At 54.2% G+C, this 57,671-nt stretch carries 50 protein-coding genes and 3 pseudogenes (1 of these 53 running past the window's edge); 31 read left to right on the top strand and 22 right to left on the bottom strand.

All coding sequences use genetic code 11. From position 1 onward, the window contains the following. On the bottom strand, positions 1–1,419 hold the 5' portion of the coding sequence (locus tag IGW03_RS24180) for a RecQ family ATP-dependent DNA helicase (protein ID WP_194725096.1). Its footprint begins 3,690 nt before the window's first position; the window shows 1,419 of its 5,109 coding nt (coding positions 1–1,419); its start codon is at positions 1,417–1,419; its stop codon lies beyond the left edge, outside the window. A 573-nt stretch (positions 1,420–1,992) separates the two neighbouring features. Between IGW03_RS24180 and IGW03_RS24175 the strand changes: the two genes are divergently transcribed. Beyond that, the gene (locus IGW03_RS24175; protein ID WP_194725095.1) at positions 1,993–2,442 is read left to right on the top strand and encodes a carboxymuconolactone decarboxylase family protein; all 450 of its coding nucleotides are present in this window, start codon (positions 1,993–1,995) and stop codon (positions 2,440–2,442) included. 614 nt (positions 2,443–3,056) lie between these two features. Further along, the gene (locus tag IGW03_RS24170) at positions 3,057–3,818 is read left to right on the top strand and encodes a hypothetical protein (RefSeq protein ID WP_194725094.1); all 762 of its coding nucleotides are present in this window, start codon (positions 3,057–3,059) and stop codon (positions 3,816–3,818) included. Positions 3,819–3,828: 10 nt separating this feature from the next. On the opposite strand, the gene IGW03_RS24165 is transcribed toward IGW03_RS24170, so the two are convergent. Further along, positions 3,829–5,403, bottom strand: coding sequence for a methyl-accepting chemotaxis protein (locus IGW03_RS24165; protein WP_194725093.1), 1,575 nt, complete (start codon positions 5,401–5,403; stop codon positions 3,829–3,831). 351 nt (positions 5,404–5,754) lie between these two features. Here IGW03_RS24165 and IGW03_RS24160 point away from each other — a divergent pair, with 351 nt between their 5' ends. Then, the gene (locus IGW03_RS24160) at positions 5,755–5,979 is read left to right on the top strand and encodes a hypothetical protein (protein WP_194725092.1); all 225 of its coding nucleotides are present in this window, start codon (positions 5,755–5,757) and stop codon (positions 5,977–5,979) included. Positions 5,980–6,172: 193 nt separating this feature from the next. Here IGW03_RS24160 and IGW03_RS24155 read toward each other — a convergent pair whose 3' ends face one another. Next, the gene (locus IGW03_RS24155; protein ID WP_228536017.1) at positions 6,173–7,111 is read right to left on the bottom strand and encodes a LysR family transcriptional regulator; all 939 of its coding nucleotides are present in this window, start codon (positions 7,109–7,111) and stop codon (positions 6,173–6,175) included. Between the two features lie 83 nt (positions 7,112–7,194). On the opposite strand from IGW03_RS24155, the gene leuC reads away from it, so the two are divergent. The 4 genes from leuC to IGW03_RS24135 all read left to right on the top strand — a co-directional run bounded on the left by leuC (position 7,195) and on the right by IGW03_RS24135 (position 10,256). Continuing rightward, the gene (gene leuC / locus IGW03_RS24150; RefSeq protein WP_194725091.1) at positions 7,195–8,619 is read left to right on the top strand and encodes a 3-isopropylmalate dehydratase large subunit; all 1,425 of its coding nucleotides are present in this window, start codon (positions 7,195–7,197) and stop codon (positions 8,617–8,619) included. Positions 8,620–8,647: 28 nt separating this feature from the next. Next, entirely contained in the window at positions 8,648–9,298 is a 651-nt protein-coding gene (leuD, locus tag IGW03_RS24145) for a 3-isopropylmalate dehydratase small subunit (protein WP_194725090.1), read from the top strand. Positions 9,299–9,539: 241 nt separating this feature from the next. Continuing rightward, positions 9,540–9,821, top strand: a complete 282-nt coding sequence (locus tag IGW03_RS24140; protein ID WP_194725089.1) for a hypothetical protein — start codon at positions 9,540–9,542, stop codon at positions 9,819–9,821. A gap of 3 nt (positions 9,822–9,824) precedes the next feature. Further along, on the top strand, positions 9,825–10,256 hold the full coding sequence (locus tag IGW03_RS24135; protein ID WP_194725088.1) for a site-specific integrase: 432 nt from the start codon (positions 9,825–9,827) through the stop codon (positions 10,254–10,256). A gap of 340 nt (positions 10,257–10,596) precedes the next feature. Here the strand turns inward: IGW03_RS24135 and IGW03_RS24130 are convergent, their stop codons facing one another. Continuing rightward, on the bottom strand, positions 10,597–11,619 hold the full coding sequence (locus IGW03_RS24130; protein ID WP_194725087.1) for an IS110 family RNA-guided transposase: 1,023 nt from the start codon (positions 11,617–11,619) through the stop codon (positions 10,597–10,599). A 288-nt stretch (positions 11,620–11,907) separates the two neighbouring features. On the opposite strand from IGW03_RS24130, the gene IGW03_RS24125 reads away from it, so the two are divergent. From IGW03_RS24125 to IGW03_RS24115, 3 genes are all read left to right on the top strand, one after another. Continuing rightward, positions 11,908–12,405, top strand: a complete 498-nt coding sequence (locus IGW03_RS24125) for a hypothetical protein (protein WP_194725086.1) — start codon at positions 11,908–11,910, stop codon at positions 12,403–12,405. A 207-nt stretch (positions 12,406–12,612) separates the two neighbouring features. Beyond that, on the top strand, positions 12,613–12,825 hold the full coding sequence (locus tag IGW03_RS24120) for a hypothetical protein (protein ID WP_194725085.1): 213 nt from the start codon (positions 12,613–12,615) through the stop codon (positions 12,823–12,825). A gap of 3 nt (positions 12,826–12,828) precedes the next feature. Then, positions 12,829–13,434, top strand: a complete 606-nt coding sequence (locus tag IGW03_RS24115) for a hypothetical protein (protein ID WP_194725084.1) — start codon at positions 12,829–12,831, stop codon at positions 13,432–13,434. A 181-nt stretch (positions 13,435–13,615) separates the two neighbouring features. On the opposite strand, the gene IGW03_RS24110 is transcribed toward IGW03_RS24115, so the two are convergent. From IGW03_RS24110 to IGW03_RS24100, 4 genes are read right to left on the bottom strand one after another with little or no spacing between them, the layout of a single operon-like run. Next, a complete protein-coding gene (locus tag IGW03_RS24110) occupies positions 13,616–14,980 on the bottom strand; it encodes a BilD N-terminal domain-containing protein (protein WP_194725083.1) in 1,365 nt (454 codons plus the stop codon). Continuing rightward, a complete protein-coding gene (locus IGW03_RS24105) occupies positions 14,977–15,495 on the bottom strand; it encodes a hypothetical protein (RefSeq protein WP_194725082.1) in 519 nt (172 codons plus the stop codon). Before IGW03_RS24105 ends, IGW03_RS24110 begins: the two co-directional genes overlap by 4 nt. Next, positions 15,425–15,919 (bottom strand): DUF7665 family protein, encoded by a 495-nt coding sequence (locus IGW03_RS39300; RefSeq protein WP_438943675.1) that lies wholly within the window; start codon positions 15,917–15,919, stop codon positions 15,425–15,427. The genes IGW03_RS24105 and IGW03_RS39300 overlap by 71 nt, the downstream gene beginning before the upstream one ends. After that, positions 15,907–16,419, bottom strand: a complete 513-nt coding sequence (locus IGW03_RS24100; protein WP_194725081.1) for a hypothetical protein — start codon at positions 16,417–16,419, stop codon at positions 15,907–15,909. The genes IGW03_RS39300 and IGW03_RS24100 overlap by 13 nt, the downstream gene beginning before the upstream one ends. Before the next feature lie 184 nt (positions 16,420–16,603). Here IGW03_RS24100 and IGW03_RS24095 point away from each other — a divergent pair, with 184 nt between their 5' ends. From IGW03_RS24095 to IGW03_RS24070, 5 genes and pseudogenes are all read left to right on the top strand, one after another. Beyond that, positions 16,604–16,810, top strand: a complete 207-nt coding sequence (locus tag IGW03_RS24095; protein ID WP_194725080.1) for a ribbon-helix-helix domain-containing protein — start codon at positions 16,604–16,606, stop codon at positions 16,808–16,810. Positions 16,811–16,985: 175 nt separating this feature from the next. Further along, complete coding sequence (locus tag IGW03_RS24090) at positions 16,986–18,008, top strand: SDH family Clp fold serine proteinase (RefSeq protein ID WP_194725079.1); 1,023 nt, start codon at positions 16,986–16,988, stop codon at positions 18,006–18,008. Between the two features lie 329 nt (positions 18,009–18,337). Then, positions 18,338–19,267, top strand: a pseudogene (locus IGW03_RS38285) (IS3 family transposase); the annotation flags it as partial. 481 nt (positions 19,268–19,748) lie between these two features. Beyond that, positions 19,749–21,095 (top strand): ammonium transporter, encoded by a 1,347-nt coding sequence (locus IGW03_RS24075; protein ID WP_323745021.1) that lies wholly within the window; start codon positions 19,749–19,751, stop codon positions 21,093–21,095. After that, a complete protein-coding gene (locus IGW03_RS24070) occupies positions 21,092–21,433 on the top strand; it encodes a hypothetical protein (RefSeq protein WP_194725075.1) in 342 nt (113 codons plus the stop codon). The genes IGW03_RS24075 and IGW03_RS24070 overlap by 4 nt, the downstream gene beginning before the upstream one ends. Before the next feature lie 470 nt (positions 21,434–21,903). Here the strand turns inward: IGW03_RS24070 and IGW03_RS24065 are convergent, their stop codons facing one another. Next, positions 21,904–23,034 (bottom strand): glycosyltransferase family 4 protein, encoded by a 1,131-nt coding sequence (locus IGW03_RS24065; RefSeq protein ID WP_323745020.1) that lies wholly within the window; start codon positions 23,032–23,034, stop codon positions 21,904–21,906. Between the two features lie 399 nt (positions 23,035–23,433). Between IGW03_RS24065 and IGW03_RS24060 the strand changes: the two genes are divergently transcribed. Then, positions 23,434–24,243 (top strand): IS5 family transposase, encoded by an 810-nt coding sequence (locus tag IGW03_RS24060; RefSeq protein WP_194725074.1) that lies wholly within the window; start codon positions 23,434–23,436, stop codon positions 24,241–24,243. A gap of 297 nt (positions 24,244–24,540) precedes the next feature. Here the strand turns inward: IGW03_RS24060 and IGW03_RS24055 are convergent, their stop codons facing one another. The 7 genes from IGW03_RS24055 to IGW03_RS39080 form a co-directional block, all read right to left on the bottom strand. After that, positions 24,541–25,089: a hypothetical protein gene (locus tag IGW03_RS24055; RefSeq protein WP_194725073.1), complete on the bottom strand. Its 549-nt coding sequence runs from the start codon at positions 25,087–25,089 to the stop codon at positions 24,541–24,543. Beyond that, positions 25,086–27,725, bottom strand: a complete 2,640-nt coding sequence (locus IGW03_RS24050) for a chemotaxis protein CheW (RefSeq protein WP_194725072.1) — start codon at positions 27,723–27,725, stop codon at positions 25,086–25,088. The genes IGW03_RS24055 and IGW03_RS24050 overlap by 4 nt, the downstream gene beginning before the upstream one ends. 271 nt (positions 27,726–27,996) lie before the next feature. Continuing rightward, positions 27,997–29,934 carry an EAL domain-containing protein gene (locus IGW03_RS24045; RefSeq protein WP_194725071.1) on the bottom strand — a complete coding sequence of 646 codons (1,938 nt, stop codon included), beginning with the start codon at positions 29,932–29,934 and terminating at the stop codon, positions 27,997–27,999. A gap of 884 nt (positions 29,935–30,818) precedes the next feature. Then, the gene (locus IGW03_RS24040) at positions 30,819–31,295 is read right to left on the bottom strand and encodes a chemotaxis protein CheW (RefSeq protein ID WP_194725070.1); all 477 of its coding nucleotides are present in this window, start codon (positions 31,293–31,295) and stop codon (positions 30,819–30,821) included. Between the two features lie 223 nt (positions 31,296–31,518). Continuing rightward, positions 31,519–33,201, bottom strand: a complete 1,683-nt coding sequence (locus tag IGW03_RS38950; RefSeq protein WP_194725069.1) for a methyl-accepting chemotaxis protein — start codon at positions 33,199–33,201, stop codon at positions 31,519–31,521. 632 nt (positions 33,202–33,833) lie between these two features. Then, positions 33,834–35,780: a glycoside hydrolase family 6 protein gene (locus IGW03_RS24030; protein WP_194725068.1), complete on the bottom strand. Its 1,947-nt coding sequence runs from the start codon at positions 35,778–35,780 to the stop codon at positions 33,834–33,836. A gap of 170 nt (positions 35,781–35,950) precedes the next feature. Further along, positions 35,951–36,151 (bottom strand): MbcA/ParS/Xre antitoxin family protein, encoded by a 201-nt coding sequence (locus IGW03_RS39080; RefSeq protein ID WP_194725067.1) that lies wholly within the window; start codon positions 36,149–36,151, stop codon positions 35,951–35,953. Between the two features lie 662 nt (positions 36,152–36,813). Here IGW03_RS39080 and galU point away from each other — a divergent pair. From galU to IGW03_RS23995, 6 genes are all read left to right on the top strand, one after another. Next, positions 36,814–37,719: a UTP--glucose-1-phosphate uridylyltransferase GalU gene (galU, locus tag IGW03_RS24020; RefSeq protein ID WP_194725066.1), complete on the top strand. Its 906-nt coding sequence runs from the start codon at positions 36,814–36,816 to the stop codon at positions 37,717–37,719. 300 nt (positions 37,720–38,019) lie between these two features. Beyond that, positions 38,020–40,218, top strand: coding sequence for a UDP-forming cellulose synthase catalytic subunit (bcsA, locus tag IGW03_RS24015; protein ID WP_194725065.1), 2,199 nt, complete (start codon positions 38,020–38,022; stop codon positions 40,216–40,218). A gap of 30 nt (positions 40,219–40,248) precedes the next feature. Beyond that, entirely contained in the window at positions 40,249–42,567 is a 2,319-nt protein-coding gene (locus IGW03_RS24010) for a cellulose biosynthesis cyclic di-GMP-binding regulatory protein BcsB (protein WP_194725064.1), read from the top strand. Positions 42,568–42,578: 11 nt separating this feature from the next. Then, positions 42,579–43,292, top strand: a complete 714-nt coding sequence (bcsS, locus tag IGW03_RS24005; protein WP_194725063.1) for a cellulose biosynthesis protein BcsS — start codon at positions 42,579–42,581, stop codon at positions 43,290–43,292. 34 nt (positions 43,293–43,326) lie between these two features. Next, positions 43,327–44,469 carry a cellulose synthase complex periplasmic endoglucanase BcsZ gene (gene bcsZ, locus IGW03_RS24000; RefSeq protein ID WP_194725062.1) on the top strand — a complete coding sequence of 381 codons (1,143 nt, stop codon included), beginning with the start codon at positions 43,327–43,329 and terminating at the stop codon, positions 44,467–44,469. Positions 44,470–44,562: 93 nt separating this feature from the next. Then, positions 44,563–45,699 carry a type IV toxin-antitoxin system AbiEi family antitoxin gene (locus IGW03_RS23995; RefSeq protein WP_194725061.1) on the top strand — a complete coding sequence of 379 codons (1,137 nt, stop codon included), beginning with the start codon at positions 44,563–44,565 and terminating at the stop codon, positions 45,697–45,699. 113 nt (positions 45,700–45,812) lie between these two features. On the opposite strand, the gene IGW03_RS23990 is transcribed toward IGW03_RS23995, so the two are convergent. Further along, complete coding sequence (locus IGW03_RS23990) at positions 45,813–46,154, bottom strand: hypothetical protein (RefSeq protein ID WP_194725060.1); 342 nt, start codon at positions 46,152–46,154, stop codon at positions 45,813–45,815. 117 nt (positions 46,155–46,271) lie between these two features. Next, positions 46,272–46,928, bottom strand: a complete 657-nt coding sequence (locus tag IGW03_RS23985; RefSeq protein WP_194725059.1) for a glutathione S-transferase family protein — start codon at positions 46,926–46,928, stop codon at positions 46,272–46,274. 116 nt (positions 46,929–47,044) lie between these two features. Between IGW03_RS23985 and IGW03_RS23980 the strand changes: the two genes are divergently transcribed. Continuing rightward, positions 47,045–48,268, top strand: coding sequence for a polyhydroxyalkanoate depolymerase (locus IGW03_RS23980; protein WP_194725058.1), 1,224 nt, complete (start codon positions 47,045–47,047; stop codon positions 48,266–48,268). A gap of 118 nt (positions 48,269–48,386) precedes the next feature. Here the strand turns inward: IGW03_RS23980 and IGW03_RS23975 are convergent, their stop codons facing one another. Both IGW03_RS23975 and IGW03_RS23970 read right to left on the bottom strand, forming a co-directional pair. After that, positions 48,387–48,665, bottom strand: coding sequence for a hypothetical protein (locus IGW03_RS23975; RefSeq protein ID WP_194725057.1), 279 nt, complete (start codon positions 48,663–48,665; stop codon positions 48,387–48,389). 5 nt (positions 48,666–48,670) lie between these two features. Beyond that, entirely contained in the window at positions 48,671–49,126 is a 456-nt protein-coding gene (locus IGW03_RS23970) for an NADAR family protein (RefSeq protein WP_194725056.1), read from the bottom strand. Positions 49,127–50,054: 928 nt separating this feature from the next. Here IGW03_RS23970 and ycaC (IGW03_RS23965) point away from each other — a divergent pair. Next, positions 50,055–50,687, top strand: a complete 633-nt coding sequence (gene ycaC / locus IGW03_RS23965) for an isochorismate family cysteine hydrolase YcaC (RefSeq protein WP_194725055.1) — start codon at positions 50,055–50,057, stop codon at positions 50,685–50,687. 72 nt (positions 50,688–50,759) lie between these two features. On the opposite strand, the gene IGW03_RS23960 is transcribed toward ycaC (IGW03_RS23965), so the two are convergent. Next, entirely contained in the window at positions 50,760–51,653 is an 894-nt protein-coding gene (locus IGW03_RS23960; RefSeq protein ID WP_194725054.1) for a LysR substrate-binding domain-containing protein, read from the bottom strand. A gap of 95 nt (positions 51,654–51,748) precedes the next feature. Between IGW03_RS23960 and IGW03_RS23955 the strand changes: the two genes are divergently transcribed. The 7 genes and pseudogenes from IGW03_RS23955 to IGW03_RS23925 all read left to right on the top strand — a co-directional run bounded on the left by IGW03_RS23955 (position 51,749) and on the right by IGW03_RS23925 (position 57,430). Then, entirely contained in the window at positions 51,749–52,621 is an 873-nt protein-coding gene (locus tag IGW03_RS23955; protein WP_194725053.1) for a pirin family protein, read from the top strand. 77 nt (positions 52,622–52,698) lie between these two features. Continuing rightward, the gene (gene ycaC, locus IGW03_RS23950) at positions 52,699–53,325 is read left to right on the top strand and encodes an isochorismate family cysteine hydrolase YcaC (RefSeq protein ID WP_194725052.1); all 627 of its coding nucleotides are present in this window, start codon (positions 52,699–52,701) and stop codon (positions 53,323–53,325) included. 161 nt (positions 53,326–53,486) lie between these two features. Then, entirely contained in the window at positions 53,487–53,693 is a 207-nt protein-coding gene (locus IGW03_RS23945; protein ID WP_194725051.1) for a hypothetical protein, read from the top strand. Between the two features lie 150 nt (positions 53,694–53,843). Beyond that, positions 53,844–54,401, top strand: coding sequence for an antibiotic biosynthesis monooxygenase (locus IGW03_RS23940; RefSeq protein ID WP_194725050.1), 558 nt, complete (start codon positions 53,844–53,846; stop codon positions 54,399–54,401). 314 nt (positions 54,402–54,715) lie between these two features. Beyond that, a complete protein-coding gene (locus IGW03_RS23935) occupies positions 54,716–56,146 on the top strand; it encodes a PAS domain S-box protein (protein ID WP_194725049.1) in 1,431 nt (476 codons plus the stop codon). Positions 56,147–56,167: 21 nt separating this feature from the next. Then, a pseudogene (locus tag IGW03_RS39075) lies at positions 56,168–56,491 on the top strand (sensor histidine kinase); the annotation flags it as partial. Between the two features lie 123 nt (positions 56,492–56,614). Further along, the gene (locus IGW03_RS23925) at positions 56,615–57,430 is read left to right on the top strand and encodes a hybrid sensor histidine kinase/response regulator (RefSeq protein ID WP_369122957.1); all 816 of its coding nucleotides are present in this window, start codon (positions 56,615–56,617) and stop codon (positions 57,428–57,430) included. Between the two features lie 123 nt (positions 57,431–57,553). Here the strand turns inward: IGW03_RS23925 and IGW03_RS23920 are convergent. After that, positions 57,554–57,671 (bottom strand): annotated as a pseudogene (locus tag IGW03_RS23920) (IS5/IS1182 family transposase); the annotation flags it as partial.

Genomic DNA, 57,671 nt, shown 5'->3' with positions numbered 1-57,671 from the left:
ACCAACCTTGGTGCGAAAGTGCTCAAGCATGTCTGCGACCACGTCTGGCTTAGCCGTGGCAGTCAGGCAGAGTACTGGGGCGGCGACGTCCACCTTTGCCGATTCCCGAATGAAGCGGCCGACGTAACGGTAGTCGGGACGGAAGTCATGACCCCACTTCGAAATGCAGTGCGCTTCGTCCAATACCCACATGCCAATCTCGCGTTGCGCCAGCACTTTACGTACGGCCTTGCTGCGTAGCTGTTCAGGCGCGACGATAAGAATCCCGACGTCGCCTAGCCGCACCCGGTCGAGCACGTCGGCGCGCTCCGGGAGGGATAGCAAGCCGTTGATGGCGGCGCACACACCAATTCCCCGCGCTTCCAGGCCAGCTACCTGATCGGCCATAAGGGCAACAAGCGGCGAAATGACGACCGTCAGCGCACCGGTCTTGTCAAAGCGTGATAAGGCCGGAATCTGGTAGCAGAGCGATTTTCCAGTGCCTGTTGGCAAAATACCAAGAACATGGTGTCTCCCCATGGCTGCTTCGACGATCACTTCCTGCAGAGGCCGACCGGAAGCATCGGCGGGTTGCAGCCGGAACTCGGGGAACCCAAACCAACGCTTCAACTCCTTGCGTGGGTCGTGCCGCTCGCGACACCATGTACAGTCGGGAGCGCTGCAAGCGGTATCACGCAACCGGCGTACGATGTGGCCAGCTTCTGGATACTGATGGCGGACCCATGGCGGCATCACCGAGTTGCCGCCAGCGACGGAAAGCCAGGCCAAGGCGTAGGCCAGCGGCCAGCCGTGGGTTTTTGCCTTCGCAAGAATCTCACGTGCGCTCGTCTCGCAAGCCTGGCCCTGGATGCGACGGCCTATGGCGATGTGCGCTTCTTCATCGGTCGGACGGGCAGCACGCCGGACGGTCAGAAAGAAGGCGTTCAGGCCCGACACGGTGTTGTCCGAAGTGGTAAGCCAATGCCATGCAGTGACCAAGTCAGGGTCTTCCTGCGCCAACTCCTTGAATGCCAGGAGCTGATCGCGAAAGACCTCGATAGTAAGCCGGGCATCAAGTTCAGGATTGTTCAACTGCCCGCGTTGCAGCTTCCCGTCCTGATAGTGCTTGACCAGGCGATGGTAGGGATTGCGTGGAAACGCCAGCGGGTTCAGGCAAAGCGTATCGATCGTCGGCAGGCTGAGCAAGCGAAGATCTGGCTTGACGGCGGCGAGGTGCGGCCGATCAAAGGCGATGATGTTATGGCCGAGCAGGAAAGAGGCGCCATCGGCGACTTCATCGAGCTTGGTCAGCGCCGCCAGCAAATCACCCTTTTGATAGACGTAAGATGCGTCGGTGTCACCCCGGACTCCGGCAAAACGGTGAATCTTCGCGTCTTTGATGCCAACCTCGAGATCGACGGAGACGCAGCGCGGGCTCAACGAGGGACGCGGTAATGACGAAAGCGATGCGACTGCCGGTACCGCGTTCGACTCGGCGTCTAAATGGTCTCCGTCGGCGCGGGATGGTTCATTAGCATGTAAGGCTGGCGTCGTCACAATGAGAGCCCTGAAAGATATGTTGCCCGAAACGAGGCCCTCATTATGGCCTTTCTGTACACCTAGCTTCCCATTCTACTTGTTGACTTGCCAATATGAAAGAACTGGAGATCTGATAAAAGCCTAATTCTTGGATTGATGGGAGTCCTATCGCGCGGTTGACCAGCTGCCAACGCCGCTATAGCTCGAGGCAAATTTTTGGATCGCAGACGTCGATGGCGGAAAACGAAATCCGTATTGACCTCAAGCCGCTGCAGCCTGATGAAAGCCACACGTCGAGAGAGCCTGCTTGTTTGGCGATTCATTTCGGCCGTCACGGGCACCACTTGGCCCGAAACAAGCGGTTCTATTAACCTTTTTCTCGTGATCTGTCACAGCGCGCGGATGTCATCCGTCTTAGACGGGATAGGGCAAATGCTTGTCCGTCGAAGACCCATTTTGAAAGGATTGAACATCATGAATCGCGTGAATTGGTTCGCTGTCTCTCCCGAGGGCGCAAAGGCAATTGGCGTCCTGCATCACTATGTCGTTAACGACACGAACTTGTCTAGTACTCTCATCCACCTTGTCTTCCTACGTGTATCGCAGATCAACGGGTGCGCACACTGCATCGACATTCACACGCGCGATCTAATCAAAGAGGGGGTGTCGGTCGACAAGGCTGTGCTGGTTCCAGTCTGGCACGAAGCCGAGCATCTATTCACCGAGCAAGAGCGTGCCGCGCTGGCATGGTCAGAGGAAGTCACTCGCGTGAGCGAAACGCACGCTTCCAATGAAGCCTACGCAGCCGCGCTGGCCGTGTTTGGCGAGAAGAACTTAGTGGACCTGACCTTGACCATTGCGGCCATGAACGCGATCAACCGGCTCGGCGTCAGCTTCCGCTTAAAGCCTCGCGCAAAGAGCTGAAGGCTCGTTTAGACATGATCCTGGTGCCTGCTATGGATAGATTTTGCCAGCGATAGTTTTGTCTCTAAATTTCCGCTACGGGGCGGTTAGCCGCCGTTTCAGAAGTCAGACATGAGAAGAATGTTGCATATCCGAAATGTCCTTACATTATGCGTATTCTGCTAGGGTTACGCAACGATATGCAACGTGATGCGCTCCACGACACTCGGGGCAGCCCGCACTCAGGGGCAATGTGATAGTCGATATTGACGGAAGGCTGGTCAAGATCCAAATACTTAGTGAGTCTATAACAGTCCCTTCTGATCAGAATGAAGATATCTCCTGTACAAACAGCTGGAGAACGATCAGCAATGGGTGATGGCAGTCCCGCGCGATTTGCGTTGTTGCATCCAACCCGACAATAAACGACATGTGTTGGAAGATGTCTTCGCATTGCACGCTGGGGTGTCACCCTGCGCTTCTTTCGAAGTGTGGCGGTCATTACTAACTCTCTGATTTTTAACGAGGTATGAACGGCATGAAGGCGTTGGTACGGCATTTGCCATGCTTGTATTGGCCAGTAGGCTTTTCATGGTGCTGGCCTGATCCCAATCTACCAATGTAGGAGAAGGCAAATGAACGACAACACTGTGTGTATGCGAGAAATAGCATTTCTCGCCACGATTCTGGTGCTTGGCCCTAGTTTGGCACGAGCCGATGCATTTACCGTCATTGATCAAAATGCGAGTCTCAAAGTCACCATAAATGAACCTGGAACTCCTTTGGGAATCCCCAATGATCCGGTACAGTTCACTCAGACGCTTGAGTGGATCGTAGACGGGCGTCGGATACTGGTCTATCCGTCGGCGCCATCAAGCTGGCTTGATATAGGCCATTTTCATCCTGGTAGCCATGTCGGTGTCCATCAGCTACATGCTCAAGGTCCCATGCAGGGCTATGCCAGCAGTCCAAGTCAAGGTACGGTGGTCGGGGGCATCGTCTATACCGTTGAGGGAAAACAGCCAGGTGGCTGCCTATCCCGCATTTGGGAAAAGATAGATATCGTCAATAAAACGGCAGACGCTATAACGCTACCATTGTCTGGTATGGGGTGGAAGCCTCAGGGTGGTGCCCATCAATCCGGACTTGAAATGCCGGATTGGACGGGACGGGATATCAGAGGAACGACGACGGTTTACCTGCAAGGTAGCGCTACAACTGGCCCGTCGATCATAAGCCCGCCCTACGCGCCAGTGGCAGTCTTGCCGGTGGTCGTCTTTTCAGGATACAACCCGCTAAGTCAGAGTATCAGCGTGCAGGCCGGTGCCACGTTGACAATCATTACAGAACTCCGGGACTGTACAGACGTGGCTCCCACCGTGTCGGTGCCGCCTTAAGATAAATAGACTATTGGACAGCGGGCCCCATTGTAAAGACCGACACTGCATGGCTGAGGTGCATGGCTTGTTCATGCAAGGTACCTGATGCGGCGGCAGCCTGCTCAACCAGCACTGCGTTTTGCTGAGTCACTTTATCCATGTGGCCAACCGCATCATTGACCTGCTGTACCCCCAACGCCTGTTCATTGCTTGCCGCCGCAATCTCATCGACTACCTGCGACATGCGGGCGACCGCATCGACAACCTGAGCCATGGTATCTCTGGCACCTGTTACGAGGTTGCTACCCGCGTTCACTTTTTCAACTGAGTCGTCAATCAGGTGCTTGATTTCTTTTGCGGCGGCGGCCGAGCGCTGTGCTAATCCACGCACCTCGGCCGCAACTACTGCAAAGCCACGACCGGACTCTCCTGCACGAGCTGCCTCAACCGCTGCGTTCAATGCCAAGATGTTGGTTTGAAAGGCAATGGCATCAATGGTGCTAGTAATTTCAGCGACACGTTTGGCTGAATCGGATATGGCATTCATAGTTGCGCCCACATCGGCAACGGCAGCATCGCTACGTCGAACGACAGCATGGGTTTCTTCCGACAACAGCCTTGCTTGCTGTGCATTGCTGGCGTTTTGACTTACTGTCGCAGCAAATTGCTCCATGCTCGATGCCGTTTCTTCTAGGCTTGCCGCCTGTGTTTCGGTACGCGCGGAAAGATTCACGTTGCCTGCGGCGATTTCTCTAGTAGCCTGGTTGATTGTAGTAACGTTTTCTCGGATGTCGCCAATTGCAGCAAGCAAATTGACCTGCATTTGGCCCAGTGCGCGCAATAATCTCCTGCCTTCGCCATCGCATTGTGGCAGGGTTCGTTGTGTCAGGTCGCCGCCGGCGAGCGATTTCGCTAGATCAATAGCGTCCCCCATTGGTCGCACAACGCCACGATCTATATAGGCGTACAGGGCAATGTTGAGCATGCCACCGACCACCGCCGCATACAACATCCATTCAGGAATGGCGGCGGTAGTGAGCAGCAGATGTAATAGTGCAAACGCAGCGACGACGACCTGTGGCAGCGATGTTAATGCAATGCGTACTCGCATGGAGAGGCGGCCACGCCGTAGCAATGCCGATAAAGCAGACTTACGAACCAGGCGCCCTTGAGCCAAGGTCATCGTACTATGGCTACCTTTGTTGATTTCAGCGTATGCAGCTATTGCGGCATGTATCTGCTGGCGCGTTGGCTTGGTTCGCACCGACATGTACCCGACGATTCGTCCGCCTTCGGTAATTGGCGTGACGTGGGCAATTACCCAGTAGTATCCGCCATCCTTACGTCTATTCTTGACCGGCGCGCTCCATATTTCCCCGGCTTTGAGTGTTTGCCACAAATCGCCAAAGGCGCCCTCCGGCATGTCTGGATGGCGAACAATATTATGCGGCGCACCCATCAATTCGTCTTCGTCGAAACCGCTGACTTCTAGAAAATAGGGGTTGATATAGGTGATGCGGCCCTTTAGATCGGTTTTGGAGACAATAGGACGATCATCCTGTAGCACGTATTCGCTATCATTGACGGGCAGGTTCTTTCGCATTGTCTCTTCCTATATGGCATTAGGTCGGCTCGAAACAATGCCTCCCTCATTTTCGGTTGTCTTGCTGCAATACAGCGCATGGAAGGCATTACATAGAACTTGCCCCAAGGAAACTTTGATCTGAGTCAAAATTTAGAGGCCGCAGTCTGAGCGTTGCGAGAACACTACGTTTTGTTACGTATAGGTATGTTTTGCTTCAGTTAAGAAAGCAACGGTTGGATAGCTCCCACGAGATAGAACTCGTCATAGAGCAAACATTAAACATTATGGCAATTTTTTTACGAAAACTCTGAGATTTTTGGTTTGAAATGTGAGTCTGGCTTGGAAACGCCCTTATGAGCAAAGGGGGAAATGAAAAACCGCATTAAAATGCGCGCAAAGTACGCTTACCCCCAATTGGCCGAACAACTGGCTACATCAACGGCACATGCGGAGGGTTTCTCACAGCAGGTTAGGGAATTGGAATTGTTGCTGGCCACTACTAAAGCCAAGATGGAAGCGCAGCAAACTATGAATGAGGAGTTGCGCAGCTATCTCAAGCAGCAGAACCGTACTGAGAAAGACGAAGGCAAGTAATCACCCAGAATTGACATAGGCCTGTTATTCCTACGGGGCGATAGGCCTTGCAATATTGTCAGCCTCAAGAGGCTGTCCCAGTTTTAGCTGGTGAGTCTCTTTGGTCATGGCTACAAAGACTCGGGCGGGTCAACGCTAGGTTCGCCTACCGTCGCAAACAGCATCAAAAACGAGGGCACCCCGAGAAGTACACCTATCCCAAAGTGCGGCTCTTCAAGTGCTGGACCAACAACTGGGTGGTGGCCGAATCAGCCGACTGGCCACGGGTAATGATGACGAAGCGGCGTTCGGCCCATGGTTCGGCCAGTGGAATGAAGGTCAATGAGGACGCCTTGGCGTGGCCCATGGCGGCTTCGCGAGGCAGAATTGCCGGCCCGAGCCCCGCCGCTACAAAGCGCACTGCGGCGTCGATGCCCGACACTTGGATGCGATGCACCAGCGAACGCGAGCGGATAGCTGCCTCCCGGCGCAGCAGTGTGTCCACCATGCCACCGGGCGCCACACCAACCGCGATCTGGTCCATCACATCGTCGAAGCGTACCTGTACGCTGCCGGCCAGCGGATGATCGCTGCGCACGGCCAAGCACATATGATCGCGCCGATAGGGCTCCACCTGCAGGTCGCCGACGTCGCTGGCATCCCACAGTACGCCGATATCGGCCGCACCTTCCCGAACAGCACGAACCACTTCCGGGCTGACGCGCTCGTCCGTCGACACGCGTACGCCGGGATGAAGCTCCAGGAAGGAGCCAATGTCTTCCGCGATATCTTCAGCTAGCACAGCGGTGGTGGCCACCACCCGCACATGGCCCTGCACGCCACTGGCGTATTCGCTGAGTTCGGCGTTGAGGCGATCCATGGAACGCAGGATTTCCCGTGCTTGGCGCAGCAGCGTTTCTCCAGCGGAGGAAGGCTTGATACCGCGGCGGCCACGCACCAGCAGCGGGGTGCCGATCTCAGCCTCGATGGCGGCGATGCGGCGGCTCACCGCCGACGCCACCAGCGACTCCCGCTCAGCTGCACGAGCGATGTTGCCTTCATCGCAGACAGCGACGAAGAGCCGCAGAGACACGAAATCGATATGTTTAGCCATGCCGAAAAAGCACGTTGTGCGTGATAAATCATCGAACATAACATATTTTGTGAGGGCTACAATGAATTTCCAGTCAAGCCGGCCACCGTCAGCCGCCGGTTCACAATACTGAGGAGAAACCCATGAGTCAGCGCACCCTCTATGACAAGCTGTGGGATGAGCATGTCGTCCGCACCGAAGAAGACGGCACCGCCGTGCTTTACATCGACCGCCACCTGGTCCACGAAGTCACCAGCCCGCAGGCGTTCGAAGGCCTGCGCCTGGCCGGCCGCAAGCTGTGGCGTGTAAGCAGCGTGGTGGCGACCGCCGACCACAATACGCCCACGACTGGCTGGGAGCGCGGCTACGACGGCATCGATGATCCGATCAGCCGGCAGCAACTGGTGACGCTGGACAGCAACATCAAGGCCTTCGGCGCGGCCGCCTATTTCCCCTTCCGTGACGCCAGCCAAGGCATCGTACATGTAATCGGCCCTGAAAACGGTGCCACGCTGCCGGGGATGACGGTAGTCTGCGGCGACTCGCACACTTCCACGCATGGCGCCTTCGGCGCGCTGGCACACGGCATCGGCACCAGTGAAGTCGAGCACGTGATGGCCACGCAGACCCTGCTGGCCAAAAAGGCAAAGAACATGCTGGTGAAAGTCGAAGGTGAACTGCGCCCGGGTGTGACCGCCAAGGACATCGTACTGGCTATCATCGGCAAGATCGGCACGGCTGGCGGCACAGGCTACACCATTGAATTCGCTGGCAGTGCGATCCAGTCGCTGAGCATGGAAGGACGGATGACCGTATGCAACATGGCCATCGAGGCCGGCGCACGGGCAGGGTTGGTAGCAGTGGACGATAAGACCATCGAGTATGTAAAAGGGCGACCGTTTACGCCCACCGGCGCCCAATGGGATGCGGCTGTCAAACACTGGCGCACCTTGCAGTCTGACCCGGGCGCGCATTTCGATGCCGTGGTAGAGCTGGTGGCCGCCGCCATCGCACCACAGGTTACCTGGGGTACCAGCCCGGAGATGGTGGTTTCGGTGCACGGAACCACTCCGGATCCGGAACAGGAACAGGACCCCACCAAACGCGATGCCATCGAAAGGGCCCTCAAGTATATGGGATTGCAGCCCAACCAGCCGATTACCGATATTGCGATCGATAAGGTCTTCGTCGGCTCCTGTACCAACAGCCGCATCGAAGACTTGCGTGAAGCCGCGGCCGTGGTCAGGCGTCTGGGCCGCCGCGTTGCGCCCAATGTAAAGGTCGCTATGATCGTGCCCGGTTCGGGCAAGGTGAAGGCGCAGGCTGAAGAAGAAGGCTTGCATGACGTCTTCACGCAAGCCGGGTTCGAATGGCGCGAGCCGGGCTGCAGCATGTGCTTGGCCATGAATGCCGACAAGTTGTCCTCAGGCGAGCGCTGCGCTAGCACCAGCAACCGCAATTTCGAAGGACGGCAGGGCGCGGGCGGCCGCACTCACCTGGTCAGCCCGGCGATGGCTACAGCGGCCGCGTTGCATGGCCATTTCGTCGATATTCAGGCCATCGCCTGAACCCGACTGATCCATTGAAAGGCAAACCATGAAATCCTTCACCGTTCATCGCGGCTTGGTCGCGCCGCTGGATCGCGCCAACGTCGATACCGACGCGATCATTCCGAAACAATTTCTCAAATCCATTCTGCGCACCGGCTTCGGGCCGAACCTGTTTGACGAATGGCGCTATTTGGACAAGGGCGAGCCCGGTCACGATCCGGCTTCGCGCCAGCCCAATCCGGACTTCGTGCTGAATCAGCCAAAGTATGCCAACGCCAGCATCCTGATCGCACGCAAGAACTTCGGCTGCGGCTCCAGTCGCGAACACGCGCCCTGGGCGCTGGACCAGTATGGTTTCCGTGTCGTGATCGCGCCGAGCTTCGCCGATATCTTCTTCAACAACTGTTTCAAGAACGGGCTGCTGCCCATCGTGCTGGACGAGGCTGACATCGATGCGATCTTTCGCGAAATCGAAGTAGCGCCGGGTTATGCGCTGACCATCGATCTGCCACGTCAGGTCGTCGTCAAGCCGGACGGGCAGGAACTGTCGTTCGATGTGCAGGCGTTCAGGAAATATTGTCTGGTCAATGGCTTCGACGACATTGAGCTGACCCTGCGCAACGCCGATGAAATTCGGACCTTCGAGTCGGTCCGCCTCGCACGGATGCCTTGGTTGACGCATATGATGGACGGCTAATTGCGATAGGCGAGGACACGCAGCCGAGCTCGAACAGTACCGGCCAAGGACAGATGTCGCGTGGCTCACAGGTGGCAGTTTTTCCAGGCGAATGCTAGAGGCGGACGGCGGTTGCTTGTCCTGCGTGCCACATGAAGTGCGGCGGTAATGCCGCCATCTTTAGCATAAAAAGTACTGAGAAATCTCTCAGAATTATTGCTCGCGATAAGAGCGCTTATCGCATGTAATTGCAGGCAGAGACATGCTATTCTCGCGTTTCGACGTTACAAACCGCAAAAATGAGCGACAAAAGCGTGAAGCAGCCATTATCAGAACTCTTCGAAAGTTCGCTAGAAATCTAGGCGATGAAGTCACTTTGCGTAATGCAAGTACAGCTCTTTCTACAGATTTGGCCAAGCAGCATCAGAAAATCCTGGCCGCCGCAACCTCCGACAATACTCGCCGCGCCTACCGTTCCAGCATCAATCACTTACTGGCCTGGGGCGGAAGACTGCCTTGTGAGGAGCCGATGCTCATCGCTTAGTTGATGGCCTACGCAGAATCGCTTAACCCGCGAACCCTATCACTGCGGCTCACAGCGCTCTCCCAGTGGCACATCCACCAAGGGTTCTCCAACCCAGCGGGTACGTCCACCGTAAAAAAAACCATGTCCGGTATTTTGCGGATGCACGGCAAGCCAAAGAAAAAAGCCAAGGCCTTGCCGATTGAGGATCTTGAGCTGATCACCGCGGCCTTGGCGGGTCAGCCAACGCTGGGTGCAGCACGGGATAACGCGCTGCTGCAAATCGGCTACTTCGGCGGCTACCGTCGAAGTGAGCTTGTGCAGCTCACAGTAGAAAATCTGGCTTGGGACCACGAAGGTCTAGTCATTGGGGTTAGCGTACTTCGCGTGCAAATTAGTGCGGTCCATTTAAATATTGTTATTGAAAATAAGAACTTACATAAGCATCGTCACTAGGACAATATCAAAGCAGTACGCCATTGAAACAAAAGGGAAAATTCGAAGGAAACCGTACATGGACGCCCCCGATTTGCCAAGCTCTCGATCCATGATGACGCGAAGGTAAAGATTGCACCCGTACATTCGGACTTTGTCTGTAGCGCTTTGCCACTGTCCCTGATGGGATATGCTGGCTGGCTCCTCAATCGCACTATCGCACTTTTCGTGCAGCGGTTTCTAGGGTTTTGCCAACCACGGTCTTACCTGGTTTGCCATCACTTCATGATTGCCTGTGCAATCGCTGGAATCAACTGCCGGTTGTTGCTACCACCTACGAGCCTTTGCTGAGCCGAGCTGATTATGCGCCAGCATAATCAACTCGGTACTGCCTGTCGTGTACCAACAGCGCCCAAACTGTTCGCGCATTCTTGTTTGCCAATGCGACCGCTGCCACGTTCTTATGTCGCCGAGCCAGAAGATTCTTCAGCCATCCATACGCGTTGACCCGGCGTTCGGCATGCCGAATCACAGCCCTGGCCCCGTGAATAAGCAAGGTATGTAGATAGCTATCGCCGCGCTTGCTAATGCCTAACAGATTCGATTTGCCACCCGTCGAGTGCTGCCGTGGAACTAACCCAAGCCAGGCTGCCAGTTGTCTGCCATTGGCGAAGTTCTTTGCATCACCTATGGACGCAATCAACGCACTGGCTGTAATCGGCCCGATGCCCGGAATTTGCTCTAGCCTACGGCTGAGAGCATTGGAACGATGCCACATTTGGATCTGCACTTCCAGTTCGCCAACCTGTCGATCCAGTTCCTGGAGATGATCGAGCATGCGCTGCACCAGTTGCCGAAACACAGCTGGCAATTGATCACCAGTCTGCTCAAGCAGTGCCGGTACACGCCCAGAAAGGTGAGCTATGCCCACCGGAATGATCAACCCGAATTCACTCAATAGCCCTCGAATCTGATTGCCCTGTGCGGTACGCGCTTTGACCATTCCTTGCCGCACCCGATGCAGCGCCAGCACCGCCTGCTGCTCGACATTCTTTATCGGTACAAACCGCATGCTCGGCCGGGTGACCGCTTCGCAGATCGCTTGGGCATCGGCCGCGTCGTTCTTGTTAGTCTTGACATAGGGCTTGACGAACTGTGGCGCCATCAGCTTTACCGTATGGCCCAGCGCCTGCAGCTTACGCGCCCAGTAATGCGCGCTACCACACGCCTCCATGCCGAGCAGACACGACGGCAGGTTGACGAAGAACGCCGCCATTTGCTCGCGCTTGAGCTGCTTTCGGAGAACCGTTTTACCTTGTGCATCCACGCCATGCAGTTGAAACACGTTCTTTGCCAGATCAATGCCAATTGTCGTAATCTTCATGGTGACGCTCCCCTCGGTTTAAGTGGCTGGTTGACACTTCCACTTTGGCACATTCGATGCCGTTTCGGGTGGGGGCGTCCATCCCATTGCACTAAAATGCGCGTAGAGTACGCTTACTCCGAATTGAAGACGCAGCTCTTCGGACATCGGAACCTCCCATAACAGCAGGCCTCCAATGTCGCGTTACCGCTGGACCGCTTTAAGTTTTAACGCCGACTTGGTCCACTACTCTTGCAAAACGGAAAGACGAGCCTGCTATGATTAGCTCAACAACAATAAAGGATCACTATGCCTCTCACAGACGCCCAACATGACCAAACCGACGCCGCAATCGGTCGTCTCTACGATTTCATCCGCTCCGGCGCAGTCAGTCGGCAAGACGTAGTTTCCACCATGGCGCACCTGATCGCGGCAGTTGGTCAAGGCAATTTCACCGAGCTCAACACGTGGCTCAATATCAAGGACGCAAAAGGCTATCAAGACGCCCTCTTACGTGTGCCAACACCGTTCGAGGTTAAGAAGACCATTACGCACAAGGGTAAGACCGTGCACATCGTCCAGATGGATGCTGGCAGCGAGCTGACACTTTATCCAATCGACCAGAATCACCGGCGCGTCGGAGGTTATGCATACAGCGTGACGAAACAGATGATTGATGAAGGCCTTTTGATTGAAGGCAAGACTCCGGTTGATTACATGATCAGTCGGGTACAGTACGATATCGAGAATGAGGCCTATGATAGCTACTTGAGGGCGGTGACTGGTACCCAAGGCGGCCAGCAATAGCAGGCTGGACGCTTATAAGAACAAACAAAAGGAGATTGCGCTAAGCCATACTCGTCAGTTTACTTCTGCAAGAAGATCAACAAGAAAAAAACATAAATTGAACAAAAAAGAATTTATTTTTGAAAAAGGGGTTCTAAAGCTATATGTTCCTATAGAATCTGTAGTTCCAGAAAGCGGTGGGTTTGTACTTGATGCAAAGGGTGAATAATGGATAGAGAACAAAATTGCCAAACGGTAACGGTAGGTAACGTTTTGCGAACCTTTGAAAGGCGGCGTGAACTGACTCCGCAGGAAGAGTTAGATCGCATGCGCCAATTAACCGATCAAATGCGCCAAAATCCTGACGATGCACGTCAGTTTCTCCGCAGTGCGGGTATTCTTGATGAGAATAACAATTTAGCACTCGATTTGCGAAATTGAAAAATGACTGGTTCAGAGTGGGCTCTTTACGAGTACCAGCCTAGCTTCATCTTGGGATTTCATGGCTGTGATGAGGAAACAGGAGAAGCCATCCTTCGACAAACTGGACTCCATCTAAATCAGTCAGAGAAAGAGCATGACTGGCTCGGGCATGGGATTTATTTTTGGGAAGGCAACCCACGACGTGCTTTTGAATGGGCCGAGCAACGGAAGGCTGATGGGAAAATCAAAAAGTCATTCGTATTAGGGGCTATTCTTGACCTGCGCCACTGCCTTGATCTTTTCGATTCTAATTCTCTTGCACAACTCACGCAGGCACACGCTTCTCTTAAAGCGCTAATGGCAAGTTCTGGTGAAGAAATGCCACGTAATGTTGGAGCTACACCGGATAAAGCCGGACGCAAATTGGATTGTGCGGTGGTGAATGCTCTACACGGGCTGCGCAGTAAATCTGGCCTGCCAGAGTACGATTCGATTCGAGGTCCTTTTCTTGAAGGAAGCCCGGTCTATGAAGGCGCTGGCTTTCGTGCTCAAAACCACATTCAGATATGTGTGCGTACAACGGCTTGTATAAAAGGATACTTCAGGCCTATCCTCAATAAATTATGATCATATAGTTTGCGGCCGGAAAGAGGACGATTGGCAAAAAAGGCGAGCCGATATTCCTGCACATTTTTAGCAACCCGAGCAGACTAGCAACATCAGCTCTCTTTGACCAATCATCGATATCCAGTCTTGCACGTTATACGATAAGCAGTTTCCTCATCTGCCGTAACGTATACTAATCCAGTCAATGGGCACCCCGTAAAGACGGCAAATAGCCAACTGTTGGGCGCTGTTGTGCCGCTCCGGGAGTCACACGTAGATTCCTCAAATCGTCTAATGTGCCAACGACCGTCCGAGCAGGCGCCTGCATTGATGCAATTCGAATTGCCTGCGTTACTGCTACTGATGCAGCAACCATGCTGACGAATGGCACGACGATCGGTTGTTGTGCCAATATGAGAGTACCACACCCGCCGTCTTTACTCGCAGCGCGGTGAGCCTGGTAAGCAGGTAACTGCAGAGTGCGTTCAAATTCCTGGCGGCCCCGATCTTCGACACCATCGAAATGAGTCTCTGGATTAAATGTATCATCGAAGACATTGATGCGAAATTGCCGAAAGTCGCGTGTCCCCATACCGAGGCCAGCATCAATGACGTATTCGAAACCTGTATTCCCGAGAATCCGACGTGGTGCAATCTTATCAAGCCCAGCCAAGGCGATAGCCGGCTCGTGTACAGTACGATGCAAATTTGGATCAAGGAGACGATCGATCCGAAAAACGGAAAATCCGACAGTCTCGGCCCACTCTTCTGCTGCTTTCGTTTTAAGCATGCCGTATCGGCCCTTTTCCACAAGCACCGAGGTTCCCCAGTTTTCTTTACCAATACGGTCAAAATCCTGCAGATATAACTTCATTGCAGCCCGGTCCTGATAAGCGAGTGAAGACAGGCACCATAGGTAAGCTTGCCCAAGATTGCCCAAGCCGATAAGCCATAAGGCATCTGGCAAAACATACGATGAAGGTCCAGTATCAGTTGTACTATTGAAGCCCGGTTCCCAAAGATTGATATGCTGTTGCCGCCTCCCAGCCGTGGCATCACCTATCTCTGCTGAAAACGCCTGGCCAATCGATAATGCCGCAGCAGTGATGCCAGCAAGGGCGATATCCGACCGCCCAATCGGCGTTGTGGCATACCCAGGGATAGTGCGTGCATGCCAGCCATCCCAGACAGCCTGAATACATGGAAGATCTGAACTTATTTCCGAAGCGCCGCCGACAGCTACTGTACGGCATGTGGGAATAAGTTCAAATTTCGCTCCGATGGTAAGACCAACCTGTCTAATGGTTCTTCCTAGTGGAAAGTTAGACACGATTAGGTCCGTATCGACAGCGCCGGACACTCGAACTTCTCCGAAGCAGCGAGTGGCAAGAATGATAGCCGTGAGAGCAGCATGCTGTCCTGCACGGGTAGTCGCGGCGTGAGCGGATACGTGCACTGAGATCACCGCAGTTTCCAAGCAGCGCTCGGCTTCATGGAGCTCAAGATTCTTTGTGCGCATTAACAAATTTCGCAACCTTGATCGCTCCGAATTCAGTTCATGATTCATGCTGTGACCTCAAAAAAACGGTTGCCCAGATGGCTATGGCTTGTCCAACTACATGCCCCGTGATATTCGTACATGCCGATGTGGCCAGGTAGACAGGTGTCACGCGCAAAATTTGGCAGAATTAATGCGAGGTGACCAACCTCTGCAATGATGGGATTGTTCTTATCGCTTTCGCTTTGGTGGCTGCTACCAGGGTGGACATGCACGTCTGCGACGACCTCTAGCTGCCTTTCGCGACATATTTCCCAAACCTTCCCAAGATATCGACCGTTAAACTCAACAATGCCACGTCGAAAGCACTGTGGATCGATGTCATCATAAAATAGGAAATCATGGATGACGCGCACTTCGCCGTTACGGCGACCGAGGAGAAACGCCCCGCTTTCCTGACGGCCTCGGGTACGGCGACGAAGTTCAGTGACGCCGGAGCGCCATACCACAGCGCTACATTGCAGACGAAGTGGAGGCGGCGTCTGGCGAAACAGGCTTTGCAGGATACGGATTAAGAAGTTCATGAAGGTCCTCAAGAATAAACGTCAAACTACGGCGTGCATGCCATGCCAGATGTGGGTGATCAGTCATCCAGTTATTGTGGCTGATTCCATGACGGTCCCAGGGACGATACACGCCATATCCCCATTCTTTGAACGCCTCGGCAGTCCTTGGCGGTCCCTTTGGGCGGCGATCCGGTGGGAGCGTCGTATTCGCATCCATATCCCAGCAGCGAACATCAGGTGGGGTGACAGGGAATTGGTCAACGAGAAAGCGAAAGGAAAATGCAGTGTGAGCCCCATCCGAAGTCACACCCGACACCTCAATGAAAAGGTACGGAAACTCCATTTTCAATAAACGCCAACGCCTTCTCTTTACTCCCAATCGGAAAGAGGGGGCCGCAAGTTCAGCTTCTACTGCGGCCTGAGCGATAGTCAGCGGATCCACGCCAACGCCCCGTTCGCGATCACACCACGTATGAGATCAAATACAACGGCATGGTCAGGACCATGTACATACCGGCCGACATGAGCGGCACGTGGGATTTCCTCTGCTGGATTCTTTGTTAATGCCAGTTCCATCTCTGGAGCTGTTGCCGCGTCTATGTTGAACCCATCTGCACTGACTGCCCAATCAAGAATGACCTGAATCCGGGCTGCCGGCGAAAAGTTCTTTACCTTTTGATACTGCTGGTAATTAACTGTCACGGTCATCCGTTCAGCTTGATTTACATGATGCGTGATTTCATCATCATTCTTACCTTTGAGTGACTTATCAAGCGGCAATGGCGTTTCTGCATCCTCCTCAAAAACGCGTAGTGACTCCGGCGGGATGCCCATGATTTTTGCAGCTTCTTGGACAATATCGTGGACCGTCCCATCGTCGGGAACAGTGATGCTTTGGATATCGTTGAATTGTTGTCCATCTAGAAATATTTCGCGTTTCATAATTACTCCTCCCCGGCGGGGCAACAGTGTTTGTGTCCTGCCGGAACCATTCCTGCAGTAAATCAATAATAACACCACAAAAAATAAACAGCAAATAAACATGAAAAATGCTTGTGTTGTTGATTTGTGATTGAAGATTCAAACGAGGTGCCTTATAATCAAACACCTACAAGGAGCAAGATTCATGAAGAAAACAATGACGTTGGTTCTTTCAGACTCTGAAATGGACGCGTTGGAGTCTCTATCTGAAAAACGGTCAATCAGTAAGGCAGGATTGATTCGCCAGGCGCTCAAGCTCTATCAAACAGTTGAAACGCGGCAGGACAATGGCGATAAGATTTTTATCGAAAACGCGGCGCGGAGCGAGAAATCGGAACTGTTGATACTGTGACAGTTGTTGATAAAACGTTCGTCCTGTAGTTGATATGCTCAATCTGTAATGTCTTTCAAGGCACGCTAGCGTACTTGACGTTCGTTTTGGTCAAAACAACACCTAGTTCAATAGAGCTGGATTGTTCTCGTAGACCTTGCTACGATGCGTTTTCAATAATTTCCATAAGTAAATAATGACACCATCGGAAGCCGAAATAGCTCAAGCGAAGGCTATCGAAGCGCTCGTCCATAGCTGTCCTGATCGCGACATTATTGTGATCAGTCGGACGATTACGCGTGACTTGCACTTTGATTTGACAATGGCAATCAAAGAAGAGAAGCGGTACGACAAGTGTACGGTCATCTTGACGACGATGGGCGGCGATCCAGGAGCAGGTTTTCGAATCGCACGATGCTTACGGCATCACTACAAAAATATTCGGCTAGTTATTCCAAGCTTTTGTAAGAGCGCTGGTACCTTAGTAGCAATTGGTGCAGACGAGCTTGTCATTGGCGATCTCGGTGAACTCGGACCTCTTGATATCCAAGTTAGTAAGGCATCCGAGCTGGCTGAGCGCAGTTCTGGGCTTGACATCATACAAGCGCTAGAGGTAGTTCAAGGCCAAGTCCGCATGGCTTTCCACAATACCTTGCTGGAAATCAGAAAAGGCAGCCGTCTATCCACTAAATTGGCAGGGGAAATGGCTGCATCTGTAGCAATCGGCGTCGCCGCTCCACTGTATAGTCAGATTGATCCAAACAGACTTGGTGAAATGCAGCGCGCAATGAGTATTGCGCACGAATATGGGTTGCGACTGAATGCAAGTAGCAAGATCCTGAAGGAAGGAATGCTTGACGCGCTTGTAGCAAATTATCCTTCGCATAGCTTTGTGATTGATCGCAAGGAAGCGTCGGAATTATTCAATAACGTAGAGAGTCCAACCTCTGCGGAAAACGATTTTTGCCATGCATTTTGGCAAGAGGTCCTGGGAAAGGAAACCGATCAGGGACCTTTTTTCGTCCGGAAGCCGGATGACTCACAAGGAGGCACACATGACGGAATTAGTGAAGGAATTGACTCAGCGGAAAACCCCAACAGTCAAACAAGATCAGACAATGCAACAAATTCACCATCGACAGATGACCAAAGCGAGAGAGTTCGCACGCATGGTGTATCAACGCCAGACAGCAACGGCGGTGAAACCCAAATTGCCTGAGCCTGTATAGCACACTTGCCTCATCGGCGTCTTCAACCCGGCTACTGCCGGGTTTTTATTTTTTGTAGCGCATTTTATATTCCAATTTGGCCGATCAAGTTCGAGCGCGGGGTACAGACAAGCATCGGCGCGCATCGCCGAAACGGACCCCGGCCGGCACGCGGACTCGGAGCGGGCGGTCCAAGTATTCCAACCGGGGAGGTAAAGAGGAGGCGAAGCGGGTTGTCTCGGTGATGGAGGGAGACGGCGTACAACGCGCTGATGGTCGCCGGAGCTGCCGCGGGAGACTCAAGTTCGGTCAGCAGAGCATCGGCATCCAGCGACACTGCCGCCAGCGCCGGATGCTGCGGGTGCTGGGCCGCAAGACCCTGGAAAACGAGATTCTCAAAGAGGCAGTCGCCGTTGCCCATGAAAAAAACTGATCTCGCGGTTGCCGTCCTTGCCCGACGAGGATTCCCAGTGAAGGCCGTCGCCGAAACGCTCGATGTCAGCCGATCGAATCTGATATTGCGCCAGAACGGCAGCGGCAAGCCTCGCCGTGCCTACGCGAAGGCTGAAGACGCCGTTCTTCTGCCGGCGATCTGAGCCATCGTCGACCAGCGGCCAACGTATGGCTACCGGCGTGTGGGCGCCTTGATCAACCAGGAACGTCGCAGTCAGGGACTGCCGGAGCTCAACCACAAGCGCTTGTACCGGCTGATGAGCCAGAACGGCCTACTGCTGGCCAGGCCACCGCAGAAGCGTTCGGACGTCCGCACAACGGCAAAGTCATCACGTTGAAATCAAACCTGCGTTGGGCATCGAATGGCTTCGAGATCCCATGCTGGAATCGCGCCGTTGTGCGCGTGACGTTTGTGATCGACACTTGTGATCGTGAGACCATTGCTTGGGGCGCCACCACCGTTGGCTTCGATGGTGAAACGGTACGCGACCTGATGCTACTGTGTGTGGAGCGCCGCTTCGGCGCACACCGTGCACCGCACGCTGTGGAGTGGCTGACTGACAATGGCAGCTGCTATACCGCCAGGGAGACTGTCGCGTTCGGCCAGTCACTGGGATTGGTGCCATGCTTTACGCCGGTGCGCAGTCCGGAATCAAACGGAATGGCGGAATCGTTCGTCAAGACGTTCAAACGCGATTATGTCTACGTGCATGACCGCCCGGACGCTGCTACTGTCCTGGCACAACTGGATCGCTGGTTCGACGAATACAATGAGTCGCATCCGCACAAGGGCTTGAAGATGAAGTCGCCACGCTAGTTCATCCGTGCCCAACTAGCCGCACGGTGTCCGATTCAATAGGGGCAACTCCAAGCAGGAAGAATCAAGCTTCATAAGCCGTTGCACCAATGGATAATTTTGGGAAACCGCAGCGATTGACGCAAAAACGACATTGACCGTATCAGAAATGCTGGTCTCTACCTGGCATTCGGAATGCCATGTCCCTAGGAGCCAGTTTCTCGTGTCACCCCGCAACGAGGATATCCACTTATGCAATTTCTGGCAGTCTCCATCTACGTTTTGCGTTTGGTGCCAACGGCGGAATTCCTGCCATCTAATCGTACTTTTGCACAAGATGGCGCAGGCTGGCCACCATCGTCGGTCTGTCGCGGAGCGTGACTCGGCTTTTTTTGTGCAACCATCGGCATAAGTGCCGGTAAAGATCCCATTACCATATGGCATGTTTTGTGCTGGAGAAACAGCTCGGGCTGCAACACAGCCGCCACCATATGGGACAAACATGAAACCATACTTAGCTTTGGTAGAGCGTCTACTCCTGCTTCTTCCATTCGTGTCCTTTGCATTGCCGGCCCATGGGCAGGCCGCGGTGCCAGCCGCTGAGCCACTGCTCCGTCCCACATTGGTGGCAGCGTCTTCCATCAGCGCCGGTGATACGGCCTGGATGCTCCTGGCCTGCTGCTTGGTGCTACTCATGACGATACCGGGGCTGGCCCTTTTCTATTCCGGCATGGTACGCAAGAAGAATGCGCTGGGGACGATGGCGCACAGCTTTGCCGCAGTCTGCGTGGTTAGTGTGCTATGGGTGCTGATCGGCTATAGCATCGCATTCACGCCAGGTTCGCCCTGGTTCGGTGGGACGGGGCGTGCCATGCTGGACAGGATGGATTTCATCAAGGACAGCGGCAAGCTGACAGTGCATCACTTGGCACCGACTATCCCAGAGAGCGTGTTCGTGATGTTCCAGTTGTGCTTTGCCATTATCACGCCGGCACTGATCGCTGGCGCCTTCGCGGAGCGCATGAAGTTCTCTGCTCTGCTGCTGTTTATTGCGCTCTGGTCTCTGGTGGTCTATGCACCCGTGGCGCACTGGGTATGGGAACCGGGTGGCTGGCTTGCGAGCAAGGGCGTACTTGACTTTGCCGGCGGTACGGTGGTGCACATCAATGCGGGCATTTCTGGACTGGTGGCGGCCATAATCGTGGGACCGAGGGCTGGTTTTGGGCGCGAGCCGATGCCGCCACATAATCTGGTGTTGACCGTGGTCGGCGCATCGCTGCTGTGGGTGGGCTGGTTCGGATTCAATGCCGGCTCGGCAGTGGCGGCGGATGGACGCGCTGGGATGGCGATGCTGGTCACCCAATTGGCTGGCGCCGCCGGTGCACTGGCGTGGATGATGGGGGAGTGGATCCGCCGCGGCAAGCCTTCTGTGCTCGGCCTGGTTTCGGGAGCGGTTGCGGGGCTGGTGGCAGTAACGCCGGCTTCCGGTTTCGTTGCCACCGGCGGTGGCTTGGCCATCGGCGCAGCGGCCGGCCTCGCCTGCTACTGGGCAGCGACCTCGCTCAAGGCCATGCTTGGCTACGACGACTCGCTCGATGTTTTCGGGGTGCACGCGATAGCGGGCATCATAGGCGCGCTGCTGACTGGCGTGTTCGCGGTTAAGGAGATCGGCGGCGTCAGCGGCAGTCTGGCAATGCAGGCTTTTGGGGTGCTAGTCACCACCGTTTACGCGGCAACGGCAACTGCCTTAATCCTCGGCATTGTCAATCTGATGGTCGGCCTGCGCCTCACGCCTGAACAGGAGCAGGAAGGTTTGGATCTGCAACAGCACGGGGAGCAAGTCGCATGAGCGCCCTGGAGCAAGTCGCGCTGACAGCACTCGAAAACCAAGCCTTCGCGCTGATGAGCCGGCTGCACGTGATTTTGCGGCGGCAGAAGGGCCGCATCACTGACATCGAGTACATGCGCATCGACCCAGGCTACTGCAAGCACGTGTTGGAGATGGCCTTGCGGCTGGACGGCGACGATTTACATCAAATCTGCGCCAGGCTGGAGGAGTTGTATTTCGGGCCGAACGGACTGTTCGTACGCACGCTGCAGCGCGCTCCGCTGCCGGCAACTGGCACGCCGACGCCCGCCCCTCAGAAAAAGGACGTCGACCTCGCCTACATTGGGCGCCTCAGGTAGAGATGGTGAGGTAGCTAAAAAAGTGAACTGCCTCAACGGTTAGGTAGTTGAATCTCATTGTTAAGCCGCATGTGACCCTGCGCCGGATTTGGGGCTACGCTCGCATATAAAGGTCAGCAGTTGCGGTAAAACGGATTAGCTGCCCTCCCGGAAGCCCTGACCCGATTACCGAGGCCAGGGACAATGATCTCGCACCCATTCTGGCAAATCTTGCAGCTGCAAGCCATCTCGATTTGAACTGGTATGATCTGCAGTAGTGCCGCACGTTCCCGCGGCACTATGGCGTTTTGGAGGCAGACAATCGATCCTCCTTATTATTTCACAACGGGAAGCAGAGTACGCTCAAGCTTTTCGAAGGCGATGTCGATTGCGCAGGCCACGCAAAGCAAGACTATTGTGATGTCTGCCACAAGGTCGAGAACACTCACCAAAGCGATGTCTCTTAATCTATTCATCGGGTCTTCCTTTGTCTATTCCCCAGCCATTCGCATAACGGACAGCGGTGTCCGAGCCGCATGCCGACAAGCGTTGATTAACCCATCAGCGGCGCTGCGATAGGTATAGTCGAGAACTGCTTCTCCCGACGCATCAGAGAAGCGCCTGTAAAGCTTCGGATCGCTGAGCAAGGCAGTCGCATTAGCGGCCCAGACATCGGCGTCAAGCGAACAAACGAATCCGTTTTGACGGTCACGAACCAGTTCTCCAGCCACACCTGCATTTGGTGAAACGATCACAGGCAAACTGGCAGCACATGCTTCATTGGCAACCACCCCCCACGGATCCCACAGTGTCGGGAAGAGAAAGATGCGTGCCGATTGGTAAAGAAAGGGCAGTTCTGACTGTGCTGCGAAGCCATGAAAGCTCGCATCAATCCACTGCGTGCGGGCGGCTGCATATGCCTTGACGGCGTTATCCATACTTCCCGAGCCGGCAAATAGGATGCTCACCCTTCGAAGGAGCAACTTGCTTGCTCCCACAGCAACATCGATGGCAAACAAGGGATTCTTTACATCTTCCAGCCTGCCGGAAAACATAAAGTCGAAGCGCTTATCTTCAAAAGTGGAGTTGCTCGCCGAATTACGGAATTTGCTGTTGTCAATACATAAGCAGGATTTGAACACGTCATCTGCATCAACGCCGTACTGACGGAACAACCGATAGCCGCCTTCACTAGCAGCGACATAGGCGTGTGAGCGTGCGTACACGATGCGTCGGACCGTACGGTGGACGATACTTAAACTCTTTTCCGATTGATCTGTGCCATCCGTCATCGCCACATGAGCACGTCGCATCATTGCTGCATAGGCAAAGGCGTATAGATGCGTAGGATTGAATCCGTCAGTGACCACCACATCTGGCGAATAGCGTCGCAACACACTGATTACATCAGGATTGTTATGGATGTATCGACCATGGCGCGTAACAATTCGTTCTTTTAGAAAAGTATGTGGGAACTCGAATGGCGGTAAATCCCACAGTCGATTTGGCTCTCGACGACAACAGAAAATCACCAGTAGTTCGACACCAGGTTCCTGTGCGATAAGCTTGAAGACCGGGATGCGATAGGGCGGCGGTTCATTTGATATCAGGGCAATTCTCACTCAAGACTCCCCTATAGATTGGCGATCGGATAAGCATGATCCGCTTGCTAAGTGCTTCAACAAGGGGCATGCTGCGTTGATATTTCTAACCCGTGCATAAACGATGCCAAACAAAAGGCGTGCAAACCACTCTGAACAGGCTAGAAAAATCTAGAGGTAAATCAAACGACGCACCAGTAGATGGCGCTTGAACAAATTGAAGGCGTCGAAGAAGTGCGCAACATTCTGCTTCATGCTACGGATTATCCTCGTCCGTATGAACCGTCAAGTAAGCCTGTATTAGGGTGGGCACGAAGCGGTAGGTGACTTAGATTGCACGAGCTCTTATCCGGAAGCGCATATTGAACTTTCCTAGAGCGTGTTATGAACTAAGGAAGTAGCGCTCAGTCAATGCTTGGCATGAATGCACGCAAACCCTACCCGACCGATGTACAGGACGAAGAATGGTACTTCGTGGCCCCGTATCTCACACTGCTGCCAATGGACGCTGCGCAGCGGGAACATTCGATGCGAGAGGTATTCAATGCGCTACGCTGGCTGGTGAGGAGTGGCTCACCCTGGCGACTGTTGCCCCATGACTTTCCCCCGTGGTACACGGTCTACCAACAAACCCAGCGTTGGATCAAGGCGGGCTGTTTCGAAACCATCGCCCAAGACCTGAGGTCACTTCTGCGCCTGGCATCAGGACGCGAACCCGCGCCCACGGCAACGATTCTTGATAGCAGAACGCTGCAGTCCACTCCTGAAAGTGGCGCGCGCGCCGGCTACGATGGTGCCAAGCGCCGTAAAGGCTCGAAAGTCCATATTGCCGTCGATACGCTAGGACACTTATTGGCGTTGTATGTGACGCCTGCCAACGAGCAGGATCGCGACCAGGTGGCCAAGTTGGCGCAGAGCGTACAGGAAGTCACCGGGCTCAATGTCGATATTGCCTATGTCGATCAAGGCTATACCGGAGAAGCCGCTCAGGAGCAGGCGCAGGACTTCTGCATGCAACTCGTTGTGGTCAAGCATACCGAGGCAAAGAAGGGCTTTGTCCTCTTGCCTCGGCGCTGGGTCGTTGAACGCAGCTTTGCCTGGGCAGCGCGATTCAGACGCTTGGCCAAAGATTATGAGCGCGTAGCAGAAACACTCGCCGGCCTACACTTCGTTGCTTTTGTCTGCCTCATGCTTACCAAGACACTCAATACATTCGACCTTAGTTCATAACACGCACTAGAATAGAAACCACGGCGTGGTCGAGAAGGCCGCGATACCAGTTTCCTATAGGAGTTAGTCAACTGTGTTCAGAAACAGCTAGTCGAATCCAGAAAAAAGTAGGGCAGAGGAATCTCTACAACTCTTCATTCATGCACAAGCCATCTTTTAGACCTGCGAAAGCTGTGCAACATCTACGACTTCAACCAGCGCACGATTTGTTGGGCCGCAATAACGTGGGTGATGAACAAACTATCGCTCTTAGCGCTTTCATCTGCATACCTAAATCTTGATTCGATGGCGAGGACATTAGGAAAACGACAGCCGCGCCGGCGGCCAGGAGCGCAGGCCGTCGTCCGGGGAACGCCGCGACAAAAACATGCCGGCCGCCGTCATCCTCAGCCGGTCCAGCGAAAACTGCCGCAGGTGCTGGAACACGCTCTGGTTGATGCCCATCGTCGCCTGCATCACCAGCATGCCGATTTCCGGATGCACCGCATCCTGCTGTCTTGCGTCGGCCTCGGCGGTGCCGGCGTTCTTCTGTCTTGCCGGACGCGCGCGCGACGCCTGCTCGGACATCGCGCAGCGGAAGGCGTCTTCCAGCGTCAGCCGGCTGGTTTCGCAGGCCAGCGTCCAGGCCCGGGGCTGTCCGGGGTGCGGATGCAGCAGCTGTTCGCGGCAAAGAAGCTTGCACAGCCTGAGCAGCTCCCTGGCGGGCCGGCCGGTGGCCTGCTCCAGCTGCGCGAGACCGACCGCGCGCGGCGCGCCGGCGACGAACTGGCCGAGCAGTTCGGTGATCAGGCACAGGCGCCCGTACAAGGCGCTGTCGCCCAGCAGATATTCATCGGCGGCATTCATGCTGCATTCTCCAGTGTTTCATTTTCAAGTGACATCGGGTTCAGATGCGCTGCATCCGACAGGTTCAGCACCGTCGGCAGCGCGGGATCCTTGAGGCAGGCGAACAGTTGCGCGACATCGAGCGCCTGCACCAGCAGGCGGCCTTCATTGGCCCGGATCACCTGCTTGACCAGCAAGCCCTCCGCCGCGGCGGCGAAGGGCGTGGGAATAATCTGCGACGGACGGAATTCCGGCACGCCGTGCAGTTCGTCGACCAGCAGGCCGATGTCCTGGCCGTCGTGCCTGACGACGATCACCTGGCTGCCGTCCTCGATCTGCGCCGGCGCGCCGCGCATCAGGTGCCGCAGGTCGAACACCCAGACGAAATGCCGGCTCTCGCCGTGGCGCTGCAGCGCCAGCACGCCGATGCGTTCCGCACGCCCGCCCATGGACACCGGCGACACTTCCGACGCCGGCAGCGCTTCCATCACCTGCGCCGCGGGCATCGCGAACAGCATGCCGTCGATGTAGAAGGTCGCGTATTCGATGGCGCCGGTCGCCGTCACGTCGCTCTCGATCACCGCATCCTCGCGCCTGACCGCGCCGCTGCGTTCGCGCACCTCGCCGAAGCTGTCGTAGACCAGCGCGATGACGTCTTCCCGGTAGCCGTCGGAAACCTTGAATTCGCGGTAGCCGTCGGAAACGGTGCAACCCATGATCGCGTAATGGCCGTCATGCACGAGGATGCGCGAGGCGCTGCTGCCGTTGGCCAGCGCCAGCAGCTTGCGGTCGACGCCGCTGTCCGCGTCATGATCGGCATCGAGCCGCATGCCGGCCGGGCGCGCGGGATCGGTGCTGGCGATCACGCTTCCCCGGCGGTCGATGAACAGGGCGGTCATGTTCTTCTTGTCCGCCAGCGCGCCGCGCAGCATGGCGTCGAATTCCGGCTGCGCATCGAACACGATGCCGATGCCGCCGACCACCAGGCTGACGTTGTGCGGATCACGGATGGCGGCATGGTAGATGTAGGTGGGCCGGCCGCCGTACAGCGGCGTGTTCTCGAACGGCGACACGTAGTAGTCCTGCTCGCTGCGCAGCGCCAGCACGTTCGACAGCGTCGCGCCGTCGACCGCCGTGCCGACCACCGACACGCCGTTTTCCATCTCGTGCGTGCTGGCGATGATGCGGCCGGCGCGGTCGTAGACGAAGATGCGGGTATAGACGGTATAGAGGCGGTTGATGTAGTCGAGGATCGCGGTCAGGCTGGCTATCGTTTCCAGGTCCCTTTCCTCGGCGGCCAGCGCGGTGCGCAGTTCCGGCGTCAGCGCCCACCAGCGGCAATCATCCGAACGTTCGTACAGATTGCGGTCGAGCAAGTCCACCAGCAGGTGGGACACGAATTCCGCATCACGCAGGCTCGATGCAAGCACGGTTTCATACAGGTCGCGGATCGATTGCGAAAACAGCTCATTGCTGCGCATGCCGGTTTCGCTGATCTGGTCGAGGATGGTCTTGAGCTTCTGCAGTTCGCCGCGCTGCCCGGCGGTCATGACCTGGCCGTTCCAGACGACGCGGCGGATGGTGTCGGCGGCAGTCATGATCTCGAACAGCGGCGGGCAGAACGAGCGCGCATGCGACAGCAGGCCTTCGGCCAGCGCCGGGTCGAGCGAGGAGAGTGCATTGAGGGCATTGGACGCGCCGCCGTGGAAGGCGACGTCGACCGGAATCATGACCTGGCCCTGCCAGCCCGGCGGGCCCATGTAACCCTGGTAGCCGGCGGCGGCCAGGGTGCGCACCAGGTATTCGCGTCCGCCGTGCACCAGCAGCCTGGGTTCGTCGGATCGGTTGACCGGCACGGCGGCGCCGACCGGGATCCAGAGTTCGTCGGCGCTGGCGATGACGCGGTTGTCGCCGTCGAGCAGCAGCATGTTGGCGCGTTCGTCGGCGTCGCGGTGCGAGCGGAAGATGCCGGCCATTTCCTCTTCGAAATGGAAGCACAGGCACAGCACGCCGACCGGCGCGCCGGTGTCGGGATGGAGCATGCGGCGCGAATAGACGAGCGCCTGCTTCTTCAGCGGGCGCAGGTCGGTGGCGCGGAAGGTTTCGACATAGCCGTCGGCGGCCAGCGTCTCCGCGATCAGGGGATCGGTGCTGCCTTCGATGGGCGAGGCTTCGTCGATCTGGACCAGCACGTTGCCGGCGGTATCGAGCAGCAGGATTTCATCGTAGACGGTGTATTTGCTGCGGTAGGCGCGCAGGCGGTAGCGGATGGCGTCGGTATTGTCGTGCATGCCGGCGACGAAGGCGCAGAGTTCGCGGTCGGTGGCGAGAAAGCCGACGTCGGCGGTGCGCTCGTAGAGGTTGCGAACGACGATATCGATCACATATTGAGCCTTGGTGGCGATTTCGGCGAGCACGTTGCCCACCTTCTCGCCGACCAGGCTGTGCACCAGTTCATGCTCGAGGCGGTTGAAGCCGGCGCGGGTCGCCGCCATGGTGGGAAGAATGGTCTTGGCTTCGACCGGGCAGTTCATCTTGGCCGACGCCTCGATCATGCGCCACATCAGGTTGAGCTCGCGCAGCGATTGCTCGCAGCGCACCACGTCGCGCATGTACGGCAGGAAGGTGTCAATGGATAGATTGGAGTTGGAAGTCATGACAGTTACCCTGAAATGTATTGGCTGAACATCGGCAGGCTTTCCAAATCTGGTTGCCAAGCCGATTGTGCAGGGATTATTTCAGTCGTTCAGGCACGGCGTTGCACCTGCTTACATCAGCCACCAAGGGTATTGGAGTGATGCGTTTTTGCCGGGTAGGCGTGTACTAAAGTGCTCTTTCCACTCATCGTTGAGAGGTTGGCTTTTGATTCCCCGGCGCGAATGATACCTGCTCTTGATAGGCTTGTGTTTCGCCACCATTTCTTGCATTCTATGCAATGCCTGCGCACGGCATGGTCAAGTGCGCTTGATCATGAAGCTTAGACATGAACCTATTCATTTCACATGGATGACCGCAATAGAAACCCTGGACATACCGTACGCCCGTTTTACTTATCCAGTTGAGTTGAACTAACGATTCCACACCTTCTGCCACTGCAGAAATCTGAAGATCTTCAGCCAGTAACAACAAGCTCTTTACAATAGAAGCATGACGCTGATTATCCGGTAAACCGTTGACGAACGAACGATCAATTTTGAACGAGCGTACCGGTAGCTGGCTGAGCCTGGCCATTGAGGAGTAGCCGACCCCGAAGTCGTCTAGACTAATATTGAACCCGGCGACACTTAACGCTTGCATCGTCACGAGTGTACTTTGTTCGTGTTCCATGATGGTACGTTCGGTCAGTTCCAGGCAAAGTTGGGACGGCGCTATGCCAAATGCCTTGGCAATCGACATCAGTTCTTCGCATACTCCTGTATCTGAGAAATTGGACGCCGCCATATTGACGTGAAGGCGAAATTCTGGCAGGCCAGCCTCAACAATCTGAGCAAGATCGGCACATGCACGACGGAACACCCAACGGTCAATAGCATTCACAATTCCTTCCTTTTCCGCCACCGGAATGAATCTGTCCGGCATTACGACTTCGCCTGTTGGCAGCCGCCAGCGCACTAAAGCTTCGGCAGCGGCAATATTCCCGGTTTCGAGATCAATAATAGGTTGGTATTGTAGAAAGAGCTCATTCTTGAGCAACGCTTGCCGGAGTAGTACGGCAAACTGCATCGGTTCATTCAACTTATTCTCTGCTAATTTGCCAGTGGTTTCCATGTGGAGCGCGTGGAATTTAAATCCGTTGCGCTGATGTCGCTTGCACTCATACATCGCTTCGTCAGCCTTGCGAAGCAGTTCCTCCGGACGGAGGCCATCAGTCGGATACCTGCTGATTCCGACGCTAGCAGATACGACGAGTTCAATACCAAGAAAGTGGAAGGGGTCATGCGCGGCTTTGAGCACTGATTCCGCCAAGCCACGTAACGTCTGCTCACTCACTGTCGCGGTAACAAGCAAACAAAATTCGTCACCGCCTAAACGAGCCGTTACATTTGAACCTGCCAGGCGACGCAGTCGCGCGCCGAATTCACGTAAAACTACATTGCCAGCATCATGGCCAAATGCGTCGTTGATAGGCTTGAAGCGGTCAAGATCGATATAGAGTACCGCCAGTTCACTCTGGGAATCAGCGGCCTTACGGCAGGCTTCATCGAATAGTTCCCTGAAGTAGGCGCGGTTGACAAGGCCGGTTAGGTCGTCGATTTGCGCCATGCGACGCATCGCTTCCTCCTGCTCAATGCGTCTAACAGTGAGTGCTACCAAGACGCCAACTGCATTGGCAACCGTCGGCAACTGTGCATCCTGCTGCCGTTTAACCACGCTGTAAAACTCAAGCACACCCAGTCTGTTCTGCCCTCCATCAGGGGCGGTATAGGAGACGGGCAAGGCGTATCCGCACATGAGCCCGCAGGCTTTTGCTCCTTGCCTACGCAAGAAGGCATAGTCGTCACCCATGTCTTCGATCCACGCTGAGGAGTTATTTCCCCAGATTCTGCCGACAAAACCTTGATGCGCCGGAATGGAAATTCGCGTACTCTCTATTGCGAATGTCGAGAGATCATTATTGAAGGAATGCCAATAATGGCGGCAGACCAGTCGATCTGAAAAGCCATGGTCGGGCGCCCAGTACGCTCCCCATTCCCACCCAAAGGTCCGGCAGACGAGTTCAATGATCTTTGTAATCGTATCGTCAAATCCATAAGAGCTGACCAAAAGCTCAGAAAATTTGAAACTGAATTGCTCACGTATTCCAAATTCCGACTTTGGCGCGAGATTCGGTATTAGGGATTCAACTGGGTATCTGTTGATCGACATGTGAGCGTGGACAGTAATATGGGATCGCATAGTGCGAACGTGCGACATCGTGGTGCATTTGGTCCAACTACAGCTTTTATGGAATAGCCATGCTGATACAGCAAAAATCTTGCCAGTAATCAAAGTCAGTCGGCGCGACAGTCAGCAGTTTGATCGGAAGGCTGTTTCACCAACGATCCAGCTGTATGCAAACTGGAATAATCATCAGCCAGATTTTGCATATTTACCTGCCGGCATCAACATGTCACTCTGCTTTGATGCACCGCAACATAGAGAAGGATGCGTCTGAAAGCATGGGGGCGCAGGTCAATCCGTTTTTGATGACTCACTGATTGACGGCTTGGGAGAAAATTTATGGAACAGCGTAGTGGACGTGACCGACGGGTTACTCAGTTATTGAACTGGCAGACGACACCTTATTCAAACCTTGCACTTCAAGACGACGAGGTACGACCTGCAAAACCAGACCGGCGAAGCGGAAAAGATCGGAGAGAAAAACGAAAGATCGCGTACACCCTGCGCTCCCTACGGCCAGACTAGAATTAGATGAGGGCTCAATAACCTCAAGGTTCTATCTTCATAAATAGGGATCGACGTTATTTCAGGCAATGGTCACAACAGGCGGAGGAACCGTCGGCTCGAAGTTGCGCCGACGCGTTGAATTATCCTCTGCGCTTGGCCCGGTAGCGCCTGGACAGCCGCCGCGCTCTGGTCCACAAATGGGGCATTGTGCGCGTTACTTGATTTATAGTTGTTCAGACTTAGTTATTCTGACCGATTGCCCAATTCGTCTTTCCACGCTCGGGCTTTTAAGTACTTCCTTTTATGCTTTCCACCCCTTCGTGCACTTGTTCAAATCCTGTTCCAGATATATTGTGATCGGCTCAAGGGACGGACAACACTTTATTCAAATCCAGAAGGAAAAATTGCCTACCGCCCCATGGGGCCATACCGACTAAACCGTCAAGATGGAACGGTGCGCCGCTTTCTGAAATGTCTTCTACTTGTGTGCTCGTCAGACTGGTGGTTGCTAACACGCGGTCAACGATCAGACAGATAGATCGGTCGCGGACGCGGACAATAATTACCGACGTTAGATCATCGTATAGTAATACGCCGGAGCGAAAATACTTGCGAAAGTCTACCATCGGCATGATGGCTCCATTCCTGGATGCCACGCCTTCGATCAACCTGCTATCCTCGACAAGGCGCGTGAGGCAACTGTAGTTGCACAGTTCTTGAACACTCCGGATATCAATGCCGAAATGGTCGTCGCCAATTTCAAAAATCAAGAGATCATACGAATTCTTACTTGTCTCATTCATGTCCACAGTCCAAGGTATATGAGTACTTGTGTCCATTTGTATCTCCTTGTATTAACTGTCCCGTACGGATGTATTGCAGTTCCCATGCAAAGCAGTGCAGTATCCTAGTTAATCCGCTTTCAGTCGTGAGAACTTGTGGATCGATAAGATCCTTCATTGCCGACGTTACTTAAGGCTCCGGTTTCGATAGAGCGGTTGGCCTCCAGCGCACAATTTCGCAAAGCTGGCTTCAACCCAGATAGGTCTGCCGTTATTGGCTCTAACCGCCTTTGCTAAGCGATAGTAAAACTTGAGGTGTCGTCGAAGACGGATTCGTTCTGCCAGCGTCCTCTGCATCAGTCGAAATTCGACGTGGCAATGATGCAGCTACGCCGTTCATGGCAGGTACAGCGGTCTGTCGTGTGTCGACTCTGAACATGCGCACTGTTTGCGAAACGCCTTCCGCTTGGTCCCGCATTTGCTCCGCTGCTGCGGCAGCTTGCTCGACCAATGCTGCATTTTGTTGGGTCATCCGATCCATTTGGCTTACCGCTTGATTGATCTGCTCAATGCCTGCAGTTTGTTCAGAGCTGGCGGATGCAATCTCGCTCATTATGTTGGTTACGCGTTGAATGCTCGTCATTACCTCTCGCATTGTCATTCCAGCTTCGTTTACCAACTTGGTACCTGCATCTACGTGGTTTACGGAATTCTCAATTAGCTCTTTGATCTCCTTGGCTGCAGCCGAAGAGCGTTGCGCCAGCGAACGAACTTCAGCGGCGACAACGGCGAAGCCACGTCCTTGCTCCCCAGCGCGTGCCGCTTCAACCGCTGCATTAAGTGCAAGAATGTTGGTCTGGAAGGCGATACCGTCGATCACAGAAATAATGTTGGCGATCTTCTTCGAAGAGTCACTGATGGAACCCATGGTCGAAACGACATGAGAGATAACTTGGCCGCCCATATCGGCCACTTTGGAAGCGGATTGAGCCAACACGTTTGCCTCCTGTGCGTTCTCGGCGTTTTGTTTGACCGTAGAGGTCAGTTCTTCCAGCGAGGATGCTGTCTCTTCCAAGGAACTAGCCTGTTGCTCGGTTCTTGCAGAGAGATCCTGATTTCCCTTTGCGATTTCTATCGATCCTGTTGCAATAGCGTCTGTGCCAAGACGAACTTGTCCTACGATACGAACAAGGCTGCTATTCATATCTTTCAACGCTTCCATCAAGCGCCCAGTTTCGTCATTCGATTTGACCTCAATACTTTGGGTTAAATCGCCGCTTGCGACAGCAGACGCAATCTTTATTGCGCCTTGCAATGGAAGTGTTATGGCGTGGACCAGCCACCAGCCGACAAAAAAGGCGATCACGAGTCCCAATGTAACGCCGGCAATGCAACCATTCCTTACCCAATAGTAGATTTCCTGAGATTTAGCATACTTGGCCTTCGCCTCGTCCAATTGCAAATTGATCAGAGCGTTCATTTTTTCACGCACCGGAAGGAAGAGGGCATTCATCGGGCCATGTACGGCAGCAACTCCCGATTGTGTGTCAAGCACCTTCAGTGCCTCCATAGCGGGCGACACTCCTTCGACGACATATTTGTTGCGAGCCTCGGTAAACTCCAATGCCAGCTTTTTTTCTTCTGACGTTAAGATGCCGGAGAGGTAGGTATTCCAAGTATTGTCAATGTGCTGGCGACGCTTCTCAACTTCAGCAAGCGCTTGCTCCAGAGTACTTTGTTCACCCGTGAGTGCCTTTGCGATGGCCAACTCATTTTGATTTATGAGTCGAATGATTTGATCAAGTCTGCCTAAGGAGACCAGGCGATGATCATAAATTTCTTGTATCGAGTTGTTGGCACTGCCAAGGCTAAGAATACCAATCATTCCGCCGACAATTAATTGCAGCGAAAGAAAGGCAATGACCCCAACCAATCGGAACTTGATCGTTACGTGTTTAAACATCTTACGACTCCTTACGAGGGCCGGACTATCTCAGTATTAGCGCACGGGTGTTCTTTATTTCCTTCTAGCAATATCCTTGCCAGCATGGAAACCGCCGAAAAAATTATAAAATGCACTTTCGTCGTGCGTTTCATATGAATTTCACCCCCTATTCTTTTCCATCCGGAATGGCTGAGTCGAGGTGGAGACGCGTTGCTACTGCAACGGGTCGTGGCAACGCGTCATGGCCGTGAATATTAGTAAGGACGGGTCACTGTTACTTCGGCGGATTGAAGCCGGTTTTAGAGAGCGCAGAGAAGGTAAGGCTTTGCCTAGACTTCACATCTCTATACGGAAACGTCTAATCCCTAGCAAATTGGAGGTTGAGCAGAACCCTAACCGCATTGCAATTTTTCTGCGAATGCAGACTTTTGAAACTATGGCAAGAATGTCGGACATTGAGCTTCGAGATGGATTTTTACGGCTACTGATGGCAACTTTTCGCAGTGTTGCTCTTTTAGGAGTAAGGCCGAAGCACATGAATTGGCGATGCCGGTAAGGTCAACAGGGGTGACGAGTCGTACTCCGCTGAAAGCGTAAAGCAAACAGCGGAGGGGATACCAAAGGAAGCGGTGTGGGATAGCTTATGGTCTTTAGTTCGCGCGAAGTGCTAGATCATAAGCATATTGCGGCCAGAACTGGCCGGCCGCAGGTCCACCATTACACGTTCCGTCCGATTCACCGGCCCGCTTGATCCAGAGATAGGCATCCACCAGGCCGCTGGAAAACCCGGTAGGTACTGGTCCAAGAGCTCGACCCAAAGGATTGCACCACTGATAATCCACTGTTGGACCGTTGCCATTGCGGCTAGTGTCGATGACAAAATGCTTTCCTCCAACCATACCGGAGATTTGCGTACCATACGACACATTCGCAGACGTGCTAATGAAGTTTGATACGTTGAGCGCGAAGCCATCCGCAGATGCGATCCCGGCATTGTTGAGATTTTGTGCCATCGTGGCGGCGGGAATCCATTGCGGATTACCAGCGTCGATATAGATGGCAGTATTCGGCGCCGCCTTGCGCAGCGTCGCAACAGCCCCCTTAAGCAATTGATAACGCTCTGTCTTCTGCGCCTCCGTTAGACAGCCCGACTGGTTGATCTGCGACAGTGCGTCCGGCTCAAGAATGACAGCTGCCCTGGTGCTGCCAATCGCCAGTGCAACTTGTTCGACCCAACCTGGGTAAGTTGATGCCGACGTGCCGCCTGCAGAATAGCTGCCGCAGTCACGTTGTGGAATGTTATAAATGGTGAAAATGGGCATGCTGCCATCGGCACGGGCACGGCTACTATAGTTATAAACGTCCGCATAGACGTTGCTGTTCCAATTCCCCAGCCAAAGGGATGTCGGACGCGTCGAAATGCGCTTGAGTATGTCGACTGAATAACCACCTCCACCATTGCTGACCAGTTGTGCTGCTTGCGAACTTGTATCTACGTATAGACGCTGGTTGGCGAACGGATAGCCAGATACGCTTGCTGGACTAGTGGCCACAGGTGCTGGGGTTGGAGCAGGCGTCGGGGCGGGTGAAGGACTCGGCGTTGGTGCCGATGAAGGCGCCGGCACGGGCGATGGTAGCGGAGAGATAATTGGCGCAGGGGCCGGCGAAGGGCTTGGTGCAGGTGCTGGGTTCGGTGTGCTGGTGGACGTTCCGTTACCGGACGTCGGTTGTCCAATCCAGACGTAACCGAATTGTGCAGTACCCGTCGCGCCGCTGTAGCGGCCAGGGTAGAGAAGCGCATCCCCCTGGTTATTCCCATACCAGGCGTTCAGCATCAGCCGCATCGGCTGCTGCATCGTTACATTGACGCGACGCAACGCAATCCATTCGCCCGCATCACCGTTGACATACCAGGTAATGGTGTCGGCTTTCCACTCAACGGTGTAATTGCGCTTTTTCGAGTAAGGATTGATGCCATGCTTGTTCAGATCAATCTCAAGCGGATTGGCTTTCCCCGCTACCCAGTAATTGGTTCTGATGCGCGAAGTACCACCAATGAACTCAAAATTGATTTGGTAATGCGAGCTGGTCCCGGACTGGCCGCTATAGAGGAAGAACGAAGTGACTGAGCCAGGTACATTGGCAGGCACCATATTTGCGGTGAACGAGCCGTACTGCCACGACTTCCATGTGCGAACTTCTCCGCATTTTCCGGAGGCTTGATCGAAATTGAGCGCCAAGCCGGTGCCGCTGTTCCAGACCTTGTCCGGACTCCATCGGCAGCCGAACGGTGCACCAAGAGCCCAGTTCGCGACCTCCCATTGCCCGTTATTGAAGACAGAGTAAGGCTGAAACCCGTCGTAAAAGAGCTGCACCATTTGCTCGGCGCCGGAACCGGAAGCCGAACTGCTGGAAGGAGTGCTGCCGCTGCTGACGGTCGTCGTCGCAGCGAGCTTGACCGAGGCTTCAGTCGCGGAAGTCTCTATGCCGTTGTTGTTCTTATCGGTGCTGCCACCGCATGCCGATAGCAATACCGCTGCAGCACAAACGCCGGTAAGCGTCGTGACTGAAAAAGCCCGTCGTGTTGTCGATACCAATTTGAATTTCCTAAACAAACAGCTTGGCAGCCAGTCCACCAAGCTCCTCTCGGACTAGTGCGTTCAGGAAATGTTCCGCTTATGCAATGTATCTAAATGTTATATAGTTAAACCGCCATATTTACTGTATTGAAGCGGGCCAAAGCACGTTGGGATAGTAACTCGCTATATCAAAGTATGCCGTTCAACGCAGCACGTACGCAGCGCATCCCTTCCGCCGTGTTCAACAAGTCGACAGGGCGCCGATTGCCAAGATGACTCTGCCGCGCATGCAGCCAATCTTGGGCCGCTTGTTCACTACATAGCAATTCGAGGGCGTGTTGGAATATGAGGTCATGGTATAGCGGTTTTATCTGTTCCGTTGTCGGCATCGTCGGCTCCTTCAAAAAAGGTGAATTCCGCTTTCTGAGCATTAACCGTACCTGTGCTGTAAAACTTCGCGGCCTTTGAGCCAGAGTTCGTCACGTTCTGCTAATGAAGCGACAACATCGGACCATCTTCTTCATAAAAGGATTTTTATTGATTTATGTAACTGCCGGTCGCACATAAATAGTTCGTCAATTGCCAAGAGAGTGCGCGGTGCTCTGCTTTCTAGCATGCGAGAGAGAAAGAACTAGGCCTTAATCATTGATTGTAAGTCACTAAAAAGAAATACGTAGTGGACTTGATGCCTTCTGATGCATCGCAACGTTCGCCATCATAGGGTCGGTAAGGTGACACCCAGACTAATGCATTACGGGGCCGAGGTCAGAGTAAGTCACCAGTCTTCGCACCGGTCGAGTAGTCCCACCCTGTAGCGTGCGCGTCATGCGGGCAACCCCGCCACCGCATTGTGATTTACCGTAACGCGATTATTTGTAGCCCAGTAAATTTCGACATCGGCACGCTTCATGCATTAACAAATACGTACGCACCACGGCGTATACCGCGTCGCTAGTCATCGCGAGTGACACGGGGCGTAATGAGTCGGAAATATAAAAACCTCCGGAGACAGCGGTCGAAGCTTTCGCTTAACCTATTGAAGGAGTACGGTATGACTCTAGTGCGTAAGGCAGTATTTCCAGTAGCAGGGTTCGGAACCCGGTTCCTTCCCATTACTAAGGCGTCTCCCAAAGAGATGCTTCCGATCGTAGACAAGCCGCTGATTCAGTATGCCGTCGAAGAAGCCGCCGCAGCAGGTATTACGGAAATGATCTTCGTAACGGGCCGCAATAAGCGCACAATTGAAGATCACTTCGATAAGGCTTATGAATTAGAGTCGGAGCTGGCATTCCAAGGCAAGTACAGTTTGCTCAAAGAAGTCCAAGGCCTTTTGCCCAAGAACCTGCATTACTCGTATGTGCGACAGTGCGACATGCTTGGACTTGGTCATGCAGTGCTGTGTGCCAAGCCGTTGATCGGTGACGAACCGTTCGCGGTTATCCTGGCCGATGACTTGATTGATGCAGAAGTGCCGGCTATCGGGCAATTAGTGGAACAGTATGAAAGAACGCGTTCCAGCGTTATCGCGGTCCAGCATATTCCACTCGCCCAAACCCGGCAATACGGTATTGTAGGTCCGGTATGGAAGGGAATGCGCTCGCATCTGATTAGCCAAATTGTCGAGAAACCAGCACCGGAATATGCGCCGTCAAGTCTTGGCGTTGTAGGACGATATGTACTGTCGCCAGCCATATTTGAATACCTCAATACAATCCCCAAAGGCACGGGAGGGGAGATCCAGCTTACCGACGGCATTGCAGCAATGCTGCGCCAGTATCCGGTCATTGCACACGAATTCAGCGGTATCCGTTACGACTGCGGCTGTAAAACCGGATATATGGAAGCAAGCGTGCAGTTCGGCTTGAAGCATCCGGCGATCGCAGAGCATTTTCACAGTTTCCTCGCAAATTTGCCGCTAAGCGACCAACGCCCTACGCTGGTACAAAAAGCCGTTTGACCTGTTTGAACTTCATGGCGGGATACTAATGGTCTAGGACACGACCGCCGCGCAAAGCAATCCTTAATAGGGCATGTCCTGCTTCTGCCTGGGATCGATGCATGCGTCCGCTCATAGACCGTCTGGTGGTACGGTCGCGGTAGTTGACGTCTGGTAGTCGACGTTCAAATGATGATGTATCCATCAAGGATGCAGGCCTGTCGTCGTGCCCGACGAGGACGATGCTCATTTGTATGACAAAAACGAATCGCATTAGTTCGTCAAACCAATGTCTTCAGCAAGCTTGTAGGAGCATATGAAATGAAAGCGATGCATCTGATGCGTACCCTGCTATGGATGAGCTTCATGGCTGTCTACTTTTTTCTGGCCTCGCTCCCGGCCTCATACCTCGCGCAAGGCATTATCTCGATGGTGCTGCTGGCGCTTGTCTTTGGTTGCTACAAGCTTTCTCCTTACGTCAAGCACCCCGGGCTTGCGGATGCCCTGCGCCTGACTATCGTGTTTACCAGTGGCTTTCTCGCACTGCGCTACATGTACTGGAGGGCGACTGACACGCTTCCATTTGAGTTCGGCATTGTGTCAATGGTCGCCGGTATATTGCTGTTCCTGGCTGAGCTGTATGGCTTTCTGAACATGATGCTTGGCTATGTGATCAATGTGAGGCCACGCCACCGGCGTACAGTTCCGTTGCCGGAGGATCCTGCCCTCGTACCTTCGGTCGATGTTTTTATTCCGACATATAACGAGGATGCCTCTTTGGTACGTACGACGGTCGTCGCGGCGACACAGATGCGCTATCCGCTTGGAAGAATGAATGTCTATATCCTCGATGACGGCGGCACTGACCAGAAGTTGCATGATAAGGATCCGGACAAGGCGGGCGCTGCGCGAAAACGTGCTGCGGAACTAAAAGAAATTGCATCAACGTTTGGCGCCGGGTATATCACGCGACAAAAGAATGAACACGCAAAAGCCGGAAACCTGAATAACGCACTCAAGCATACCCATGGAGAGCTGATCTTGATCCTTGATTGTGACCATGTGCCTACCGAAGACTTCCTGACCAGTACTACAGGCTTTTTTCTAAGAGATCCAAAACTCTTTTTGGTACAGACTCCGCACAATTTTGTCAGTCCCGACCCGGTGGAGCGCAACCTGAACACCTTCCAGTCATCGCCGGCAGAAAATGAACTGTTTTATGATGTAATGCAGCCCGGACTTGATTTTTGGGGTACGTCATTTTTTTGCGGTTCAGCTGCAATCCTGAGGCGTAGTGTACTTAACCAAGTCGGTGGTATCGCCGGCCAAACCATCACGGAAGATGCCGAGACCACACTCGATGCGCTTGCCCTTGGCTACACCACAATGTATTACCCGCGACCGATGGTATCGGGTCTGCAACCGGAGACGTATTCTGGTTTCATTGTCCAGCGAGTGCGATGGGCACAAGGGATGATGCAGATTTTTTTACTGAAAAATCCTCTGATGCTACCTGGCCTCACGTTAATGCAGCGGATTTTGTATCTGAATTTTGCGTTCTTTTCCGGCTTTTCGCTGTCGCGCTTTCTGTTGTTACTGGCTCCGCCCGCATATCTACTATTCTCGATCAACCTGTGCGATGCAACGGCCGAATCGCTGGTGGCTTATGCTGCACCAAGCCTGATCGGCGCGTTGATCTCAACCCAGTATTTTTATGGGCGGGTGCGCTGGCCATTTATTTCACAAATCTACGAAGTTATCCAGTCCGTCTACATCGCACCCAGTATTGCGGAAGTGTTACGTCGGCCACGCTCGCCTTCATTCAAAGTCACCCCGAAAGGGGAAATGCTGGACCGGGATTTTGTCTCCTCACTGTCCAAGCCGTTTTACTTTTTTCTGTTCCTCAACTTGATCACGTTGCTGGTAGGCGTCGAGCGCTTCATGGATGAACCCGGCAGCCGGGGAACAATTGCGTTCGTCGGGTTGTGGGCGGTGCTGGACTGTATCTTATTGCTGTGCGCTCTCGGCAGCATGTTTGAGCGCAAACAGGTGCGCGGTGAACCGCGGATCGTCAATGTTGAGCCGGTCAGGGTGGTGTCGTCTCATGGTAAAACGCTTGCCAGTACCTCGGCCAATGCATCTGCCTCCGGCATCAACCTGGTCTTGAGCTGCCTTGATCAGGACCCCACTTTCAGCGCTGGCGAGACGGTCACGCTTGATTTTGAGCGGCGTGGTGTACAGTTGCACGCTATATTGAAGTCAGTTGTGCGCTGCCAGGATGGAAAAACCAGATTGGGCTTTGCTTACCAGTTTTGTTCACCGGCCGATGAACGCATCGCCGTCCACATCGCGTTCGGCTCAAGCGAACTACTCATTCGAAATAACCAGCGCCGCCACCGCGGTCGCACAACACCGATGGCACTGCTCTTCCTTGTGAAGTATGCGCTGCAATACGGCTCCGCTCATTTAAGTTTCGTGGTTCGCTCAACATTGCATCAACTCTTCACAATCCGCCACTGACCTTATTAAACGTCCATGCAAGAGGAAAACATGTCGCTACATCTTCATTCCGTTCACCGCGTCCATCAAACCATCGGCTTTACTGCCGTGTCATTGCTGGCCCTGGGCAGTTCTGTAGCACTCGCCGCCCCAGCTGCGGTGAAAGAAGGCGGTGCTCAGGTCAAGGACGAACTTCAATTGCTGGTCAAGCGAGCGCCGGCCTCGACTGCAACGTATAACGTGCCACTCGGACAATTGGCTAATAGCAGTGGTCCACTGACACTCAAAGGCGGTGCACCCGAGGTGGCTGTTCGGCTGCCATTGCCACAACTGGTGGAGCCGATTAGTGTGACGCTTAACCTGACGGGCGCCGCATCTCGCTCGCTGACTGAAACATCTCAACTTGTGGTCAAGGTCAACGACTTGATCGTTGACCAGTTCGGCCTCAAAGGCGAGACAGGGGCGTTCCGTCGATCGGTGACGATTCCGGCATCGCTACTCAAGGAGGGAGACAATGATATCCGCCTAGTCGCAGCGCAGCGCTCGCATGCCGCCCAGAATCTTTGTGACGCAGACACGGCACCCGAACTATGGACCCAAGTTGATATGGAAAAATCATCGTTGCAAGTGATTGGGCGCGCCAGACCGGTTCCAGCGCGTCTGGATGCGATGGACGGCTTATTCGACAGGAGGGCGCTACGGCCGCGCACGACAGTACCGATCCTAACCGCTGACGATCCTACCGCTGAAGAATTGACGGCCATGGGAATTGTCGCGCAGGGAATTGGACGTCGATACGGGGATGTTCCGGTAACGCTGCGTCACGGGACGTTTCCCCCAACGCCTGAAACGCTGACTACCGAAATGGCAGGCGACACGCGAGGCGCCGTATTGGTCGGCACTTTTGACAGTCTGGCACACTACTTCGAGGGGATGAACTTGCCTGACCGGCCGGGCCCTGTCATAGCTGTGAAGTCGCTACCTGGTGACCCAAGTCGATTCTTGCTAATCATGGCTGCGGCTAATGAAGCAGATCTGAAAGCAGTGGCGAGCGCATTTTCGATGCCGGGATTACCGTGGCCGGATGAACCATGGATGGAAGTGCGTGATCTGGAGTTGCCGGATGTTGCCGAAGCCCAGCGCATGATCGAGATGCCCGCCGATCCACAGGGAGTATTCCCGCTGCGCGCCCTGCAATACCAGACAACCACCTTTACCGGAAAAAACGCAACGGAGACGTCATTACGCTTCTGGAATAGTAACTGGCAAGGGCGGATGCTGGTGCAGGTTCACCTGAGTTATGCCAGCGGCATGGCTGCACAGTCAGCGCTCAACGTCTCCGCCAACGGCGTGCTGCATGGTTCCATTCCCCTCAACAGCACGGCTGGGGGCAGCTACTTCAATTATGCAGTGACCGTGCCGGCCGGGTCGCTCAAATTGGGTTGGAATACTCTGCAGTTCCAGCCGGTGCTAGTCCCTGACGGACCTGCTACCGGTTGCAAGGTGGAGGCGCAGGAAAGCTTGGCAGTGACGCTTTATGACGATACAACGGTACAGAAGTATGAAGGGGCGCCATCGCAGCAATCCGATCTTGCATTATTGTCAGGTCTGGGGCGTCCTTATATCGACGGCAAGACCGGTATAAGTACCGCGGTTCATCTGGGCGACGTCGATGCCGAAACAGTGGGGGCCGGCTTGACGCTGCTGGCCAAACTCGCGCAGGTGCATCAGGGTCCGTTGCCACCCGCCTGGCTTGGCGTGGGCGACGGCCCGCAAGCACAACACCGGCTGTGGATTGCTGCCCAAGACAAGCTGCCGCCGTCAGTGCGCCGCGCCCACTCGGCGGATGGCACGCCAGTACAGGCTATGTCTATCCCGCTAGTAGAAACTACGCGCGTTTCACGTGCCGATGGTGCGGAATGGTATACCAGCCTGCGTGACAAGATGAGCTTTACAGGGGAGAACCGGCCGGTCTACATGCATGCGAGCGTGCAGGCATCGTCGTCACCCGGCGCGCGTAGCTTTGCATATACATCCCGCGCCAACGGTATTACGACCACTGTGTTTTCGGCCGATAACAGACGGCTGTTAGCGTCTGGAATCGAGAGCGTCACAGCGCCGCAGCAATGGAGTCAGTTACGCGGCACCTACGCCAGTTGGACGCCCGGCACGGCATCGGTTCGCACCATTGCAGCCGAAGAGGCGCCGTTCCAGGCGTATGGGATGCGTGGGGGGCTGGCAATCCTGATGTCGAAGTACCCGTGGATCGGGCTGGTAATGCTCGGATTGGCAATCAGCTTGCTGGTCCCTGTGACAGCGTTGGTGATTCGGTCGTACAGAAAACGAAATCATGGTCCTAATGAAACCTAAGGGGGAATGGCGTGAGAAAACATGTACTTGTAAGTCTTGCAGCAACGGTCGCATTGGCTTTTTCACTAGCAGCAAGCGCGCAGGAACTAACGGGCGTGGCTATTGGCGGCGTTCAGTATTCACCAGACAGTTCATATACCTATGCCGGCATGTTGAAGTCTTTTCCTGGCGGACGGCTCGGTGAAGGGTGGTACAGCAAGGTGATTGCCAGTTGGCTGACCTACCGGTATGACACCAACATCAGCGGTACCGACTACGAGATCCGCGCCCGTGCGCCCGGAATCGAAGGCGGGGTCGGTTATGGATGGAAACGTGACCGGTACACGCTCAGCCTGTCGGGGTCAATTGGCCTGCGGCATATCACCGTCAAGCCAATTGTCCCGGACAACGAGGAAACCGGTAATGTCTGGACTTTCAATCCGCAGCTGCAAGGAACATTTGCACTGACGCCAAAGATTGAAGCTGGCACGCTGGCCAGCTATGCATTTGGCCAGAAAAGTGCCTACGCACAGGCTAGGTTGGCTTGGAAACCTAGCGGCACCTGGTTTGTCGGGCTGCAGGAAATTTATTTGAAGGGGCGTAATTACCGGATTAATCAGCATGGCATCGTGGTAGGCCGGCCCCTGGCCAACGGCTATACGTTGGAAATTTCAGGCGGGCGCTCACGGCCACGTGACAGCGATAGTACCGGTTATATCGCGTTCGGTCTGTCGCGGGTGTTTTAGTCATTTCGTTATGGTTTGTGTCATGGAGTCCCTTATGTCCTTGCTACGTCAGTCCCTGTACGGGATTCTGCTTACCGGCTTGTTGCTGTCTCTGTCGGTCCATGCGGCGCCAGCCAGATGTATGCCTTGGCCAGCCTGGGAAAACTATCGGTCACGCTTCATTAGCGGGGATGGCAGGGTGATTGACCACGGGTCTCTCTCAAACATCACCACATCGGAAGGTCAAGCCTACAGCATGTTCTTCGCTATCGTTGCCAATGACCGAACGCGTTTTGACCTGCTGCTGAAGTGGACGATGAACAACCTGGCACGCGGTAGCTTGGCGAACAGCTTGCCCGCTTGGCAATGGGGTAAACGTAACGACGGCAGTTGGGGGGTGATGGATGACAACGCCGCTTCTGACGCCGATTTGTGGATGGCCTATGCCTTAGGGGAAGCCGGCCGCCTATGGAAAGACGAAGGCTATAGTGACCTCAGCCGGGCGCTGGCGCTGCGGATCATCAATGAGGAGACGGTAACGCTAGACCGGCTTGGCCGTATTCTGTTACCTGGGCCGCGCAGTTTCCAGTTGCCCGATGACGTCTACCGGTTGAACCCGAGCTATTACCCGATTCAGATCATGCGCCGCATCGCAGCACTCAATCCAGACACCGAGTGGGATCAGATTGTCACGGCGTCAATCAATGCGCTTTTGCGTAGCGGCGAGCGCGGGTATTCACCCGACTGGGTCTTATACAAAAACAAGGTTGGATTCATGCCTGACAATGAGAAGAAGGCGCTCGGCAGTTACGATGCTATTCGGGTCTACCTGTGGGCCGGGATGCTATCTGAGAACGATCCGGCACGTGCGGCGCTGATGAAGCGGTTCCATCCAATGATTGAGCATATCGTTCAAAATGGCATCCCGCCGCTGGAAATCAATACCCAAGACGGCGCTACCAAAGGTTATGGACCAGTCGGATTTTCATCTGCACTGCTGCCATTCCTCGCCGCGCATAATCAAAAAAGCCTGCTGGAGCAGCAGCGCCTGCGTGTTATTAATGCGCAGCCACTGGAACGCTGGGATAACTATTACGAGCAAGTCCTGACCCTGTTCGGCGTTGGATGGCTTGAGAAGCGATATCGATTTGACAAGGAAGGGAAGCTATTGCCGAATTGGACGTGCACACAAAACTGAACACCTCATATAGGTTAACGACAATTGCGCTTTTTCGGGCAAGCCCTATTCAACGTTACTCGTCTTGGCTCAGTGTATGTGAAAGGTACCCTGATGCTCAGCTTTTCCGATTCCGTCGCTTCACAAGCAAGGGCCAATTTCGGCATGGTTGACATTCAATCCGATATGTTTACGGCATTCTACGAAGCGTTGCGCGCGTTGCCATCGGTCGACGTTATGTTGCTTAACGATATGCCCCAGCCAAGTGGTGGACCGGGTCAGGGTCGTGACAGGCATCGCTCAATCATCATCACTAGCGGCGACATTTCGCTTGAACTCATACCGATTATTCGACGTGAAGTGTTTCCACGCGACGCGCGCGCGATCCTTTGGGAGTTGCAACAATGGATGGAGACTGTGGATCAAGGCCAGACAATCCAAGTGCCAATTGTGGTTGCACGGGGGATTTCTGCAGGTGCGCGCTCAATTCTGAGGGAAGCTGGAGCGAGCTACTATGACCTTACAGGCAGCTTTTATTTGCTGGCCAAAGGTCTTTACTTGTTTGTTGACAAACCCGCTCCGAAGAGACTAGTCAAGCTCAGCCAAGCACTCTTTACCGGACTGCGACGCCGGATCGTCCATAGGTTGTTAGAGCATCCTGAGACATGGTTCAGTGTGGCCGATCTGGCCTACCGCGCAGGTGCGTCTACCGCCACCACATCGCAGACGTTATTGTTGTTAGAGAAACATGAATGGGTTGAGGCTTCTGGACGGGGACCGACGAAGCGACGACGCCTACTTAACCCAGGTAGCTTGGCAGATGCCTGGGCCGAGTCACGCAGGCTTGAAAGGAACAAGACGGCACATCTATTTACCGTGCCGACAAACTTGCTAGAGCGGCCGTTCGCCGCCGTTCTAGCCGAGCACTGTGCCCACAAAGGTTGGGTCTATGCCTTTACCGATCTGGTAGCTGGCCAGTTGCATCTCGGGCGGGAACTCAATGCGCAGCGAATGACTTGCTATTTGGCCTTTAACGAAAACGTTGATAATCTCCTTACGGAGCTTGGTAGCATGCGCAGTGACAAAGGCAATCTAACTGTCGTTCCAATGCCAAATGACCCGTCATGGATTGAGTGTGTTACGGTCGAGGAAATACGTATTGTGGATCCCATCGAAGTCTATATTGATCTCATCGCCGATGGGGAAACCGCGGTTGCGTTAGAAATTAGAAAATCACTGTTGCCCTTCTAAGCTATTGCCACCGGGTTCAGATCGCCTCAGCTCTCTTCAGAGAACGGCTTTGCTTTCCACGAGAGCGATATCGAATATGCTGCTAACTGTACATAGCTGATTAAGGGTCGCGTTTATTCAATTTTCCGTTCTATGGTGATGAGGTCATCGATACCGAAGCAAGGTGCCGTTTCACCGAATAAGTAGTCATGCAAAAGTCCTCGTAATTCTTCCGTAAGCGCAAATGGGTCAATGCTAAGCAGGCGTGAAAGCATGACCTCGTCGCGGGTTGCCTCTGCTTCCTGTTGTGCCTGACAGACAAGCCATTGATCGTAAGGGGTAAGCTCGTAGTCATTTTGAAAGTCTGCGTAGGGCGGCATGGGAATCGTGCGGCCAGAACATGTCAATATGAAACCGTCCTTGCCGCTACGAACCTGATTTGAGATAAGTGATTTTGCAATAGAAAATATCTTCACATCGTTGACCCAAAGCTCTAGAACCGCGGTTATTGCAGTTTGGAATTTCGAGGCGAACCAGAATGATGCGCGTCTTTCCCCGATATAGGGCGACTCGCTCCATACTGGAGCGAACGTCTAGAATTCGGATTCCAACTCTTCGATCTGTTCAGGTTCAGCGAGCGCAGCCGCAATCCATTCTTGCATTGCAGGCAGTTCCAGAATCGCCTTGCTGTAAGTGCTTGCCGCTAGTGTGAGCTCGACATCGTAAGTGATGAAGCGAGACACCACCGGCGCATACATGGCATCTGCCAATCCCGGCTTACTACCGAACAGGAACGGTCCGCCATACGTCGTTAAGCAATCCGTCCAGATGGAGTTGATGCGTTCTATGTCTGCCTGGGCCCGCTCCCATATCTTGAAGTTTTTGAACCGACCTCGGATATTCATGGGCAGAGCAGAGCGAAGTGAAGTGAATCCTGAATGCATTTCACCGCAAATGGAGCGGCAGTGCGTGCGCGCAGCCAAATCTGCGGGGATAAGTCCAGCCTTCGGTCTGACTTCATTAAGGTATTCGCCGATCGCCAGCGTATCCCATACCTTCAGTCCCTTATGAGTAAGGCAAGGGACGAGAATTGATGGAGCGAGCAGTAAGATTTCAGCGCGTACGGACGCATCGTCCAGTGAAACCATGTGCTCTTCGAAGGACAAACCAGAAAACTTCATCATGAGCCAGCCACGTAGGGACCAGGATGAATAGTTCTTGCTGCTGATCGTGAGGACTGCCTGCTCCATTTGCGACCCCCGTATACTTGAACGCTGACCTAAGCTACGCAAGCAGCATGCCATCGTGGCGTAGTACTTGCTTCAATCGGAAGAATTGTTGTGTAACATAACAATCCGGAGCTGGCATGCAATACCATGTCTACCAGACACAAGCTGATGTCCATAAGCAAGTACAGTTCGTGCTTCAAATGGCGCATGCCGCGTTGGCCCACCCGTCATTAAACCTACAGCCTCTCGCCAAACGGATCGGTGCACTATCGGAACTTGTCTCCACCGCGCGTATTACTCATACGCGTCCTCACTTCGGTATCGACAGTATCAGCATCAGCGACGGCCATGGCAGGCGTGATGTAGTGGTGCGTGAAGTACCGGCGCTGGGTTTGCCTTTTGGCACATTGCTGCATTTTAGGAAGGAGGGGGTTGAGGACCAGCCTCGCGTCCTGATCGTAGCTCCCCTGTCAGGACATTTCAGCACACTGATGCGTGAGACCGTGCGAACCATGCTTCCAGACCACGACGTCTATGTCAGCGACTGGCATAACGCCTGCAACGTGCCACTTGCAGATGGGGGGTTTGGTATGGACGACTATGTCGATTATCTGATTCGCTATCTAACGTTGCTGGGGCCGGGTACCCACATCGTTGCGGTCTGCCAGCCATGTGTCGCAGCACTGTGCGCGACGGCCATTCTTGCCGAGGATGGCAATCCTGCTCAGCCGCGCACGTTGACGTTGATGGCAGGGCCAATCGATACGCGTATCAATCCGACTTCAGTCAATGTTCTTGCTACCAAGCGTCCTCTGCACTGGTTCGAGCATAACCTGATCAGTACTGTCCCTTGGCGTTATCCCGGCGCCATGCGCCGTGTCTATCCTGGTTTTTTGCAGCTGTCGGCATTCCTCAACATGAACCTGAACCGGCACATCGCGTCGTTCAAGGAATTGTACCGTTCCTTACTGGAGGATAATTCGGAGAAGGCAACGACGATAAGACGTTTCTACCAGGAATACTTCGCGGTCCTTGATCTATGCGCAGAATTCTATTTGGAGACAGTGCGACTGGTTTTTCAGGAGCACGCACTGCCACGAGGGCAGATGATGTGGAAGGGGAATCGCATCAAGCCAGAGGCAATCCACCGCACAGCACTATTGACGGTAGAGGGTGAGCGCGATGATATCTGTGGAATAGGGCAGACCATGGCTGCACATGATCTCTGCCCCAATATTCCGGGGCATCTGAAATTGCATCATATGCAGGTAGGAGCAGGACATTACGGTGTATTCAGCGGGCGCCGTTGGGAACAACAGATTTACCCCGCAGTGCGCAGTTTGATCTATTCAAGGCAGTAACGCATTATTCCATGTATGGCTACGCACGCATATTGGGTAATCCTCGTAGGGGAAGTTTCCAACGTTGCGGGTGGGGTCTCGTTCAGATCCTGGTTTTAGGGGAATAACAAAAGCGTGGCTACTGTCGAGTGTAAGTAAGTTCAAGAATGGTAAATGCAAATTTGTGATGGGGTGAATTACATCTGATACGACCATCAGCGAACGCAATCTCGAGCAGCTTCAATACTTCATGCGTTGACGCGAATAACCATAGTGCCCGAATCAGTTCGTCCACTGGCATATAGACATCTTCAGGATGGCTTCTTGCCTGATATGCTGCAACGATACGCTTCCAGATGTCGGTTTGGCGCTGATTGTCCATTCCTGAGTTGCAGTAGGCTTCACGGAAGTTTTCCATGCTGGTCACGTTGCGATTACCTGTAAGCGTACTTTGATAAGTGCTTGGCCCAACAACGATGTGTTCTCAAGTACAGATTCTGCGTGGTCGAGGAGGTCATTTTCACTGAGTCCCCAAATTGAAGAAATCAGGTGCAGATCTTCGTCGGACTGTTTCGACAGCCATTCGCATAGAGTAAGGTCCTGCAGAAATTTGACCTTCAATCCTTCCTCCAGGACGTTGAAACAGACATGGCGCCATGCTTTGTCATTGCCAGCACTTTCAATCTTGAGTGCGAGCGATTTTATCTTTTCGGCTTCCTTCGCCTTCAAGATCTTTTCTGCCGTGCGAATATCGCCTAGATACAGGGCCTTTTGATAGAAGAAATAGTGAGCAAGGCTCCGGTAACGAACCTCGTCGTGGGTGAGCGTTGAATTGCTTTTTTGGAAATAGCTCAGGTGCTGTAGCTGTGTACCCGGCACAATAGCCTCCTGAAGTTATGCTGCGGCGCACAATCAGGGTAGCGAACGAACGTTTGCTCGCGTTGACTTAGCTCAGGCCTATTAGTTTTTCTCTTTTGAAACAACAGTTCTCAACGACGAGAGACCGCTGCCGGCGTTGTAAATGGTACGAAGGCTCCGTCATGCAAGATGAACTGAACGCCTGTTTTCCGTAGAGTGGCCGGCGAGGGGAGGACCGGCAATGCTCTGAGGAGTAATACATGCATACTATAACGACGGTCGATCTGATGTTACGACATTCGGATCATGTCAAGCACGCACTACGCGTCAATTATGGCAAGAAAGTGGGGTGAAAAGATCTAGTGAGGGCGTTACTCGCCCAACAAAAAAGCTAGTAAGAGCCTCCGTTTCTCCAAAGAACTTTAAACATTATGCGACTTGCTGTCATCAGCAGCTCTGCCTGATTGAATGCGCATGTCGGAATAGGGCACCAAAGCAGTCATTCGCGAAATTACATCATAGGCGAAAGCTAGGCAGAAGCCGTCGTCCACATAAACCAGTTATTTTGATGCATTCCGACGTTTATTTGGAAGGATTTCAGTAAAGCCTCCGGTTTAGTGATTACTGTAAAGCTCGTTTGATAGGGCACAAGACCGCGCCCCCTTCAGGTTGGAAATCGAGTCACGCTTGTTAGTTTGAGACCTTGGGGCCACGAGGCAGGTGCTGCATATGCAGCGCGGCTCTGTCCTTGATAACGCTTGCCGCACTGAAGCAACGTGATTACCACGGCGTTGAAGGCGCGGACCGGCGGAAACTGGCGGCGATTTTGGCCAAGGAGAAACAAAGCCCAAGCTTCGGTCCTGCGGCGATTCGTACGTCAACCCCTGAACCTGGACGTTGAGCATGAAACCGGTCCATCTGGATCGGCCAACCTGAGGAGAAATCAACCATGAATACGCCATTCAAATACACAAGGCTTTCCAAAGACGATGCCGCGCTGCTGCTGGTAGACCATCAAGCTGGCCTGATCTCTTTAGTTCAGGATTTCTCGCCGGGCGAATTCAAAAACAACGTGCTGGCTGTTGCCTCCTGCGGCAAATACTTCAAATTGCCGACCATTCTCACGACCAGTTTTGAGGACGGTCCAAACGGCCCGCTTGTACCTGAACTGAAGGAGGCATTCCCGAAGGCGCCCTATATTGCTCGCCCCGGGAACATCAACGCCTGGGACAATGAGGACTTCGTCAAGGCCGTCAAGGCGACAGGAAAGAAGCAACTCATCATTGCCGGTGTCGTGACCGAGGTCTGCGTAGCTTTCCCTGCGCTTTCCGCTATTGAGGAGGGTTACGAGGTATTCGTGATCACCGATGCGTCGGGTACTTTCAATGAGGTCACGCGGCACAGCGCCTGGCTACGGATGCAGGCTGCCGGCGTGCAAATGATGACCTGGTTCGGCATGGCCTGCGAGCTGCACCGCGACTGGCGTAACGATATTGAAGGCCTCGGCACGCTCTTCTCCAACCATATTCCGAACTACCGGAACTTGATGACCAGCTATTTCACCATGGCAGGCAAGAAGTAGCGATATCGCATATTGGTGTTCCGACCGTCGGGCTTACCTTGGACAGGCTCGACTGTTGAGCTGGCGCGTTCATCAGTCCTTCTGGATGTGCTCGGCAAGATACTCGATAAGCAGCCGGACACCTGGAAGAAGCCCGCGGCGCGACGGGAAAACTGCGTGGATGATGCCGCCTTTCGGCGCCCATCCTGGCATGATGTCCACCAGCTTTCCTGTCTTGAGATCTTCATCGACGACCATGCATGGCAGCTGCACGATACCCACGCCGCGCAGAGCCGCCTGCCGCAATGCCGACACGTCGTCGGTGATGTATCTCGGTTGATGCCGCACCTGTGCTTCCGTGCCCTGCGGGCCGGCGAGGTCCCAGACGTGATCCCGCGGCGGTCCCCAGTCCAGGCTAGGCAAGCCGGCCAGGTCTGCAGGATGTTTCGGCAAGTCGCGTTCCCGTATCAGATCGGGGCAGGCCACCAGGCGCTGCGGGCTTGCCGACAGCACGCGCATGACCAGATCGCTATCTTCCAGAGGCGGAAATCGCACCCGCAGCGCCAGGTCAAATCCTTCACTCAGCACGTCGACACGGCGGTTGGTAGCTTCAAGATGGACCTGGACCTTGGGATACTCGGTCATGAAGCGCGCCACCAGGTCACTGATCCGATATTCGAGTAGGGCAGTCGGGCAGCTTATGCGTACGATCCCTTGTGGCTCGGAGCGTTTGCGTTCCATGACTTCGCGTGCCGCTTCTGCTTCCACAAGTACAGCCACGCAGTGCCGGTAAAACTCCCGCCCGGTCTCGGTGACCGAGAAATGGCGCGTCGAGCGCTGTATCAAGCGCACATCATATTGCTCTTCCAGCGCCGCAATGCGCCGGCTGAGTTTTGACTTGGGCATGTTCAGGGCACGACCGGCCTGCGTGAACCCTCCATGGTCAACGACCTGCACGAAGTAGAAGAGGTCGTTCAAGTCCTCCATGATTGTTCCTCCCGTAGAACACTGACGGCAAATTATAGGGTCTACCGCATTGATTGTTGCGGAAATATGATGGACTTCATTCACTGGAGTCAATCATGAAGCACATTCTTGGCATCTATAGCGCACCGTATCAGCACTGGGTCGGCGATGGTTTCCCGGTACGCAGCCTGTTTTCTTATCAAACCATTGGTCAGAATCTCAGCCCATTCTTGCTGCTTGACCATGCCGGCCCGGCCGACTTTTCTCCGTCGCAACGCTTGCGCGGGGTGGGGCAGCATCCGCATCGCGGCTTCGAAACCGTCACCATCGTTTATAAGGGTGAACTCGAGCACCGTGACTCAACGGGGGCGGGTGGGCTTATTGGACCTGGCGACGTTCAATGGATGACCGCCGGTGCCGGCATTCTGCATGAGGAATTTCATTCGGAATCGTTTTCGCGCAGCGATGGAACGCTGGAGATGGTGCAGTTGTGGGTCAACCTGCCGCGGCGCCACAAGATGGCTCCTCCTTCCTATCAAGCCATCCTGGACACGGACATCCCGGCCGTGTCGCTGCCGGACGATGCCGGTGTAGTCCGTCTGATCGCAGGCAACTTCGGCGAGCACCAGGGGCCGGCCAGAACATTCACTGAGGTGGATGTCTGGGACATCCGGCTTGCGGCCGGCAAGCAGGTGATGCTGCCGTTGAAGAGCGGCCGCACCGCGGCCATCGTCGTGTTGCATGGGGCCATTCAGATTGGCGATGCCAATATCGTCCACTCCCAGCAATGGGCTCATGCGGGGCTGAACGGAGAGGACCTGCTGATCGAAGCCAAAGCCGACTCCATCATCCTTGTCCTGAGCGGCGAGCCGATCAACGAGCCTATCGTCGGACATGGTCCATTCGTCATGAATAGCGAGGAAGAGATCCGCCAGGCCATGCAGGATCTGAAGAACGGCACCTTTGGCCAGATCCCGTCGGCTCGTTAATCGCAATTTCAAACATTCGGTGTTTCCCCCCGCGCTTCCGTCGGAAGCGCTTTATCCACCCACCTTAGGAGGTTGCCATGACTACATCTTACAAACGTCTCGACAAGAACAACGCTGCGGTATTGTTGGTCGATCACCAGGCCGGCCTGCTGTCCCTCGTGCGCGATATCGATCCCGACAAATTCAAGAACAACGTGCTTGCCTTGGGCGATCTGGCAAAGTACTTCAAGCTGCCGACGATTTTGACGACGAGCTTCGAGAATGGGCCGAACGGTCCGCTGGTACCGGAACTGAAAGAGATGTTTCCGGAGGCACCATTCATTCCCCGGCCCGGCCAGATCAATGCCTGGGACAACGAGGACTTCGTCAAGGCCGTTAAGGCGACGGGAAAGAAGCAGCTCATCATCGCCGGCGTCGTCACCGAAGTCTGTGTTGCCTTTCCAGCTTTGGCCGCGCTCGAGGAGGGCTTCGATGTATTCATCGTCACCGACGCCTCCGGAACATTCAATGAAATAACGCGTAACGCGGCATGGGAACGCATGTCGAATGCGGGTGCGCAGCTGATGAGCTGGTTTGGCGTGGCTTGTGAATTGCACCGTGACTGGCGCAATGATATCGAGGGTCTGGGCAATCTGTTTTCGAACCATATCCCGGACTATCGCAACCTGATCAGCAGCTACACCACGCTGACTTCATCCAAATAATCGTTGACAGGAGGGCCGGCAGCGCCCGGTCCTTCTCATGCGAGTGTGTAAGCGTCGCCGACTGTCATTGCGTGTTGGGGTAGCAGCAGAGGTAGCGGATTGGGTCAAAAAAGGATGTACCGGACGTTTTACTAACAAGTACGCATAGACGAGGAGGAAAAATGGACATCGCTATGCGCTTTGCATCGTTGTTTCCCTATGAGAGAGAAGCTTTGCTGGAAGCCCTGCGAAGGGATGTGCGTACGGAACAATGCAAGATAAAGACCGATCCTGAAGATGCGCATATTCATTTGGTGAATTTCCGTATTGGCATCCAGATACTGGAGGCCCTCAACCCAAAAAAGGGGAAGCGCCTGGAGGCGAGATGAATAGTCGGCGCGCATGCAGCTTGCTGCACCGTGCCTCAGACAACTAGTTTTTCATTGTGTAGGCCACCATACCATTCGAGTGTATTGACGCGGGCTTTTATGCCGCAGGCACTGCTGAAATATGTCTGATCTATGCTTTTGGAGGTAACCATGATTTCAGGAAATGAAAGAGCTGCTTCTTTGGTCGTGCGTCATGAGGTGCGGCCAAAGGAAAAAGAAAACTATGAGCTCTGGCTCAAGAGTATTGCAATGGAAGCGCAGCGTTTTGCAGGGCATATGGGCGTCAATATTATCCGCCCTCACGACTCATCTGGCAGCTATACGATCGTCCTGCGCTTCGACTCTGATGAACATCTGAATAGCTGGCTGGAATCCGATACACGCAGGCGGTTTATCGATGACATCAGGCCGACGCTGGTCAAAGAGGAAGAACTCGAAATGCATACGGGCCTGGAATACTGGTTTACGCCGCCTTCTGAGCGCAGGCTGCAGGCGCGGCCATTCAAGCAGTTCCTGATTACCCTGTCTGCCATTTTTCCACTTACCGTGGTGCTCCCTTGGATCTTAAAGCCGGTTTTCGACTATATCCCCTTGCTGGGTCGTCCCGTCATCAACAATTTCATTCTGGCGGTAGTGATCGTTTACCTGATGGTGTATGTGATCATGCCGCGGTATACGCGACTAGTTGCGAAATGGCTGTTTGAATAGACGGAAATAATGTGCCAACGTTAGGATAAAAATGACCGGTTCTACTTCACAATCGAGATGCTCATACCAAGCATTAATGATCAGTGCATAGCAGCATGTGCATGCTGACCATTTTTGAGGAACCGACAGGCGCGATGCAAATTTGGAGGAATATTGCCTAATTTGCAACAGCATATTGCTGTAAGCCCTAGCAAGCACTTTTTACGCGGGGAACGACGCAAGTCATCTGTTACGGCGTTAGAAGGAAAATAGCAATCTTTTTCCGTCAAGCGGAGTCTGAATCAGCACTAATGCACTTGTGAAGGATTTGCAATATGGCGACTCTTGCTGAATTGCCCGACGGTCTAGCGCTCGACTTTCGACTGCTGTTCAATGCAACACCCATTCCGTATCTGGTTCTGACGCGCGATTTCACTATTGTCGCCGCCAACGAAGCGCGACTTCGGGCCACTGGAACCGTGCGTGAGAGCATCCTCGGACGACCGCTATTCGAGGTATTCCCCGATAATCCCGCCGATCCAAACGCTACCGGCGTGAAGAATCTACGTATGTCCCTGGCTCGGGTACTTAGCAACAGGGCACCCGACGCAATGCCAATACAGAGATACGACATCCCTAAACATGGCTCTGTTGAGGGCGAATTTGAAGTACGGTACTGGAAACCGCTTAACACGCCCGTGTTTGATCAGTCGGGAGAAATAATCTATATCCTTCATTGCGTTGAAGATGTGACCGAACTGGTCGTCAAGCAGCAGGCGACTGAGGAAAGCGAAGCCCGATTCCGGCAGATTGCGGATGCCATGCCGCAGGTGGTTTGGTCGGCATTGCCTGACGGTTTCCATGACTACTGCAATCGGCAATTCTATGAGTTCGTCGGCGTGGCGCCAGATTCAATCCTCGGTCAGCAATGGGGCGAGCTCGTGCATCCTGACGATCGCGCGCGCGCCGGGCGGGCGTGGGAGCACAGCCTTGGGACAGGAGAGCCCTACGAAGCCGAGTACCGGGTGCTGCATCGTTCACGGCAGTATCGCTGGGTGTTGGCGCGCGCCTTGCCGATCCGGAACGAGGCGGGCGATATCGAACGCTGGATGGGTACCTCTACCGATATCCACAAGCAAAAGCTTGCCGAAGAAGCACGGGCGAAAACAGAGTCAAAATTTAGAAAGATTGTCGAGTCTGACCTGATCGGAATTTACCAGTACCTGCCGGACGGAACACTTACCGAGGTCAATGACGAATTTCTAAGGATGATCGGCTATTCCCGGCAGGAGTACGAGCAACAAGGCTTGTCCTGGCGCGAACGAACGCCGCCTGAATGGGATCATGCGGACAAGTGCGCGTTAGACAAACTTCGAGCCAAGGGGAAGACGGAGCCGTTCGAGAAGGAATACATCAGGAAAGACGGAACCCGGCTACCGGTGTATGTCGGTGCGACGAATCTCGACGGACCCGAAGACGGAGGCATCGCCTATGTACTCGACCTCACAGACCTGAAGCATACCCAACTTGCGCTCAGGGATAGCGAAGCCCAGTTTCGAGCACTCGCCGAAAACATCCCACAGCTTGCATGGATGGCCAATAGTGACGGATCAATCTTTTGGTACAACAACCGGTGGTACGCGTACACCGGTACGACGCTTGAAGAGATGCAGGGTTGGGGCTGGACACAAGTGCACCACCCGGATTATGTCAAAACGGTCAAGGCCAAGTATTACGCGCACATTGTTGAGCGTCAGGATGCGTAGGAAGATACCTTTCCGCTCCGCGGCGCAGACGGAAGCTACCGCTGGTTTCTGTCCAGGGCGGTACCAATTCGGGACCATGACGGGCGTATCGTTCGATGGTTTGGCACCAATACCGACGTCACCCTTCAACGCGAGTCCGAAGAGGCACTGCAGTTAGAAAACCGACGCAAGGACGATTTTCTGGCGATGCTCGCGCATGAATTGCGCAATCCTTTGGCGCCGATCAGCGCCGCCGCCGACCTCCTTCGTGTGGCTGGGTATAGTGAAGATCAGACAAAGCGCGCCGCCGACATTATTGCGCGCCAGGTCAAGCACATGACAGATCTGGTCAACGACCTGGTCGACGTGTCACGCGTAATACGTGGCCTCGTCTCGATAGAGAAAGAGGAAGTCAACATCAAGGACGCGGTTGCCGCCGCGGTCGAACAATCGAGACCCCTCATCGAATCGAGAAACCACACGTTGTCAATGCGGTTGGTGTCAAAAAATGCCGTGGTGCTCGGCGATCGTAAACGCCTCATTCAAGTTCTTACGAATCTCTTGAACAACTCCGCCAAATATACGCCGCAGGGCGGCGAGATTCAGATTTGCATGGAGATGAAGGGTTCTGAGGTTTGTGTTGCTGTTTCTGACAACGGGATTGGCATCGACTCCACCCTATTACCGCAGGTGTTTGATCTATTTACGCAGGCCTCACGAACGTCGGATCGCGTCCAGGGCGGCCTCGGCTTGGGCTTGGCTCTGGTCAAGAACATCGCGTCGCTCCACGGCGGATATGTAACGGCTAAAAGCGAAGGTCAAGGAAAGGGAAGTACGTTTGCGTTGGCACTGCCAATCTTTGAATCGGGCCGCGTCGAGACCGACCATCCTCCATCAGAGCCCTTGCTCAATTCAACAGAACAGTCACTGCGCATCCAGATCGTCGACGATAACCTTGATGCGGCAGAATCGCTCGCTGCCCTTCTAACGGCGGACGGCCATGTTGTGGATGTCCAGGAGTCTGCTTACGGTGCTCTGAAGACCTCCGAGACGTTTCATCCGGAGGTCTTTATTCTGGATATAGGCTTGCCTGACATGGACGGCTATGAACTGTCTCGTCGCCTTCATGATCTTGCTGAAACGAAGGATGCTATTTTCGTCGCGTTATCGGGATACGGGCAGGCACACGATAAGGTCCTTGCCAAGACTGCGGGCTTCGATCATTACTTTGTAAAGCCGGTGGAAATGCCGGCGTTGAGGCGGGTTCTAAAGTGTCCTAACGTGCAGCATTCCCGTTCGGCATGATTAACCGGCCGAAGTGAGGACTCCGGGAAGAGATGCGCGGAGTCAGGCTACAACGAGCTTGGAGCGGCGAAGGGCCGCTTCGGGGCGTTTGCTCCAGTTAGAAATTTGTCTCTGAGAGCGTGCTCAGTATCTTTTTAACAGGAGAGCGAGGAACGCGAGTACAATGAACTGTTCGCTGGTATGCAACTTTCGCTCACAGTTCTTCCAGAGACGGCGGCATTTTTCAAGCCATGCGAAGGAC

Origin of the sequence: Noviherbaspirillum malthae (assembly GCF_015352985.1) — a bacterium.
Taxonomy (GTDB): Bacteria; Pseudomonadota; Gammaproteobacteria; order Burkholderiales; family Burkholderiaceae_D; genus Noviherbaspirillum; species Noviherbaspirillum malthae.
The sequence above is the reverse complement of the archived record's forward strand: the minus strand, read 5'-3'. Positions and strand labels throughout refer to the sequence as shown.

Coding starts and splice junctions, on each gene's coding strand:
- IGW03_RS24110 (WP_194725083.1), bottom strand. CDS start 14,980: ATGAATCATGAACTGAATTCGGAGCGATCAAGGTTGCGAAATTTGTTA.
- IGW03_RS24100 (WP_194725081.1), bottom strand. CDS start 16,419: ATGAAACGCGAAATATTTCTAGATGGACAACAATTCAACGATATCCAA.
- IGW03_RS24075 (WP_323745021.1), top strand. CDS start 19,749: ATGAAACCATACTTAGCTTTGGTAGAGCGTCTACTCCTGCTTCTTCCA.
- IGW03_RS23945 (WP_194725051.1), top strand. CDS start 53,487: ATGGACATCGCTATGCGCTTTGCATCGTTGTTTCCCTATGAGAGAGAA.
- ycaC (WP_194725055.1), top strand. CDS start 50,055: ATGAATACGCCATTCAAATACACAAGGCTTTCCAAAGACGATGCCGCG.
- IGW03_RS23935 (WP_194725049.1), top strand. CDS start 54,716: ATGGCGACTCTTGCTGAATTGCCCGACGGTCTAGCGCTCGACTTTCGA.
- IGW03_RS23940 (WP_194725050.1), top strand. CDS start 53,844: ATGATTTCAGGAAATGAAAGAGCTGCTTCTTTGGTCGTGCGTCATGAG.
- IGW03_RS24130 (WP_194725087.1), bottom strand. CDS start 11,619: ATGAAGATTACGACAATTGGCATTGATCTGGCAAAGAACGTGTTTCAA.
- bcsA (WP_194725065.1), top strand. CDS start 38,020: ATGAAAGCGATGCATCTGATGCGTACCCTGCTATGGATGAGCTTCATG.
- IGW03_RS23925 (WP_369122957.1), top strand. CDS start 56,615: ATGCGGTTGGTGTCAAAAAATGCCGTGGTGCTCGGCGATCGTAAACGC.
- IGW03_RS23955 (WP_194725053.1), top strand. CDS start 51,749: ATGAAGCACATTCTTGGCATCTATAGCGCACCGTATCAGCACTGGGTC.
- leuD (WP_194725090.1), top strand. CDS start 8,648: ATGAAATCCTTCACCGTTCATCGCGGCTTGGTCGCGCCGCTGGATCGC.
- IGW03_RS24045 (WP_194725071.1), bottom strand. CDS start 29,934: ATGTCGATCAACAGATACCCAGTTGAATCCCTAATACCGAATCTCGCG.
- galU (WP_194725066.1), top strand. CDS start 36,814: ATGACTCTAGTGCGTAAGGCAGTATTTCCAGTAGCAGGGTTCGGAACC.
- IGW03_RS24050 (WP_194725072.1), bottom strand. CDS start 27,725: ATGACTTCCAACTCCAATCTATCCATTGACACCTTCCTGCCGTACATG.
- IGW03_RS24095 (WP_194725080.1), top strand. CDS start 16,604: ATGAAGAAAACAATGACGTTGGTTCTTTCAGACTCTGAAATGGACGCG.
- IGW03_RS23960 (WP_194725054.1), bottom strand. CDS start 51,653: ATGGAGGACTTGAACGACCTCTTCTACTTCGTGCAGGTCGTTGACCAT.
- IGW03_RS24120 (WP_194725085.1), top strand. CDS start 12,613: ATGGATAGAGAACAAAATTGCCAAACGGTAACGGTAGGTAACGTTTTG.
- IGW03_RS24010 (WP_194725064.1), top strand. CDS start 40,249: ATGTCGCTACATCTTCATTCCGTTCACCGCGTCCATCAAACCATCGGC.
- IGW03_RS24165 (WP_194725093.1), bottom strand. CDS start 5,403: ATGCGAAAGAACCTGCCCGTCAATGATAGCGAATACGTGCTACAGGAT.
- IGW03_RS23985 (WP_194725059.1), bottom strand. CDS start 46,928: ATGGAGCAGGCAGTCCTCACGATCAGCAGCAAGAACTATTCATCCTGG.
- IGW03_RS24135 (WP_194725088.1), top strand. CDS start 9,825: ATGGCCTACGCAGAATCGCTTAACCCGCGAACCCTATCACTGCGGCTC.
- leuC (WP_194725091.1), top strand. CDS start 7,195: ATGAGTCAGCGCACCCTCTATGACAAGCTGTGGGATGAGCATGTCGTC.
- IGW03_RS24040 (WP_194725070.1), bottom strand. CDS start 31,295: ATGGACACAAGTACTCATATACCTTGGACTGTGGACATGAATGAGACA.
- IGW03_RS24175 (WP_194725095.1), top strand. CDS start 1,993: ATGAATCGCGTGAATTGGTTCGCTGTCTCTCCCGAGGGCGCAAAGGCA.
- IGW03_RS24105 (WP_194725082.1), bottom strand. CDS start 15,495: ATGAACTTCTTAATCCGTATCCTGCAAAGCCTGTTTCGCCAGACGCCG.
- IGW03_RS24055 (WP_194725073.1), bottom strand. CDS start 25,089: ATGAATGCCGCCGATGAATATCTGCTGGGCGACAGCGCCTTGTACGGG.
- bcsZ (WP_194725062.1), top strand. CDS start 43,327: ATGTCCTTGCTACGTCAGTCCCTGTACGGGATTCTGCTTACCGGCTTG.
- IGW03_RS24060 (WP_194725074.1), top strand. CDS start 23,434: ATGAATGCACGCAAACCCTACCCGACCGATGTACAGGACGAAGAATGG.
- IGW03_RS24115 (WP_194725084.1), top strand. CDS start 12,829: ATGACTGGTTCAGAGTGGGCTCTTTACGAGTACCAGCCTAGCTTCATC.
- IGW03_RS24090 (WP_194725079.1), top strand. CDS start 16,986: ATGACACCATCGGAAGCCGAAATAGCTCAAGCGAAGGCTATCGAAGCG.
- IGW03_RS38950 (WP_194725069.1), bottom strand. CDS start 33,201: ATGTTTAAACACGTAACGATCAAGTTCCGATTGGTTGGGGTCATTGCC.
- IGW03_RS24140 (WP_194725089.1), top strand. CDS start 9,540: ATGCTATTCTCGCGTTTCGACGTTACAAACCGCAAAAATGAGCGACAA.
- IGW03_RS23975 (WP_194725057.1), bottom strand. CDS start 48,665: ATGGAAAACTTCCGTGAAGCCTACTGCAACTCAGGAATGGACAATCAG.
- ycaC (WP_194725052.1), top strand. CDS start 52,699: ATGACTACATCTTACAAACGTCTCGACAAGAACAACGCTGCGGTATTG.
- IGW03_RS24155 (WP_228536017.1), bottom strand. CDS start 7,111: ATGTTCGATGATTTATCACGCACAACGTGCTTTTTCGGCATGGCTAAA.
- IGW03_RS24070 (WP_194725075.1), top strand. CDS start 21,092: ATGAGCGCCCTGGAGCAAGTCGCGCTGACAGCACTCGAAAACCAAGCC.
- IGW03_RS39080 (WP_194725067.1), bottom strand. CDS start 36,151: ATGCCGACAACGGAACAGATAAAACCGCTATACCATGACCTCATATTC.
- IGW03_RS24160 (WP_194725092.1), top strand. CDS start 5,755: ATGAAAAACCGCATTAAAATGCGCGCAAAGTACGCTTACCCCCAATTG.
- IGW03_RS23980 (WP_194725058.1), top strand. CDS start 47,045: ATGCAATACCATGTCTACCAGACACAAGCTGATGTCCATAAGCAAGTA.
- IGW03_RS24125 (WP_194725086.1), top strand. CDS start 11,908: ATGCCTCTCACAGACGCCCAACATGACCAAACCGACGCCGCAATCGGT.
- IGW03_RS24170 (WP_194725094.1), top strand. CDS start 3,057: ATGAACGACAACACTGTGTGTATGCGAGAAATAGCATTTCTCGCCACG.
- IGW03_RS23995 (WP_194725061.1), top strand. CDS start 44,563: ATGCTCAGCTTTTCCGATTCCGTCGCTTCACAAGCAAGGGCCAATTTC.